The sequence below is a fragment of the Shewanella sp. SM20 genome, assembly GCF_025654545.1.
Classification (GTDB): Bacteria; Pseudomonadota; Gammaproteobacteria; order Enterobacterales; family Shewanellaceae; genus Shewanella; species Shewanella oncorhynchi.
Window position 1 is genome coordinate 1 of the sequence record NZ_JAKKRK010000028.1, and the last position, 57,671, is coordinate 57,671.

The window sequence follows — 57,671 nt, forward strand, 5'->3', positions numbered from 1 at the left end:
TTCGACCTAACTCAGTCAAGGTCAGTGTCTTACATTCAATCAGTGCCTTAGAGGCCAGCATCAAGCTGTTTAATCGTTTTAGGTGAAGTTCTGGGCAGTATTGGTGTAAAGAATGTTGTAGGATATTGGCTTCGCGCATCTTGTTGTCCAAGTGTAGTTTTTAGCGAAACCATTTGATCATGCAACAAGATGCGCTTCCACTCTAATTTGATGATTTATTTGTAAATCATCAGGGGATTCTTCAGTACAGAGTATCTACAACCCATTCTCTGTTTTAGTCTATTCACTTTTTTGTTATCTCTTAGCGGCGATTTACTCAGAGCACAAGGAAAAGTCGTGGTGATGCTGCTGGTTATCTTGTTGTCGGCGGTCATGAACATCTTGTTCGATACACTCTTTATTGCTGTTTTGGAGATGGGCGTGAGTGGTGCGGCGTGGGCAACGGTGGCGGGTCAATGTGTGAGTCTATTTATCGCTGTTGTCTATTTTGTCCCAAATAACCGCTTTGCCAGTAAACAGGTGCTTCATAAGCAAGCTACCCAGCCTATTTTTTTTAGAATGGAGCAGATAAAGCTCAACCTCACTGAGATAAAAGCGATTCTTGGCTTGGGTAGCCCTATATTATTGTCATATCTTGGGATTGCCTGCGTGATCTCATCGGTAAATCATATTTTAGTCAGTCATTTAGCCAATGTAGCGCCCAATACGCCAGCCGCGAATGAGGTTGCGTACATGATCAGCGCTTATGGTTTGATCGGACGCTTTAATATCTTTATCGCCCTGCCGCTCATGGCTCTCACCAGTGCAGCACAAACAATCAGTGCGTATAACTATGGGGCGATGGCATCTTCTCGGGTGTTAGCGTGTGCTAAATGGGGGATCGTCTTGACCTGCTGTTATCTGAGTGTCGTGACAATTATACTTATGGGGTTTCCTACCTTGGTTTTTGGTATTTTCACCGATGATCCAGCACTCATTGGCGCTTGTATTAAGATTTCGAGTGTGACGTTTATCGCTTTACCTTTGGCGGGGATCACAGGTATTGCGATTGCTGTGTATCAAGGCACAAATCGCCCTAAGCTTGCATTGCTATTATCTGGGATAAAAATCTATGGTTTGTTACTGCCCCTGCTGGTCCTGTTACCTCAACTATCCTTTGCAGATATTTCATTTATCACAGGTGCATTAAACATTAATATTATGCAAAACGCTTTGATTGAGTTATGGATGGCCTTTCCAATTGCGGACATCTTAGGTTGTCTCTTGAGTTTATTGATCATCAGTATTTGGCCTTTCATTCACGTGCCGCGAGCAAATCGAGTCAGTCATGGAGGTAATGCAAAATGAAGTTAGCCAAGATGAAAGACTCAAGCGCCATCGCATTAAATGAAACCAAAGTTCGCGCTAAAAAACTGCTCAAAGCTTGTCAGCAGGATGAGCCGTTAGCCAAGCAAAGAGTCGCGACCTTAATGGCGAAATTGGGCATATCACACTCAGCTCTCCAGCTTAAGCATTGCCAACAAGTGATCACACGTGAGCTAGGTTTTATCGATTTTCATCATTGCCAGCGAGTCCTGTCGGGTCAAGCCATACTCGGGGATGATTGGGGAGGCTTATTCCACACTAAGCAATGCGACACATTACTCAATCATTGGTTTACTGGCTATTTAGCCGCGCGTGAGTTTAATGCGCAAGCTGAGGACACATTGCTACTCCCCTACAAGAAGCAGTTTTTTGTAGTGGAGCGGCAGGATTACTGCAATGCGCTGAATTTGCAGATAATTTTGCAACCAGTGGATAACGCTGGCGAACCGACAACACTCCAGGATCTGGTGAGCAGCTATGCTAATGCAGATTGGCATTCCTTTGCTCTTGCCATGGTCCAACACAAACTCCCCAAAGTGTAATGATGGCTGAGATTGTCTGGCATCATGTTGAATGAGGAAATCTAGAGTTAAATAATACAAGCAAAGTCATCATTGCTGATGGCTTTGCTTGTGAAATATGGCTGAAACACTGCGTTTCGAATCAGCAACGTAAGGCTAAAACAGCTAAAACAGCTAAAATGCAAAAAGCCGCTAATTGCTTAGCGGCTTTTTGACTAAATATGGCGGAGGAGCAGGGATTTGAACCCTGGGTGGGCTATAAACCCACGCCGGTTTTCAAGACCGGTGCATTAAACCACTCTGCCACCCCTCCGAACGAGGCGCATAATATAAGTAAGTCTGTTGACTGTAAAGCACTAACTCTCAATTATGCGCCAATTGTTGCTATTACACTCAATCCGCTGGATTTTGCTTCACATCGGACATTATGCCTACCCGTGCGGGATCTGGCTTAGTGAAATGTTTGGCAAAGTCGCCCCACTCTTGTTGACTCTTAAGTATATAGCCGACCACAACTAAAATAGCGCAACATAGGATACCCCAACCAATCGCCACTTCACCAAGACTTGCCCACATAGCGACTAAGCTTGATGCACCAAAGGCAATGCTGATCTGTAAGAAGTTCTGTAATCCTGCGGCCTTAGCGGCATTCTGACTAAACTGCTGTAGCGCGCTGTTCACGACTATTGGATAAATTGCACCATTGGCCGCCGCTAAAATCGAGAACGAAATAAGCAGTGGGAAAATCGTGCTCGCGGGATAAATCAGCGTGAACATGATGATCGAAATAACGCAGGCTGCGAAAACTGACAACAAGATATTGAGTGTTTGATGCCCGCCAATGCGTTTTATCAGTAACTTACTCGCATAACCACCGACAATAAACATGATGGTTTGCGGGATAAAACTTAACCCAATTTCAGTCGCTTGATAACCGTGCATTTCCATCACAATCGGCCACACAGTTAAGTAGGCAAAGAAAGCACCGGAACAGGCACCGAAGATCACGACGTTGCCTAAATAGCGGGTGTTTTTCAAAATTTGCCCATAAGATACAGCAACATGTTCACTGTGTTTATGTTGACTCTTGCCTGGAACAAAGTACAAGGTCATCAATACCAGCAGAAAAGCGATAACACACAAGGAGATAAAGATTGCACGCCAGCCTAATTCGTTCAGAATATAAGCGCCAAGGATCGGTGCTAATGCAGGCGATAATGCGACCAATGGCATAATGTTGCTGAAAATACCTTGGGCTTTATCGGCATCATATTGTTCAACCACAATAGCTTGCCAAATAACCCCTGCACTACAGGCGCCAATGGCTTGGAAGAAGCGCGCGGTATTGAGCATTAATATAGAATCACTGTTGGCAATAAACACGCTAGCAATGGCAAATAAAACAAGGCCAAAGATCAGTGCCCAACGTTTGCCGATTTTATTGACTAACGGGCCGTAAAGCAGCTGACCTAAGGCAAGACCCGCAAGGAAACAGGTCAATGACATCGCCACCTGTGATGGTGTGCTGTCAAATGAGCCTTCAATTGCTTTGAAAGCAGGCAAATACATGTCAGTGGCAATAAAGCCAAGCATGCTCAACATGGCTAAATAGAATAGAAACATAAAGAACTTTATGTTTACAAAGGTGTTACTAGACGTTTTCATAAAATAATCGTGTCAGATTGACTAAAGTGTGCAGTCTAATGACTTGTTAAATTTATTGGAAACGTTTATTTTTGACTTGTGCTATCAATTATTTTCATTGGAATGGACGTCAGTTATGCTCTCAGAACAAGCGCTAGAACTCATTGATATTGTGGCTCGTGTAGGTAGTTTCACCGCGGCGGCGAATCGGCTACATAAAGTGCCCTCTGCCGTGAGCTACGCGGTCAAGCAAATAGAAGAAGAACTCGGCGTCATTCTTTTTGAACGGCATCATCGCAGTGTAACCTTAACACCAGCGGGTGAACATTTTGTGAAGCAAGCCAGAACCTTGCTCACGCAGATGGACGAGATGAAACGTGGCACTCAGCGCGTGGCAAATGGTTGGCAACCCACCTTGTCCATAGCCCTTGATAATATCGTCCGTGCCGACAGGATCAGCGTATTAATTGCTGACTTTTATCGACACTTCCATGATATTGAATTAATTATTCGAATTGAAGTCTTTAACGGGGTTTGGGAAGCGCTCGCCACGGGTCGCAGTGATATTGCTATTGGTGCGACAACCGCAATTCCAGTCGGTGGTGTTTACCAATATAAAGACATGGGGGATATTGAGTGGGCGTTTCTTGTTAGTAAAAATCATCCCTTGGCCAGTATTGACCGCCCATTAAGTGACGATGAGCTGCGCCCTTTTCCCTCGATTTGTTTAGAAGATACCTCTCGGGAAATTCCAAAACGTATGACTTGGTTGCTAGAGAATCAACGCAGGTTAGTCGTACCTGATTGGATCCGTGCCATTAACTGTTTCCGCGAAGGTTTAGGCGTCGGTTATATGCCAGTGCATTTAGCGAGCGTGTTTATTAAGGCGGGTGCGCTTGTTGAAAAACAACTGGAAAATCCAAAGCAGACAAGCCCTTGTTGCTTGGCCTGGAATGCTGACAAGATGTCGCCTGCTCTCGCTTGGGTGCTGGAATATCTTGGCGATACTGAAAAATTGCACAAAGAGTGGCTGGCTTAAGCTTGGTTTAAACTCAATATGCTGATTTAGTCATTGAAATCAGCATTGAATGTGATTGTGTATCGTCTGCTTATGTACAGACTAAATCTTTACCTTCATAGTGGATGAAGACGCAGATACAAGAATCTTATTTTTTATGCTTTGCAGTTAAAGTTGAAATAAATAATTGAGTAAAATTTTGAAGATTAACAATTTGTTATTCATGGTTCTATGACTTTCACCCGTATCTCATGTACGGTATCATTGCACCAGTTAAGTTCATTTTAGGATTTTACGGGAACTTAGTGTGCTGTAAAAAATCAAAATGATCAGTTTGGAAATGTGTCAACGGAGATCAACATGACCCAAGAAACCTTATATTCGACGAGTGCGTCAACACTGGAAGTGAACAAACTTCTTAAAAACACTTATATGCTGTTATCGATGACATTGGCCTTCTCTGCACTGTGTGCGGGTTTGGCAATGGCATTAAATATCAGTCCATTAGTCTCCATTGGTTTATCGATTGGTGGCCTAGTACTGTTGTTTGTCACTTTACGTAAAGCCGAGTCTGCAGCGGGTATCTTCTGGGTGTTTGCCTTTACGGGTATGGAAGGTGCTTCACTGGGCTACATGCTCAATCACTACGCGGGTATGGCAAACGGTCCACAGCTGATCATGCAAGCACTGGGGTTAACGTCAGTGATTTTCGTTGCGTTATCAGCCTATGCCGTGACCACTAAGAAAGATTTCTCTTTCCTACGTGGATTCTTATTTGCCGGCTTGATTGTGGTGATCGCCGCCGCTGTGATTAATATTTTTATGGGTAACAGTGTTGCCTTTATGGCAATTAACGCGGGCTTGGCGTTACTGATGACAGGTTTTATCCTGTTTGATACTAGCCGTATCGTCAATGGCGGCGAAACTAATTACATTCGCGCGACTATCTCGTTATACCTAGACTTCTTAAACCTCTTCATCGCGCTGTTGCACCTGATGGGCATAGGCAACGATGACTAATCCTAGTTAGCGATTTTTAGCTTAACTTGCGTTAGAATGGCCCTACTTTTAGGGCCATTTTTATTTTAAATGAGCAAATTTATTATCCAAGTGAACGGGCCCGCTTATGGCACGTCGGCGAGTGTTAATGCCTTACGCTTCTCCCAAGCTGTACTTTTAGCTGGGCATCAGATTATCTGTGTGTTTTTTTATCAAGATGGCGTGTATAACTCCACAGATTTAAGCTTACCCGCCTCCGATGAAAACGATGTGATCAGTGACTGGAAACAGCTGGCGCAATCCCATCAGGTCCCGTTAGTCAATTGCGTTTCTGCAGCGCTACGTCGCGGCATTGTGAGTCACCAAGATGCTAGCGAGAATGGCCTTAGCCACTGGAATGTGGGCGAGTCATTTATTATGGGCGGCTTAGGTGAGCTAATCACAGGTATTGAATCGGCCGATCGTTTGATCAGTTTTTAACTCTCAGGGCTACTATGAAAAAATTGTGTATTCTATTTCGCTGCTCGCCACATGGTACTGTTCGTGGCCGCGAAGGTTTAGATCTTGCCCTGCTTAGCGCTAGCTTCGAACAAGAAGTGAGTTTAGTGTTTGTGGATGAAGGTGTGTTGCATTTGATTAAAGATCAACAGCCTGAGCTTATCGGTGCTAAAGATTACATCTCCACCTTTAAAGCACTGCCGCTGTATGATATTGGCTCTGTGTTTGTCTGTAAGCAATCCTTAGCCGATTACGGCTTAAGCCATGGCTTACTGTCGATCCCAGTGACAGTGGTCAACGATGAAGCCATCGCAGCCCATTTAAACCAAGTGGATGAGGTCTTAGTATTCTAATGATTTTACATCATATTCAAACATCTCCCAGTCGAGATAGCGCGCTGAAACTTTGTTTACGTTACGCCTGTAAGGAAGATGCAATTTTATTATCGAGCGATGGCGTTAACGCGTTACTGCTGCGCCAGTGGGCAATGGCATTATCGCCCTTCAAGTTGATGGTCTTAAAAGACGATGTTGTCGCACGTGGCCTATCCGAACGTTTAAAGAACGTCATGCTTATCGATTACAATGAGTTTGTGGCTCAATCATTACTCCATGACAAGGTGATAACGTGGTAAATCCATTGCAATTTAATGGCGCAGAAATCGCCCGTGACCATCAAGGTTATTTAAAAAATCTTAACGATTGGCAACCCGATATGGCCCTGTTGTTAGCGGCAGAAGAGCAAATTGTACTTACGCCAGCCCATTGGGAAGTTATTAACTTTGTTCGAGATTTCTATCTTGAATATAAAACGAGCCCTGCTATCCGTGTATTAGTTAAAGCCATTGGCCAAGCCTTAGGACCAGACAAAGGCAATTCAAAATACTTATATACCCTATTCCCGATTGGACCTGCGAAACAAGCAACGAAAATCGCGGGCCTGCCCAAACCCGCTAAGTGTATTTAATGGCAAAGGGTTAAGTCATCACGTAAACATGACACAAACAAAAAGGCATGTTCCCTTGGGAAACATGCCTTTCTTTTTACTTGAACAAAGTTGATAGGGTTATTTGACGTTTTCTAACACAACCCAGATGGCTTTGCCTACGGTGGCAAGCATTACAGCAAAAAATACTGCAATCACAGCGGTATAGGAAAGCCAACGGAGATAGCGCTGGCCTTTATCCATAGTATTATTTTGTGTTCCATTAGCCTATTTGAGTCAAACCGCCCATGTAAGGACGCAGAACTTCAGGGACTGTGATACTGCCATCAGCATTTTGATAGTTTTCTAAAATAGCCACTAAAGTACGACCCACAGCTAAACCTGAGCCGTTTAACGTATGCAATAGCGCAGGCTTATTATCTGCTTTCACGCGGTAACGTGCTTGCATACGACGGGCTTGGAAATCCTTCATGTTTGAGCAAGAAGAAATCTCACGATAGGTATTTTGTGCTGGTAACCAGACTTCGATATCGTAGGTTTTGCTTGAGCCAAAGCCCATATCGCCAGTACATAAAATCACAGTTCGATACGGTAAACCTAAACGCTGCAACACTGTTTCAGCATGACCTGTCAGCGCTTCAAGTGCCGCCATTGAATCTTCAGGCTTAACAATTTGCACCATTTCAACTTTATCGAATTGGTGCTGACGGATCAGACCACGGGTATCTTTGCCGTATGAGCCCGCTTCGCTGCGGAAACATGCAGTATGCGCAGTTAACTTTATTGGCAGCTCGTCTTCATCAACAATGCTATCGCGAACTAAGTTCGTTAATGGCACTTCTGCAGTTGGGATAAGGCTCAAACCTTGGCCTTCTTCAGTTGCAGGTTTAGTGTGGAATAAATCTTCACCAAACTTAGGTAGCTGGCCTGTGCCGAGTAAGCTTGCCTCGTTAACCAGTAATGGCACATAGGCTTCGGTATAACCGTGCTCTGTGGTATGTAAGTCCAACATGAACTGACCAATGGCGCGGTTTAAGCGGGCGACTTGGCCTTTCATTACGATAAAACGTGAGCCAGTAATTTTAACGGCATTTTTAAAATCTAAGCCGTTTAGGCCTTCGCCTAAATCGATATGATCTTTAATCGGGAAATCAAAAGTGCGTGGCGTACCCCAACGTCTCACTTCAACGTTCTCTGTTTCATCGGCACCCATTGGTACTGATTCATCAGGCAGGTTAGGCATAGACATGGCAATGGCATTGACTTCTTCAAGTACGGCCGCCAGTTCAATCTTTTTGGCATCCAACTGTGAACCTAAATCGCCCACTTGCGCCATGATCGCGTCAACATCTTCACCACGGGCTTTAGCTTGGCCAATAGATTTGGAGATGGCATTACGCGACGCTTGTAATTCTTCGGTAGCCACTTGCAGTGACTTACGCTTTTCTTCTAATTGAATGAGATGAGCTATGTCTAAAATAAAGCCACGGGTAGCCAGTCGCTCAGCGGTAACTTCTAATTCGTTGCGCAAAAATTTAGGATCTAACATGTGATATATTCTTAATAGTTAAATGCGAGAAAAAACCAGTTGTTGACCTAAGTACACCATGAATAAACATAGACTTAGATTCAACACCACATTCAAAATCGCCTTCAGCCAATCCCCTTCTTGCATCAGCAACAAGGTTTCATTAGAGAAAGTCGAAAACGTTGTCAAAGCACCTAATAGACCGATACCTATAAGCGCTTTGAGTTCAGGGCTGATATGACTCATTTGCCCCAGAGCGTAAATTACGCCCATAAAAAATGAACCTATAACATTAACCAACAGTGTACCAAAAGGAAAACTGCTGCCAAATACTTGGATCATGAATATTGAAATAAGATAGCGTAAAACTGCTCCAATTGACCCGCCGAAAGCCACTAATAAGATGTTAGTCATATCTTTTGTTCTCACTGGCTTGATCTAACTGGGCTAATTGCGCCAATTTATCTTTGATCCGCTTCTCAAACCCTCGCTCAGTCGGAAAATAAAACTGTGCTGTTTGCAGGGATTCGGGGAAATAATTTTCACCACTGGCATAGGCATTGGCTTCATCGTGGGCATATCGATACCCAGCTCCCATGCCGATGTCTTTCATTAACTGAGTCGGTGCATTGCGTAAATGGTGTGGCACTTCGACTTGCCCTGTTTCGCGAGCTAACGCACGCGCCGCCTTAAATGCGGTATACACAGCGTTGCTCTTAGGCGCACTGGCAAGATAAACAATGGCTTGTGCTATTGCTCTCTCACCTTCGGCGGGGCCAACACGGTGAAAACAATCCCAGGCATTCAGTGCGATTGTCATCGCCGCAGGATCGGCATTGCCCACATCTTCAGAGGCAATCGCCAGTAAGCGCCTTGCCACGTAAAGCGGATCGCCACCGCCTTCTAATATTCGACAAAACCAATACAACGCGGCATCGGGTGCTGATCCGCGAATGGATTTATGTACAGCCGAGATTAAATCGTAAAACTGATCACCGTTCTTATCAAAACCAGCAACTTGGTGCCCCGCCACTTGAATTAACATTTCAGTGGTAAAGGTGCCACCGTCGATGAGCATATCACTCATCAACTCAATAAGATTTAACGCTTTACGGGCATCACCATCACAAAGTTGTGCCAATGTGGTGAGCACATCGGTTGGCATTACAAATCGTCGTAGGCCTAAACCGCGCTCGTTATCGTTTAAGGCTTGAGTCACTATATGGGCGATTTCATCATGGCTTAAGCGCTTGATAAGATAGACCCTTGCCCGCGAGAGTAAGGCATTATTGATTTCAAAAGACGGATTTTCTGTGGTCGCGCCGATAAAGATCACTGTGCCATCTTCAATAAATGGCAGAAAGGCATCCTGCTGACTCTTATTAAATCGGTGGACTTCATCGACAAACAATAGAGTACGTTGGCCACGAGATTCTGCAACGGCTTTTGCTTGCTCAATCGCGGCGCGAATGTCCTTAACGCCAGAGGTGACCGCGGAAATGCGCTCAACGTGAGCATTTGAATAATGTGCGATTAATTCAGCTAAGGTTGTTTTACCTGTGCCCGGCGGTCCCCACAACATCATGGAATGGGCGCGCCCAGCTTCCAATGCTTTGCGTAGTGGTTGGCCCTCACCCAGTAAATGGGCTTGACCTATGTACTCGCCAATCGTTCTTGGCCGCATGCGCGCGGCCAAGGGACGAAAATCGGGTGCAAAATTAAACGATAAACTGCTCACGCGATAGCCTAATGCGCTGCTTTACGACGTTGATCATCAACATCGACGCTGTCTGGGATCACAAAGGTGAACAAGGCTTTGTCTTTATTTGTGATGGCTTGCTGATTGCTTAAATCAAACAGGCTTAAATTACCTTTATCATCGGCAACATTAAAGTTGACTAACTGGGTATTTTTGAAACACACATTGACGGACAATATGCCCGAATCAATCGCCTTAGGTTTGATCTCATAGCAATCTTGTTTCTTGGACACTGAATACTGTGACCAAGTCGCATCGTCGCGGTGGACGAGCAATGCGATGGGAGATGCATTGATTGCTTCAGCAAAATCCATGATGACCACCTCTTCGGCGAAAGGATTGTAGATCCACAAATCTTTACCATCAGCGACAATCTGCGATTCATCGGGCTGGGTTAAATGCCAATAAAATTGATTCGGATACGCTAAGGCAAAAATGCCAGACCCTGTTTGAATAACCTTTTTATTGACATCTGTTACGGTTTGTTTGAAATCGGCTTTTAGTGACGCGGTACCAATCAATTTTTCCCTGAGCTGCTGCGCATCATCGGCAAACACAGCCGCGCTAAATAGCAAAGGTGAAGCTAACAACACAGCGCATAATCGTTTTTTCATTTTATTCCTTACCCTGTAAAACCCTTGGGTGTATCAAAGCTACGCCTTAGCGCGGCTTAATAATGTTTTGGTGCTGGCGGCGCTAAGACTTCACGGTTACCGTTGTGGCCTTGAGCTGAAACAATACCTTGTGCTTCCATCTGTTCAATAATGCGGGCTGCACGGTTATAACCAATCTTAAATTTACGCTGTACGCTTGAAATCGAGCCGCGACGAGTTTCAGTCACAAAGGCGACTGCTTCATCGTATAACGGATCGTATTCTTCGTCTGATTCAGCGGTTTCACCAGGCAATAATACTTGTTCACCATCACTGGCACCGTTGAGGATTTCTTCGATATATTGCGGTTTGCCACGGGCGCACCAGTCGGCAACGACACGGTGAACTTCATGATCATCAACGAACGCACCATGAACACGATTCGGTACCGCAGTACCCGGTGGCAAAAATAACATGTCACCCATACCAAGCAAGGTTTCGGCACCCTGTTGATCTAAAATGGTGCGCGAATCGATACGCGATGACACTTGGAACGCCATACGTGTGGGAATGTTGGCCTTAATCAAACCTGTGATCACATCCACTGACGGTCTTTGGGTTGCAAGAATTAAATGTATGCCTGCGGCACGCGCTTTTTGGGCAATACGGGCAATCAACTCTTCAACTTTTTTACCAACAATCATCATCATGTCAGCAAATTCATCGACCACGACAACAATCGATGGCAGCTTATCTAACGCAGGCGCTTCTGGCTCCATGCTGTCAGAAGACTTCCACATAGGATCTAAAATCACTTCGCCATTGGCCTTAGCCTCGGCAATTTTAGCGTTATAGCCCTTGATGTTACGTACGCCCATCATAGACATCAGCTTGTAGCGACGTTCCATCTCGCCGACACACCAACGCAGCGCATTGGCAGCTTCTTTCATGTCGGTCACGACTTCACATAGCAAATGCGGAATGCCTTCATAGACAGACAATTCCAACATTTTGGGGTCGATCATGATAAAGCGTACATCTTCTGGGCCAGACTTATACAGTAAGCTGGTGATCATCACGTTTACACCCACAGACTTACCAGAGCCTGTAGTACCTGCTACCAATAAATGTGGCATTTTACCAAGATCAACAACAACTGGGTCACCAGCAATATCTTGGCCTAACACCATAGTTAAGTTGGATTTACTCTCAGTAAAGGCGGCACAATCTAACACATCGCGCATAAACACGGTTTCGCGGAATTTATTGGGTAATTCAAGTCCGACATAAGCTTTACCCGGAATAACTTCAACCACGCGCACACTTTCAGCCAGTAATGAACGAGCTAAATCCTTTGATAGATTAGAGATTTTTGACGCTTTAACGCCCGGCGCTAATTCTAATTCAAAGCGTGTAATCACAGGGCCTGGATACACACCCACCACATTGGCGATGATGTTGAAATCGGCCAACTTAAGCTCAACAAGGCGGGCGACTTGATCCAATTCCTCTGGGCTGATCGGATTCTTCTTACGGTCAGGTATGTCGAGCAAGTTAATACTCGGCAGAGGATCCATCGGTTTTTTCGGTGCGGGTTTTTCTTCTTGTCCTGGCAACACCACAATGCCATCGACAATTTTAGCTTTTTGATCTTGCTTATTACGCTGCGCTTGATTCACTGCACCTGTTGACACTTTAGTATCAAAATCAATGACGTCATCATCGCTAAAACCGAGACTTTCATCGTCTTCATTTTCTGTAAATGCTTGACTGCTAAACACTGGCTCATTGTCATCATGATCGAATGAATGCGAATTAAAATCGGCACTACCTTGCTCATCGGCATTTGAATGCTGAGGTTCAGCTAACCAAGGTGGCGCTTCAAAATTGCCATGGGCGGCCAAATCATCATTATCGATTTGTGGCTCAACCCGTTGTGCACTCTTACTTTTACTGCCATTCAAGCTCAGAATTTTTGCAAGCGCCGATAGTTTGTTTTTTGGCGACGAATTATTCTCAGTTTCAGTAATAATACCTTCTGGTTCAATGACCATATCATCAGTGGCAGCATATAGCGTTGGGGTTATCTCAGCTCTACGACCAATATGACGCTCACGCACCTTAGGCTTTTCAACTATGGGGGGCTTTTCTAGCACATATTGGGATTCACGGCGCTGTTTAAACTTATCCACCACGGACATAAAACCACGGGTATCCTCGGTTTCATGCTCACGCTTCATCGCTTGCGGCAATAATTTTAACTTTTTATAAATCCAAATAGAGACTAAGCCGATTTTCTCGACCACAGTCAGCCAGCTAATCCCAGTCAACAGCGTAAAGCCTGAGCCCAAGAAACACAGCAGTAATAAGGTAGTGCCGAGTTTATTAAAATACGGCAACATGGCTTGACCGATCACATCACCCGCCACTCCGCCTGCCGAAAACTCGTAGATATTGTTGGCATTCATGCTCGCCAACGCAGAGAACCCAAGGATGATCAGTAAAAATCCTATCAATCTCAGGGCCACTGAAAAGTAATCAATTTCAAGTAAATGATGGGCACGTTTGAACAATAACCAACCCGTCGATGCGACAATGATTGGCATGATATAAGCCGTAACGCCGAAGAAATATAACAGAATATCGGCAATCCAAGCCCCTACTGCTCCGGTCCAGTTTTTAATATCGCCTTGAAAATGCGACTGACTCCAACCAGGATCAGACGGACTAAAACTCGTCAATGCGAGCAAAATATAAGTGGCGAGAACACAACAAATGATGAGTCCGCCTTCCAGCAGACGTTGCAGGCCAGTGAGCGTGCGTACACTATTTCCTTGAGACAAACGACGTAATCCATAAAAGTGAAAACAGGTGGGCTAACGATACCAGAATCCCACTAAATGTGGAGCACATTAGCCTGTTTTTCTATACAGAATTGGTCATGATTGGCAAAATTTAGTCTATTGAGGTGTTTTAGTGTGCTTTTGGGGAGGAATGAGTTATTACACAAACACTTCCGTTAACAAATTTGTTTAAAAATGCCACAAAAAGAAGCCCCTAAGTTAGCAAACTTAAGGGCAATACAAGTCTAATAGCAATAGGCGTAAAATGAGATGAATATATTGACGTTACTGATAAATAAGGGGCCTAAGCCCCTTATTGTAAAACCAAACAATCAGGGTAAATTAGATATCTGAGAGTAGATGATTTATCGCTACACGACTGGTGTGCTTAACTTCTTCCATCACAACATAAGTACGCGTGTCGGAAACAGAAGGTAATTTCAATAAAGTTTCACCTAACAAGCGACGATAAGCCGACATATCTGAAACACGAGTTTTCAGTAAGTAGTCAAAATCGCCTGAAACCAGATGACATTCTTGAATATCATCGAGTAGTTGCACTGCACGGTTAAACTTATCAAACACTTCGGGAGTATCACGGCTTAATGTGATTTCCACGAATACCAGTAGGGATGCACCCAAGAAATGAGGATTCACCAATGCGGTATAGCCATTGATGTAACCTTGCTTTTCGAGACGTTTTACTCTTTCTAAACAAGGAGTTGGACTTAGTCCGACTCTTTTTGACAATTCCACATTTGAAATGCGGCCATCAAGTTGTAGTTCATTAAGAATGTTGCGATCGATGCGATCCAAGTCTTTTACAGGACTCTTTTTATTATATGCCATTTATTTAACCTTGCTTTATCACTAAAACAACATTTTATTCTACGTATGCCGAAAGTTCAGCAGCATAAACTGCGTCGCCGATACTATACTAGATATCCCTGAATTAATCACGTTCAGGTCACGATAAAATAACAATTATGCCCATTAAAAGTGGGATTTCAGGCAATTGAGGCTCAAAGATGATTATTGGTGTTCCCAAGGAAATTAAAAACCACGAATATCGTGTCGGTATGGTTCCTTCTAGTGTTCGCGAGTTGGCGATCAAAGGTCACGACGTTTTTGTTGAAACAAATGCAGGCATAGGTATTGGTTTTTCAGATCAAGATTATATTGATGCTGGCGCCACAATTTTAGCGACTGCTACTGAAGTTTTTGCTAAAGCGCAGATGATTGTAAAAGTAAAAGAGCCTCAAGCAGTTGAACGCGCTATGTTGCGTCACGATCAGATTTTATTTACTTATCTGCATCTTGCTCCAGATTTACCGCAAACTGAAGATTTAATCAAAAGTGGTGCCGTATGTATCGCTTACGAAACTGTGACAGACGATCGTGGTGGCCTGCCTTTGCTTGCTCCTATGTCTGAAGTCGCTGGTCGTATGTCAATCCAAGCTGGCGCTATGGCATTAGAGAAATCTTCTGGTGGCCGCGGTATGTTGCTGGGCGGCGTACCGGGAGTTGAGCCTGCTAAAGTCGTCATTATTGGCGGCGGTATGGTTGGTACTAATGCAGCACAAGTGGCAGTTGGTATGGGTGCTGATGTTGTTGTGCTTGATCGCAGTATTGATGCTCTGCGTCGTTTAAATGTGCAATTCGGTTCTGCTGTAAAAGCCATTTACTCTACTGCGGATGCAATTGAACGTCATGTTATTGAGGCCGATCTTGTGATCGGTGGTGTACTAATTCCAGGTGCTGCGGCGCCAAAATTGGTTACTCGTAGCATGATTTCACGTATGAAGCCTGGCAGCGCTATCGTTGACGTGGCGATCGATCAAGGCGGTTGTGTTGAAACTTCACATGCCACTACTCACCAAGATCCTACCTATATCGTTGATGATGTTGTGCATTACTGTGTTGCAAATATGCCTGGTGCGGTCGCTCGTACTTCAACATTTGCGCTTAACAATGCAACTTTACCGTACATTCTCAAGTTAGCAAATTTAGGCTATAAAGAAGCGCTGTTGCAAGACAAGCATTTTCTTAATGGCTTAAACGTCATGCACGGTAAAGTGGTGTGTAAGGAAGTGGCTCACGCCCTAAACTTAGCGTTCACATCTCCTGCGACACTATTAGTATAAGCTTTTAATTAACTTAACTTTTTATGTGAATTTGAGCTAGCTTTACTTAGTATGTAATTCAAATCGGTCTCGATACAATTGAGGCCGATTTTTTATTGGGTAGAAATAGGCTCCACTACGATCGCACCATCATATTTATACAAGCTCATCCCGTGCTTCATTTCGTGGTTCACACTTAAGCTATTTATTCACAGTAAAGTAAAACTGACACTCTCCATACCAAAACGGATGGACTCGATTAGTGCAATCTAAAAGAATCGCCCTCCAACACTTTACCCCCACAGGTAAATTCCCTACAATCCTTGCAATTTGCTAAAGGCACGGAGATAAAAATGAGCCAGGTCAGACATTGTAACTTATTGATTTTGGGTTCAGGCCCAGCAGGATATACCGCAGCCGTTTATGCTGCGCGTGCGAATTTAAAACCTGTGATGATCACAGGTATGCAGCAAGGCGGTCAATTAACCACGACGACTGAAGTTGAAAACTGGCCAGGTGACGCGGACGACTTAACGGGTCCAGCCTTGATGGAACGTATGCAGAAGCATGCTGAAAAGTTCGATACTGAAATCTTATTCGATCATATCAACGAAGTGACCCTTACCGAGCGCCCTTTCCGTTTGAAAGGCGATAACGGCGAGTACACCTGTGATGCGCTGATCATCGCAACTGGCGCTTCTGCCCGTTACTTAGGGTTAGAGTCAGAAGAAGCTTTCAAAGGTCGCGGTGTATCAGCCTGTGCAACCTGTGATGGCTTCTTCTATCGCAATCAAAAAGTCGCAGTGATCGGTGGCGGCAATACCGCCGTTGAAGAAGCATTGTATTTAAGCAATATTGCTGCTGAAGTTCACCTCATCCATCGCCGTGACACCTTCCGCTCAGAAAAAATCTTGATCGACCGTCTGATGGACAAAGTCGCCAATGGCAACATCATCCTTCACTTAGATCAAACCATGGATGAAGTGGTTGGTGATGCCATGGGGGTGACAGGTCTGAAGATGAAGAGCACTAAAGATGGTTCGATCACTGACTTAGCCGTTGCTGGTGTGTTCGTTGCTATTGGTCACAGCCCTAATACCGGTATTTTTGAAGGCCAGTTGGAAATGAACCACCGTTATTTAAAAGTTCAGAGTGGCTTGCAAGGTAACGCCACGCAAACCAGTATCGAAGGTGTTTATGCCTGTGGTGATGTGATGGACCAACATTATCGTCAAGCCATTACTTCTGCTGGCACAGGCTGTATGGCCGCACTCGATGCAGAGCGTTATTTAGATGCTAAAAAGTAACTAGACTCGATTTTTCAACGAATAGCAGGCTAAGCCTGCTATTTTTTTAGGTCAAAATCGTTAAGTAATAGCAAAATTTTTTGCAGGCTGTGCCAATTAATATTGTTCACGCACGCACATTTCTTTCCTTTGCGATTCTTAATTCCGCACCACTTAGATAGTACTTATATAAGTTCTTAGGTAAGTAAAATCATTTCGTTGAGCCTAAAATGGCGCACAAAAAAAGGGACCAAATGGTCCCTTCTCTACAGCAACAAACTAATTTCTTAGTTTAACGCTTCTTTTGCTTTTTCAACTAAAGTTGCAAATACAACTTTATCGAATACAGCGATGTCAGCCAAAATCTTACGATCGATTTCGATAGACGCCTTTTTCAGACCGTTGATGAAACGGCTGTAAGACAGACCATTTTGACGAGCGGCAGCATTAATACGTGCAATCCAAAGTTGACGGAATTGACGTTTTTTCTGACGACGGTCACGGTAAGCATATTGACCAGCTTTAGTTACTGCTTGAACAGCAACACGGTAAGTACGGCTACGAGCGCCATAATAACCTTTAGCTAGTTTTAAAACTTTCTTGTGACGAGCACGAGCGGTTACACCACGCTTAACTCTTGGCATTTTCTAATCTCCTAAATTAAGCGTAAGGTAATTGACGCGCGATTGCTGGAACGTCAGCTTTTGATACTAAACATTTGGCACGTAAGTGACGTTTACGTTTAGTGCTTTTTTTCGTCAAAATGTGACGTAAGTGTGCTTGCTTGCGCTTGAAACCATTAGCGGTTTTCTTAAAACGCTTCGCTACACCCTTGTCTGTTTTCATTTTAGGCATTTCTAAAACTCCGCATTGGGATGTTTAATAAAAAGCAAGGCGAGCAAAGGCCATAGACCTTTGCTACTTTAAGTTTTGCCCTACTTATTTCTTTTTAGGCGCTAGCACCATAATTGCTTGTCGGCCTTCCATTTTCGGGAAAGATTCAACAACCGCATACTCGTCCAAATCAGCCTTGATACGGTTCAATAGATCCATCCCCAGGTTTTGGTGTGCCATTTCGCGACCTCGGAAACGAAGCGTAATCTTCGCTTTGTCCCCGTCTTCCAGAAAACGTATCAGGTTGCGTAGTTTTACCTGATAGTCGTTTTCGTCAGTTCCAGGACGGAATTTAATTTCCTTGACCTGAACCTGCTTTTGCTTCTTCTTTTGTTCCTTGGCTGACTTAGCCTTATCAAAAAGGAACTTACCGTAGTCCATAATGCGACATACTGGAGGTTCAGCATTTGGGCTGATTTCTACTAGGTCTACACCTGCTTCATCTGCCAAATTCTGAGCATCTCTGATGCTTACCACACCAATAGCTTCACCATCAATGCCTGTTAAGCGTACTTCTGGTACACCTGTGATTTCTTCATTGATTCTATTAGGGGCCGGCTGACGCCCTGCTGTTTTTTTGATCTTTATGACCTATTCCTCCAACAATTTGAGACTACGGAGCGAAATCTGTTGATGGATTTTAGTGGCGAAATCTTCAAGTCGCATCTTACCTAAATCGATACCATCACGGGTACGCACCGCTACTTCCTTATTTTCCATTTCTTGATCGCCAACGACCAACAAATAAGGGACACGCCTTAAGGTGTGCTCGCGTATTTTAAAGCCTATTTTCTCATTCCTCAAGTCAAAAGACGCTCGAATACCTTGTTCTTTGAAGAATTTTACGACTTCTTCAACATAATCAGCCTGTTTATCGGTGATATTCATCACGACAACTTGCATTGGGGCTAACCAAGTTGGGAAACGTCCTGCATATTCTTCTATCAAGATACCCAAGAATCGTTCCAAAGAGCCTAAAATAGCACGATGGATCATCACTGGGGTCTGACGGCTGTTATCTTCGGCAACGTAAGTTGCACCAAGACGGCTTGGCAACGCATAATCGAGCTGCACAGTACCACATTGCCACGCTCGGTCCAAACAATCGTGTAAAGTAAATTCGATTTTTGGTCCGTAGAACGCGCCTTCGCCTGGCAAAATAGTGAATTCAATATTATTGGCACGCAGAGCTTGCTTAAGTGCTTCTTCCGCTCTGTCCCACATCGCATCGTCACCGATACGTTTCTCTGGGCGAGTAGACAGTTTTACTACGATATTTTCAAAGCCGAAGGTGGCGTAAGTATCGTAAACCATCTGGATACAGGCACTCACTTCTTCTTGAACTTGGCTGTCAGTACAGAAAATATGGGCGTCGTCTTGCGTAAAACCACGTACACGCATTAATCCATGTAACGAGCCTGAAGGTTCATTACGGTGACAGCAACCAAATTCAGCCATACGCAATGGCAGATCACGGTAAGATTTCAACCCTTGGTTGAAGATCTGCACGTGGCCTGGGCAGTTCATTGGTTTGATGGCGTATTCGCGGTTTTCGCTGCTGGTCGTGAACATGGCTTCTGAGTATTTATCCCAGTGACCAGAACGTTCCCACAACACGCGGTCCATCATTAATGGGCCTTTCACTTCTTGGTAAGTGTATTGGTTTAGCTTACGGCGAATGAATCTTTCTAATTCGAGGAAGATGCTCCAACCGTCGTTATGCCAAAACACCATACCCGGTGCTTCTTCTTGCATGTGATACAAGTCGAGCTGCTTACCGATTTTACGGTGGTCACGCTTAGCCGCTTCTTCAAGACGGGTTAAGTGTGTGCTAAGGGCTTTTTTGTCGGCCCAAGCGGTACCATAGATACGTTGCAACATCTTGTTTTCTGAGTTGCCACGCCAATAAGCGCCGGCAATGCTCATTAATTTAAAATGTTGGCAGAAACGCATGTTAGGTACGTGCGGTCCACGACACATGTCAGTGTATTCTTCGTGATGATACAGCGCAGGCGTCGCGTCTTTGCTGATGTTCTCATCCAGAATGGCAATCTTATAATCTTCACCGCGCGCAGCGAATGTATCACGGGCTTCTTGCCAGCTAACGACACGTTTTACTACGTCATAGTTGGTTTTTGCCAGTTGAAGCATGCGCTTTTCTAAGGCGTCGATGTCATCTTGAGTCAACTTGTGCTCAAGGTCGATATCATAGTAGAAGCCATTATCGATAACAGGACCAATCGCCATCTTGGTTTCTGGCCACATTTGCTTAATCGCGTGACCTAATAAATGCGCGCAAGAATGGCGAAGAATTTCAACACCTTCTTCGTCTTTGGCGGTAATGATTGATAGCTCAGCATCGGTTTCAATGAGATCGCAAGCATCTTTTAATTCGCCATTAACGCGGCCAGCGATACAAGCTTTCGCTAAACCAGGGCCAATATCAGCGGCAACATCGAGGGTCGATACAGCATGGGCAAACTCGCGTTTGCTACCATCGGGAAGTGTAATTACAGGCATGAAATGTCCTTTCCAGTGGTGACCCACACGTAGGGCCACTTGGTTTTAGTTAATGTAAGAGAAATGCTCGCTAGGTTAAGACAGTACAGGAGTCTTAGCCGCCTTGCGTAGCAGGGCGTTTATTCTAAGGGATTGTAGCTAAAAGGCGCAAGCATATTGACCAGAATTGGGATTGGAAACAAAAAGCAAATTCATGATTTTGCAGTGTCTTGGTAACTTCTTGGTCATCTAACTCCCCTATTCTAGCGCCAGTTATTGGGCATCACTGAAAACATGACAAGGGAGTTGATATGTTGAACTGCATTCTACTGGCTGTAACACTCACGCACACAGCAACCACTTTACCTGAGCCGCAGGTGAAAATCACAAGCAAATCTTTGATTGATACTCAAGTGTTACTCGTTGATATTAAAAGTGAACTTGAGCAACAGATGCAGCGTTTAACGCTGGATATTACCCAAAATGCCCGCGATGGCGTGTTACACAGCAATGAAATGGAGGGGTTAGTGACGGCAAAGGACTAGTTTTTAGAAGAGATAATGATCCAACAAGAAAATATTTAACCAGAAGGTCTATCATGCTGCGTTTTGAGACCGACTTCATCTAAGTCAGTGCACTGCACTCTGCTGTATACTCAAATAGGAAGCACATAAAGCGCACTCAGGTTTCGAATATCGACAAAGCGCAGACAATATAAGCGTACGAAGTGTGAGATGCGTTGATTGAGCAGAGCGATTCGCTCTATTGGCGATAAGGAGTTGCACCATGAGAGTCATGAACAAAGTTATTGCTTGTCCCCACTGCGGGCACCATCAAGATATCAGTATCGATGCCAGCTGTGGAGACCAAGATTATTACGATGACTGCCGAATTTGTTGTAATCCGATTCACTTACGCTTACACATCGATGAATCGAGACGAACGGTTGAGCTGTATATCGATTCAGACGACGAGCAAATCTATTAAACGAGATTGCACTACACGCTGCGATGTCACTAAACTAACGTGCTTGTTCGTTAAAACGCCTGGCCAGCACGCGCTCGACTGTGTCGACGATAATTTGTGTTTGGCTGTCGATCTCAATATTGAGTTCATCACCCACTTTATACTGACTTAAATTGGTCAGTTTTAGGGTTTCAGGAATTAAGTGCAACTTAAAACCGGAGTCACTCACCTCGCCAACCGTTAAACTACAGCCATTAATGCCAACAAAACCTTTATAAAAAATGTAATCCATCCATTTAGGCTCAATGCCCAGTGTCAGATCATAATGTTGTTCTGTATGGCTAATATCGATGACTTTGGCTTTAGTATGGATATGGCCAGAGAGAATGTGGCCACCAATTTCACTACCGAAAGTTAACGAACGCTCAACATTAACACTTTGACCTACTGACAAATTAGCCAGATTCGTCAGTCGCAAGGTCTCTTCCACTACATCGAAAAATACCCTATCATCAGCGACCTGAGTCACAGTAAGACATACCCCGTTATTTGCCACACTTGCTCCTATCGCAAGTCCCTCATGCAAATCAGGTTCAAACGCTACCTCAAGGGTATTTAGACCATCTTTCTTATGTATTGCAACCACTTCGCAGGTGGCTTGAACTATACCTGTAAACATTTTTTGCTCGCTTAATCGTTAAAGGCTGTATTTATGAATCATTCAGGCTATCAAGCCAAACGTTTAATCCAACTGGCGCTGCCGGTACTGATAGCTCAGGTCACTCAGACCATGATGGGCTTTATTGATACTGTTATGGCGGGCCGTGTTAGTGCTGTCGATATGGCCGCCGTCGCAGTCGGCACTAGCCTTTGGTTACCCGCTATTCTGTTCGTCCAAGGTTTGCTGATGGCTTTTACGCCTTTATTTGCCCACTATAATGGCGCGAATAATCAAAAAGCTATCCAACCTTTGGCCTTTCAAGGTGCCTATCTTGCCATTATAGGCGGCATTGGTGTGATGGTTTTCCTTGCATCAGCCCCCTTTGTGCTTGGCCACATGGACTTGGAGCCTGAATTATACCGCTTAACCATAGGATATCTCGACGGTATTTTATGGGGCGCGCCCGCATTTGTGCTTTATCAAGTGCTACGCGGCTGTAGTGAAGGGATTTCTTACACTTTACCTACTATGGTCATTGGCTTTGTCGGCTTAGCAGTGAACATCCCCGCTAACTATATTTTTATTTATGGACACTTTGGCGTACCGGCCATGGGCGGCGCAGGCTGTGGTATCGCCACTGCTCTCGTATTCTGGGCCATGCTAGTTGCCATGACCATTTACATGCAGTTACATAAAAAATTCGCGGCTTTAGCTCCCTTCAGTAAATTTCATCGCCCAGACTTTGAAACTATGAAGAAAATGACCAAACTCGGCATGCCGATAGCAATGGCGCTGTTTTTTGAAGTGAGTTTATTTGCCATCATAGCGCTATTACTCGCGCCACTTGGCGCAACAGTGGTCGCAAGTCACCAGATTGCGCTCAACTTTTCTGCCATCGTATTTATGCTGCCGTTATCGATAGGTATCGCGGTATCGATTCGGATTGGTTATTACTTAGGCCGTGATCGCGCCGATATTTCCGCTGTGGTCACTAAAGTGGGCTTATGGCTGGCACTATCCCTTGCTCTAACGACAGCTGTTTTGACCGTATTATTTAGATTCCAAATTGCGAAACTTTATAATGGTGATCCTGAAGTGGTTGCCTTAGCCGGCAGCTTGATGTTGATGGCAGCCCTGTATCAATTATCTGATTCAGTTCAAGTGGTCGCAGCGGGTGCTCTTCGCGGTTATAAAGATACGCGCAGCGCTTTTTATATCACGCTGTTTTCCTACTGGGGCATTGGTATGTCACTCGGTTATACCTTAGCTTATACGGACCATATCGTTCCCGCGATGGGCGCCCATGGATTCTGGGCAGGATTGATTGCGGGCTTGACCTCAGCAGCGCTGTTATTTTTCATTCGTCTGCGTTACATCCAAAAGCATGGCGTGCATTTGAGCCTTATTGAAGGTGACAGTGTTCACCATTGATTGCATTAATGGCGAGCGACAGTGCTCGCCTTTTGGTTTATCAGTTTGATTTCGATGCATTCTCTGAAGTAAAGCGAATAAGAAATTGCGGTTTTATCAGCGGCGTTGTTGAAACACTGGGCAAGTTGCGCAGCAATTCACCATTTGACGACAAATTTGTTTTTTTTGCTTGCCAGCCCTGCGCTATGCACCTAATATAGCGCTCGTTCCAAGGCGCAACGCTTTTGAATAGCTTGTTAAATTTTGCGATGCACCCGTAGCTCAGTTGGTTAGAGCACTACCTTGACATGGTAGGGGTCGGTGGTTCGAGTCCACTCGGGTGTACCACTCTCTTCACAGAGTATAAAATGTGACTTCTTATTGAAAAGTAAACAGTGCACCCGTAGCTCAGTTGGTTAGAGCACTACCTTGACATGGTAGGGGTCGGTGGTTCGAGTCCACTCGGGTGTACCATTTCTTGCTTTAACTCCCTTTAAAACCTCAATTTAAAATAATCATCCATAAGGATGTTTAATTTTTATTTGTGCCTAAGATAAAATTTTGGTGCCTAAACTAGGTTTTCCCAAAAACATTCAAACATGCCCCACCCTTCAGCTCTGCCTGATTTTGTCTCTATTACTTAATCCACATTTACTGCTGTTCCCCCAAAATTCGTTGTTTTTCTAAATTTGTGCCTATTTCGTGCCAAACCTGTTGGCACAAGATGCTTTTGACGATTTTTTTGTTGACCCCCACCATAGTTGGCACACAACAGCAGCTTAAAATTCAAATCTGCTTGAAACTATCAAAGGAATTATCCGAAAAATGAATAAAGTTTTTGTTTTACCTAAATGTTTGGAATGTGAAAGTCGATTAAAAAATTGAATAACGATTCTTATTTCTTAGTAAGCAAAAATAGGATTGTTATGGACTAATTTGTGCCTCACAACAGTGAGAACTAAAAACGACATTACTTGTCGTCTCACTGAATACACTATGTTCATTAAATGCGAATGGACGATGAAAACTACTTAAAATGAAAATATTTTTGGATGATGAACGACTCGCTCCTACTGGCTGGCTACAAGTTCGATGGCCAGATGAGGTTATCTCCTATTTAGCCAAAGGCATGGTAACCGATATTAGCCTAGACCATGATTTAGGAGATGATGCTAGAGGTACTGGCTACGATGTGCTGCTTTGGATTGAGCAAGCGATTGTTGATACAGGCTTTAAGCCTCCGAAAATTAATGTACATACGAGTAATCCTGCAGCAAGAATAAGAATGCTTGCTGCTGTAGAACAGATCACCCGCCTAGCCGAGGTGAAATTACAATGACAGCACCTACGGTTGCACCTTTACTTTTATTGTCCGGCGATCCATTTCATCTGCTTGGCCAACTTTCAGCCTTTCATAGTCTGAAGCTAATTTGTCGGCTCAAACAAATCCTGCCAGCTCACGTTGGTCGAGCTGTCTCGACTCATGCAGGCATCCCCGTGATCGCAGCAGATTTTGAATTGCGGATCATCGCAGAGGCATATAATTGTTTTGAGAATTTTGATGTTGAAATCTATTTGACGTTTCAGAGAGATCGCGATGCTTGGATGGATTATCAACAGAAGGCTAATGAAATGATTAAGTTAGGCCATTCGGTGTTAGTAACGGCTGAAGTCTATAGCCACATTGACGGCTCGATATGTTTGTATGATCCACTACTCACACCTACCGATATGCCTTTTATTCAATAGGACTGACAATGAAACTGCTCCATGTTTCCGATCTGCATTTCAACCAAGTTCAAATGCTATGGGTTACCGACAATGCATCCGAAGCTGACGTTGTTTGTCTAACAGGTGACTTCATTGATAGTCGATACAACTGCCCTACACCAATCGATAAGCAAGTGGCCGTTATCTCATGCTGGTTAAAACAGTTCAATCGTCCTATTTTTGTATGCTCGGGCAATCATGATCAATTAGGTGATGAACTCAATTCAACCTGGTTAAGGGAAATTGAGGGGATCTACGCAGATCGCTCTATCGCCTCAATCAATGGGGTGACATTCGGCAGCGCGTCATATGGTACATCTGACTTCACACCATTTTCTCGATGCAATGTACTGCTTCACCACGAACCGCCTTCAGGGCTTAGTGTCGCGAAGCAATCGGGGCGAGATTTTGGCTCAAGGGACCTAACAACGGCAATTAAATCGGGCACCTTGTCTCTTGTATGGTTACTGACAGGTCACGTTCATCAACCAGAGAAATGCGCCTCCAAATTTCGCGGGTGCAGCATTTCAAATCCTGGAGCCAACAATAAGAGTGAAGTCCCTAATCATCATTGGATCCGTATTTAAGCGTGCCTCAATGCTTTGAAGTACGCACAAAACTGTTCCATTAAAAAACAATACGTAACTCCACATTACCATTAAAAATCGTGACATCTTAGGAGAGGTTATTTTGAGTAAACCCGAGATTGATCCAAACCATATTATCGTTTTTACTGGAGCAGGAATATCAGCGGATCAGCTAGCGACATTTACTGATGATAATGGACTGTGGTTGAAGTATCGGGTTGAAGAGGTTTCTTCTGCTCACGCCTTAAAAGCGTACCCAGAAAAAGTTATCGATTTTTATAATTTCCGCAAACAGGAAGTGTTGTCAGCACACCCTAATCCAGCACACATTGCCATTGCAGAACTTGAAAAAAAATACCGGGTTAGTGTTGTAACCAGTAATGTGGATAATCTTCACGAGCGAGCAGGCTCAACTCAGGTTTATCACGTTCACGGAAGTTTATTTGAGGCACGACATTTAGAGAGTGATATTTCATTTAGCATCGGCGATAGGCTTTATTCACTCGAGAATAATGAAAGGCCTCACGTCGTATTATATGGGGAGCAGGTTCCTAATCTTTATGAAGTAAAAAAACTATTCAAAACAGCATCTAAGGTTTTGATTGTTGGCACTTCCCTTACCGTAAAACCTGTATGTAATCTTCCAAAATATGCACGCGGCAGAGCAGAAAAAATTCTGGTCTCTAAACATGTCAACAAACGACCTTATGGTTTTGAGTTCATACCCTTAGATGCAATTATTGCTGTGCCACTCATCGTAAAACGTTGGCTTAATCAACATTAATGGCGACCAACTCGCTCCCCACCTACTTTAGACAACATTGTTTCTACGATATCACTTGATGACCATTGAAAAGAAATGATGGATTTTTCGATTTTGAAAAATCCATGTGGCATCCCCTTGGAAATACCGTAATCTTCCAGCATGGATGCAAAGACCCTATCCAGCGCGATTTTTGATTCAAATGGCACATTCTCATCACCATCAACCAAACGCCACTTTTGGTAACTTGCATTTGAATAAGGAGGCTCTTGGCTACACGTACCAATAAAAATATATCCGTTCATACAGGCAAGTGTTGGGTAGATGTCCAGTATCTCTTTGATAACACACGTAACCGATTTCATATCTGACTCCGATTGGGGCTTTATTGATACTACTTAGAGATACGACATCTAACGGCTAATACAATTCTATAACCATGACTGACATTATATGACGCCGGTCAATATATCATAGCCGTTAGTCAGGAATAATAGTGATATTTCCTTTGAGGTTATAGTGTTACATGCAAGCAAATGATCCCGCAAACGAGCGTCGCCGCAAAAGTGCGATTTTTAGAAATTTGTTTATGTTGGATAACCTTCCGGCTTTCCCTACTCGTGGTATGACCTTGTCCGAAATTCATGCCCTACTGGAAAATGAAGGATTTGAACTGTCAATTAGGACGATTCAACGAGACCTTAAAATGCTTTCTGAATGGGCAAATCTAGGATATGAGGACGATGACCTAGGATATCGACGCTGGTTCCGAGATTTAAAGAAGCGAAATGTGCTCGATATTCTTCCCACGTCAGAAGCATTCATGCTGGTGCTGTCGGAGCAGCTACTGCGGAGAGTATTACCGCTACATCAAAGTGACAAACTTGAAGCATGGTTAAATCAGGCCAATGTAACGCTATCCTCAAAACACCTCTATGCGAGCTGGATGAAAAAAGTTCAGGTTGTTTCGGACAATTATCCCATCATCTACGATGAGCAGCACATTGACGAGCCATACCGGAAAATCATCTATGAGAGTGTACTTAATGAGAAGGTCATCTCGATTGGCTATCAGTCGAGTGAGGTGAGTGATATAAAAAATTACACTCTTAATCCATTAGGTTTAATTATTAGGGAGCAAAGCCATTACCTCGTAGCCACCAAGGAAGAGTCGCCAGAGGTGCCCCAGCTATTCCTATTCCACAAAATAGTATCAGTCCAAAAGGAGTATTTGGGCATTACCAAACCCAAATCTTTCACTCTTGATGAGTATTACGCCAAAAATCCAACAGGCTGGCTCTTAGAAGACACATTAACCACGGTAGAGCTAAAAGTTAAACAATACGCTCTGGATGTTGTTAAACACAATAAGCTTTCCATAGACCAACAGCTTGAACAGATAGATGAAACATGGTGGAAGGTGACGATGACTTGTTACCCAACATACGACCTTATCGGTTGGATCCTTAAATTTGGTCAAGATGTTGTGTGCTTATCCCCTTCTTCACTAAAACAATTTGTGGTCAAACGACTACAAGCCACTATTGAAAACTACGAGTAACCGTTATGGATAATAGAGTTGAATTAATAAACAAACTGAGTGGCCATGAACACTTTCAAAAATATCCTCGATTAACACCATGGGTTGGGTCGTGGTACTCAGAAAACAAAATCCTGATTATTGGTGAAAGTCATTATCTGCCCAAAGGGGCAACCTACCATCACGATGTCGAAAAATGGTATGCAGGGAATGAATTGGCGCTTGAAGAACACATCAAACATCACTGCCTCAATGAGAAGAACGGGATCAGCTACATAAGTACCTCTGGTATTCTTAAGGCTCGCTCAACAGACATTTCACCTGAAGAAAGAAAATCATTCAAAGCCAAAGGCCATACTATTTATCGTAATCTGTTAACTACCATAAATTCATCTCCTAAATTCAAGCACCAAAATTACCTAGACGTCATTGACCAAGTTGCTTATTACAACTATTTCCAACGCCCAGCAGAGGAGACCGGAGGAAGTATTGATGTAAAACCCCGCGATATACCTATGGCCGAGAGTACATTAAAGCTGGTTTTAAACACGTTACAACCGGAGTTAATCATCGTAGCCTCAAGGAAGGCTGGGAAATTGATTAAGCCACTAATACCTAATTATGAATTTGTCATTACAGCCCACCCATCAAGCGTATGGTGGAATCGGCAAACCAAAAAGGGCAATTGCGGGAAAAGTGATTTAACCCAGTTTCTAGCGAAGCATGTATGAAAACTTAAATTGCTACGTAAGTACATGTTATTTAAGAAAATATAAACTATTAATGAATTTTCCTCAAATGAGTTAGAAGTGCACCCAGCATTTGGATTAACCTAAATTAAGCCTAAGGAGTTTTCAGTGGATATCGAACTATCAAAGCAATATATATACCAAATCCGACATAAGTAAGTATTGCTTAGACAATGGGCATAAATGGTCCTATTCTTTGGTTACCTCTACTCTCGAAAAAAATGGCCCACTTGTTATTGGATTCAACTGGGGAGCCTCAAAGGGCGAAGAATACGAACCTCAAACAGAAATAAAAAAAGCAAATTTCTTAACTGAAGATGTTGGTTCGCTATCTAGAATATATCCATTTTGTAGAAAACACTTCGGTGATGATTTTATATCCAAGATAACTCAATCAAACTATTATTTTTTTAGATCTCACAATGAGTCCCAGATAAGTTCAAAAGACATTGAGTTGTGTGAGCCAATCTTTGAAAAATTGATTAGTATTATAGAACCTTCGATAATTCTTTGTTTTTCAAGCAAACTCCGCGACTCACTCCTCAGAAGTGGTAAAATTCAATCACAAGAAAAGCTTGAAATTGAATACGATAGAGGAAGCTTTAAAATGACATATTGTGCAATCAAAGCAACCTTAAACTCTGGGGTTAAAATTAATTTTCTACCACACCCAAACTATCCCATTAAAGGTGAAGCCAGAATAAAAGCATGGGATTTTTGTTGTGGGCGAAATCCTTGCTATTGAGTAGTCCGATCGTAGATAACTACGATCGGTACTACGACTAAACTCATCTAAGCAACCATGTTTTATAATTGAATTTATGCTAATTCACACCTAGCGCTTTATATACCGCATCTACAGGATCGGCATAAAAGCTGATTTGAAACTTGGAGAAGATCTCCGCGGGTACGGTTGGAATATCCGAGGCAGACGCCATGGGCAGTAATACTCGCTTGCCGCCGCTGTCCATTGCCAACTGTAAACTGCCTGCCAGATCTTCTACCGGATTGACCACACCACCGAGCGTCATGTCCCCAAGAACCACCATTTGCTCCTGCACAGGTTTGCTCATCAGGATGGAACAAAATGCCACCAGCGCAGCCAGGCTGGTTTTAGTGCTTGGGCCTGAGTTGTGAAGCTCTACGACATGAAGATGGTATTCATGCTCTGAAAACTTAGCGGTGGCACTAATTCGATTCAGGTTACCCTTAAAGTAATCAAACCCGACTCGAATGGCTTCCTTTGCAGGCGTATTTGAGCCAAGGCCTGAGGTTGAGTGCCTGCCATTACCTGGCGTCATTTGAGTTTCAAAACGATAAAGCCCCAGTTGACCCGTGCCCCCTTTTGTCACCATATGCACTACACCAGGTTTACCCAAGCCTTCGGGGATCAGCTGGCTGCCCCCCTGCTCCGGTACATTGACAAAAAACTCTTCGAGAGTCTGATTATCAAGGTAACTAAAATGCACATCAAAAAACTCCATCCCGCCGAGTTTCTTGAGCTGCTCCTTGATACGCCGACGTAGCTCCAGTGCGTAGGTCAAACAACGGCGCACATCTTCTTTATCAAATACACCATGGGGATGCAGCAGCTTCAATAATCCAGACACAGTACGACGCACGGCAATCACATCACGTTGGTTCAGGTTATTGCCCAATTTAAAATAGCGATCAATGGCATCAGAAAAACTACGTTTACGCATCTCGCGCATGTATTCAGCAAGGTAATCGGTGATCAGGCCATAGCTGTTGGTAAAAAACTCCGGCCGCATCTTGGGAATATCCCAACCGGGAATATAGGCATGAAAACGATCAAAGAAGGCCGTGTCGATCATTGCCTCCGGGAACGGCGCCAGCAGATGGCTGGTCTTGACCAGGGTTTCGACACTCTGGTTGATGTTGCCGACAAACACCATCGACGCTTTCGCCTCAATCGAATCACGGCCACGGGAGAAGGAGCCCGATGCCATGTAATCCTTCATGATCTGCACGCCATCTTTATCTTTAAAAGTGATCCCCGCCACCTCGTCAAAGGCCACCACATCCCACATGCCCACTAAGCCGACTTGTCGCGAGCTCATGTTATAAAACAAATTAGCCACAGTAGTTTGCCCGCCGGAAACTAACAGGGAGTTGGGCGAGCACTCCTTATACACATGGCTTTTACCCGTACCACGGGGGCCAAGTTCACACACGTTATAGTTGTTTTCAACAAAGGGGATCATCCGCGTCAGCAAATGCCACTTAACCCGTTGCTTTAGGTTCGTGGGTTCCATACCTATGGAGCGAATGAGCACATCTAGCCACTGATCGGTTGAAAACTGCGCGCGAGCGGCAAACAGCTCCTCCATATCCATCGACGGCATTTGAATAGGCTTGAGCATAGCCACTGAAAACGGTGAGGTTTTTTGGCCTTCTTCATAAAAATAATTGAGGGTGATGATGCACCAGATCCCACCCGTCAGCAGCTTCTCATTCTGCTTAACAATGTTCGATGGGATCACCGCATCCTTAATGCCTAGGTTCGATAACTGCGCCTCGTAGACATCCTTTTTCTGGTTGAGTTTTACCCCAACCTTATCAATCACCTTAAAGCTGCCACGCTCACGGATCAGCGATTTAACCTTTTCGGCCTCGTCGGGACGCACGTAGTTTTCCGCCAAGATCTTCTTAACGTTTTCAAGTCCCTCGCGCACCACCTCATCATCGTCAGAGGCGCAGTACATCCCAAGCAGGTACTCCAAAACATATACAGGCACGTTAGCGCCTTCTTTTAATTGCTTGGTTAGGTCTTTACGAACCACTTTACCCTTAAAAAAACGATTAAGGCGAGTATCGAGATCTGCCGAATTCAGTTCAGCAATTTCATCCGCTGCCGATTTCGGCGCCCCAATACTAGGCATTGCCTCTGGATCTTGTGTATGTTGCCCATCGAGCCCACTGCGGCCTTGATAAACATCCAATTGCTGGATCACTACATTGTTGGTCACGTGGGTGACAGATACAGGCTCTGCCTGTTCTGCCTTACCTAAAAACTCGCCATCAGGATTGTGATTTTCAAGTGTCGACATGCAGTTCACCTTGCGGGCACTAACTGCCCTGTTGTTAATTTTTATATATCAATAAGATATTAGTGATCGATTGGTTTTTAATTGACCTTAAAAACCAAAATCATTACTAAAAGCCAAGTCAATGGTCACGGGATAACGGGCAAGTTCAATCCCTTCATCGTCATCGGTGATCACTAACTGATAATGCACCTTACGGTCATATTGCTCGGCTGTCAGCTTAAGTCTAACGTCCTGAACTCGTTCATCGAGGATCAAAGATGCCGACTCAAACATCACCCGTTCAATAGCCGACACACTTACGCCATTATCATCCACTATACCAAAGCGCAGATTGCGGGGCTTAAACTTGTCACCCACGGCATCGGTTTGTAAAAAACGCACCTTATCAATGGCATTCACCAGCTTAATCGGTTGATGGGCAGGCACTACACCCACTTTTTGCTTTTCATTTTGCTGTAACTTTTTACCACGCAGCTCCTGCACCTCAACAATAGGCACACAAATTTCTTGTAACATAGCGCCACCGTGGACAAAACGCGCCCCACCGACAAAATGGAATCGGCTTACGCCGCGCGGCAGATAACATTCCATATCGGTTGTACCGCCAATGAACTGTGCCAACCGGCCATGCCATACCTCATCGTTTTGTGGTAAATTGCGCCCCAGTAAATAGCGTTTTTTGGCTTCAACCGTGCCAGCGGGTTCATGCAATAAACCTGACTTAACTGCAGCTTCTGGGCTTGCCTGCTGGAACAAAAAGCCATGGTCAGCCGTCACCAGCACTCGGGTCACCCCTAAACCATTAATCACTTTTGTCACCAGCGCTTGCAGTTCCTCAATCGCTTTACGCACTGCGCTAAAGGTTTGATGCTCAGTTGCCGCTTTATCGCCAATGGCATCAATCACATCGTGATAAATGTAAATCACATTGGCCTCACCCACGGCTTCAACGGCCTGAGCACGGGTCCAACCAAGCAGCTCCTTGGCCGAAATAGCCAGCCCGCCAACGCTGGCCAAAATACTGCCGCGATTAGCCAGCCCAGCACTGCTTTTACCATCCACCAGTACCGTAGTACCGTCGCTTGCATAGTCTAATTGCTTATGGGGTAACAACGCTGCCATCCCAAGCTGAGTGTAACTGGGCAGTACCCCCAGCTGGCTTTTAAGTTGCGCCGTAAAGCGTTTGGCTTGATTAATCTCGCTCTGCAGCTCATGGGCCACTTCGTAGCGCAGCGCATCACTGATAATCACAAACTGGCGCCGAACCCCGGGTTGCGCCAAACGGGTGCGGACCGAGGTATCAAAAAAGTGCTGCTGCGAGGGAATACCCAACTGCCAGTGATCGAGGCGCTGCTCTTTGGCAAGTAGCCCATCCCAGCAAAGTCCCAACTGATACAAATACCAGTTCACATACAGGTCTTCAATCGCGGTATCTAGGCTGGCGAGGATCTCCACCGCCTGCCCCTGCAACTCATCCACCGCCTCGTTAAATAATCGATAAGAGGCGTCAAACTGAAACAGTTCTTTCTCGTAGGCCAAATACATGGCCTGAGCGCTAGGGTAATGGAAGCCATCCACAAAGCGTCGTCTTAAATCAAACAGCTGCTCTGCGTGGCAAAGCGCTTGATATAAAAAGCGGTATTTGGGCGTACTTCGCGCCCAGTACATTTGGCGGCGGCGCGACAGTAACATGGCAAAATCGGCACGAGAAAACACCAATCCTCCCGCCTGCAAATCCTCCACTAACGCCCGAATGATCCATTGTTCGACCGCTTCAAAGGTTTCTACCGCTAGCAACTGCGAGGTTTCTAAGGTCGTTAAACGGCTACTCAGCTCTAACTGCTTAGCGATCATCGCCGACAATTGGCGGTAATCCTCACTATAGCGGCTCGAATCTCGCCATAAGCCTAGCAAAGTCATGGCATTGGCGCGTCCCGATGGATTGGCCAGCAGCTGGCCTTTCATCCATTGTGGCCGTGCGCCATCCATCAGCTCATAACACTCGCTCACCAGCATTCGCCGCAGTAAGTCATTTAAGCTTGGCGTTGCCGTGTCATCCGTCACGCCAAGGTAATCAAAATGCTCCGCCATCAGTGCCCAAAAGCTTATCAGCACACAATGCTTTTCAAGCAGGGCCAACTCTTTCTCAATGGCCGATGAATCTTCATCCACCATCAGGCTGCCCAGCGTCATCAGCATATCTGGGTAATTGGGCTTACACCCCAGCAGCACACTGATGATTTTCATGTCCAGCGATAATGGCGTTTCTTGGCCGCTACGGCCATCCACTCTGGCCTTTAAGGTTTTAAGCCGCTCTTGGCTGGCAAAAAAACTCTGCCGCGCCGCAATGTGCTCCCGCAGTGACATATCATGCAGCCCAAGCTCATTTAAAATGATCGACGCCGCATCGGCATAAAAGGTCTCGCTGTAGCAGCGCATATCCAGCAGCCAATCCTCGGCCGCAACAGGCTCAGCACTCGGCCAATACAGCAAAAACGCCTGTGGCTGTGCTTGTGCCTGTGAAAATGAAGACGGCTGTTGGTGCAAATCCTGCGAATTCTGTAACGCCGATACATTCGGCAAATCAATCCGGCAGCGCACCGCCAGCTGTGACTCCTCGGCCATATTCAGCACACACACAGGTGCATCTTGATGCCACAGCGACAGCTCGTTAAGCACCGCGGTAAAGCTCTGGTCAGGATCGTGCCAAAACACAATCCGGCTGGCTTCGAATTTTTTGTTTAAACCCGTTTGTAACTGGGTAATATCCATTTTAAATCCAATAATTTACTGTAAAATCACTAACGCGTTAAAGACCTGAATCATCGACTTGTTTGATTTCTGTATCACTGGCGTCAATCTCACTCGCCCTTATCGCCGGTGATGGCTTTCACATCACTGAGCAAGGTGCCGAATTTGCCGTAGTTGACCTTGACCCCGTCATCGAGATCCAGGGTGATGCGCATATCGGCGTGGTGTTTAAGCTGGTCGTCAAAGGCGCGCAGCTCGGTAAGCTGTTTATTGAGGCTGTCGATCTCTTTGCCAATGCGCTTAGCTTCCGCGGTGCTGGCTTCGGTTTGTTCCATGCGTTTGCGTTCGATACGGCTCGCCATTTGGCCAAGCAGCGGGGTGACGTATTCGGTGCGCATCCGTGGCAGGGTCGATTCGTTATAACGGTGCAGATAGACCAGACACTCGAAGGCCTTTTCCTTGCCGGAGCTGAACAGCCAGTAAATCGGCCGCTTTTTGTAGGTTTTAAGATGATCTTTATAAAACTGGCTTGAAAGGTAACGACGAATGGTCTCGCGCGCCGTTTCGCCGCCCTTTTTCACCGGTTTCACCGCGTAAAGATTAAGACTGTCGGCAATAAAGCTAAGGTTTTCCTCGAGCGACTCTTTGCCCCAAACCGTGGCGACAAAGGCCTCGATGCGCGCCGCCACATCATCGCTAAACCAGTTTTCAGAGGTTAATGGCAAAATGCCATCGTCATCGGCGGCAAAGCTGGTATAAGCGCCCTCTTCCTCCAGCGCCTTAAAGCCCTCGTTACCAGCATAGGCGTACACCAGCCCGTCGCGGTCCAGCGAATAGCGGCCCATCATGCAGCCGATGGCGTAGGAGATGAGTTCAGCAATGGTGTCCGATTGCAGCCGTGCCTCCCGCTCGTCGTCAGTCAGATTACCGCCATAGCGATAGTGCGGGTTACAGGTCAGGGTGATTTCGTTTAAAGGCACCTCGGGTGTCAATTCATCCTGCAGACCATAGCCGTCGATAAAGAGGCGGTTATTTTCTTCTTCCAGACGCTGCATTTCGAGGGTGGTGGCAAGCCAGTTTGAGCGAGCATGTTGGCAACCTGCACTGATTTTAGGTTGATGATTTTTTGAATATAATAAAGGTAGAGAAGGGAATTCCCATGATGTCTCATAGGAGTTCCAATCATTTTTGGAAATTTCCACTAATAACTGAAGGTTTTCTAAAGCTCTATCTGGGGCTAATGTGAATGGAATTTTTTTTAAAATTTGAGGTGTTACATTTAGTGTTGGGTTAAGTAAGGCAAGTATGTAAGTCGATATATTTGAATTTAGAAATGCAAGTGCACTTTCTAAATACCCTTCTTCTTTACAGAAAAGGCCGAGACCGGCAGAGTCGAATGTAAATCCCGTTGGGTATTTTCTAAAGCTTGATTTAGATGATGTGATTTTTGACCACCCAACATGTTCCATGAAATAATATTCTTTACCATCATGTCTAAATCCTAGATTTTTTGACATAGCATCAAGATGTTTTTGAGAATATTTTAAGATGGAGTCAAAGTTACCATACCATTTTCTGAACTCCCCCCCCTTATTATGAGGGGTATATTTGAATTCGCCATGTTCGGACTTCCTCAGAAATCCGAAATCAATCTCATGCCATAAATTAATAAAATCTTCATTTTTACCAGTACAAATGCCAGCCTTTATATGAAAATGTTTTTCATATATTTCTGTAGATGAAAAAAGATCTGCAATTGTATGACTTAGCCAATAAGCCACCGGGCTCCCCGGGATTTTGCCAAAATCCGCCGCTGAGGCGCGGTAAAAGTGTTGTTGCATGTCGTTATTCTGTTGCTGGCTCATTGGGCCACCTCATTTTTTAAATCGGGTTGTAGATTGGTTTTCGCCAACGGTTGTAGTTGCGCTAACAAATCAAAAAAATACTCAAAAACGGGCCGTAACTGTGTCATGGTTGCGTCATCGACTTGGCCATTGGTATGCACCAGATCATTTCTTCGATTACGAATAGTAGTTTTGCCACCCAAGCTAACTCCGTCAGGCAATGGCTTTTCCTTGGTGCCCAATAAATAATCCAACAGCGCTATATCAATGTCCTGTGCCAACAATTCAAGCGCTGACTTAATTACCGCGAGATCCAGTTGCCGACTGCTGCTTTGGGCATGGTCTTTGAAGATGCTCTGCAATGGGCCAATCAGAGAGGGCAACGCCTTAGCAGAAAGCGTTTGTGCCTGTGCCTGTGCTTCTTTTTTAGAAGAGACAGTGAGATGAGGCTGTAATGCACGTTTTAGCTCTGGCTGGAGTTTTTTAAGCGCAGCCTGAGTTTCTTTGGTGTATTTGTAGATACTCATCAGCTCTTTGGCTGCTACTTCGGTGACTATCCACAGGTGCAGAAAAGCAGCCGTAGTAAACCCCGCCTCTTGCAGCGTTTGGGCATGCTTACGCTCAGCTTGAATGTGCGCCACTTTCAACGCGTCATTCGCTGCAATCTCAGAGAGCATTAGCTGCTTATGGGTTGGCAGTGTCATTTTCATTCACCATTTAGCGCGGACTTAAACATCGCCGCTTTTTCTGCTTCGCTATTGCCATCCACTAAGCGGAAATATCCGCCCTGATAGGTGGGCAGATGGGGCTGGGCCAGCACAAAGGCGGCGGTAGAGACCACCTCGCCACAGATACTGTTTATGGTTGGGATGTGCATGGTTACTCTCCCTGCTCGCTGGCTGCGCTGCACTGCTTGACCGCTTTCAAGTTGCGCTCGTTTAGCGGCGGAAACTGCTTCGGGCGGCCATTGTCGTCAATATCTTCATATTCGACATAACAGAAACCACCACGAGTCAAGCGATTACCTCCTTTACGGCACACTGTTGCAGCCGTACCAAAGGCAATCCCCATCACCATATTGGCCATATGTGCCATACATTCGATGGCGGAATGATTGAGCAACTTGATGCGCAGATTTTCGTAAGACGAAAGGAACATCCAACTTTGCATGGTCACCATGGCATGAAATGCGTTGGGCTTTAGCAGATCGAAGCCACTTTCCATAAACATGGCGAATAGATCTGATTTGCTATCGGGGAACTGCTTTTTAGCAAACTCTTTTAAATCGGCATTCATGCCCTTGCCGCCCATATAGGGTGGGTTGGCAATCACGGCATCATAGCGTTTGGTGAGTACGCTGGCTTGCTTGAGCAGCGGCAGCAGCGCCTGAGCCGCCGGTTTTTGCATGGCATCGCCGCGTTCACTTAAGCCCTTGAGGGTGGTGAGCAGCTCGGCGATGGCCTCGGCTTTATCGGCTGGCACCGCAATCAAGGAGCCTAAGGTTTTGGCGTCACTAAAGCGCTGCTGTAAATCCTCAAGCAGCGCTAGCCGTGCATCGCTGCTTGCAAGGGTTATCGGGGCACTGGCAAACAGATCCTGCACCTGCCCTCTGTCCCAGTCGGCGTTCAGGTTAAGCGCCTGCCACAGCTTAGGGATATTGAGCGCTCGGCTCTCCTGCAGAGCATAAATATTGAGCTGGATTTCACGAGAAAAGAGCCGGCGATCATCCTGACGGGCGCGCATCATTAGCGCAAAGCCGGCGAGCTGGGCGGCGCGGTCGTCAATATCGAGGCCATAGAGGTTGTGGCTGAGGATAAGCTCGGGGATCTCGCGGCTGCGGTAACTGCGCTCTTCGTAAATGCGATAAAGGATGTTATAGGCTTCGACCAGAATGTGGCCGGAGCCACAGGCAGGGTCCAGCACTGTGATGGATTCGGGCTCAATGCTGGTGGGCGTTAATCTTGCCAGCTCGGCCAGCACTTCGGCGGGCTGCTCACCCGGCGCCACATAGTAGGGCATATCGCCAGCCAAGGGCGAGCCTGGGTAGGTTTGCAGCCAATAGCGCCCAACCGAGTTTTGCACCAGATATTGCACAATCCAGTTGGGGGTAAACAGCTGGGTGGCGGCGGGAATGTCAGCGGATTTGACCACCTTGCCGATGACTTCATCTTTTTTCTCGCTGATATAAAACTGATACAGCCAGCCAATGACCTCGACCTGGTTCCAGTCTTCTTCCGGGATCCCATCCACCAGCTCGCGCCAGAAGGCGTCGGTACGGGTGAGCCCCTGGGGCAACAAGAGTTCGGTTTCATCGTCGATGGCTTCAAACAGGAATGGCATGGCGCCATGCAGGCGGTGGCACTGACCAAGCAAAAGCTCGCGAAACAGCGCCTCCTGCTGATTACCGACGAGCATCAGCTCCAGCAGCGCGGCTTTATCGAGGGCTACGCCCTCCTCCATTAACGAGTCAATGACCTCAGTAGCACGATCTAGCACCTCAAAGCCTTGGGGCTGAGTGGGGTGCGATAAGATTCGCACGCCATGTTCAAGATATCCCTCTTCGCTTTTGAGCTCCATAAAGCGGATAGCGCAGAAACGGTTAAACCAGGTGTAGGCCATCTGCTCTATCACGGCGGCCAGCCCTTCGGATTCGATGCGCTGCGTTAAGCGCTTAAGCGGCGCACTGACACGGGCCGGATGGGTGTATCCGGCAACCTGCAGCACATCGCCGCTGAGCACGGGCGCGCTGATGCCCTTGGCGGTTAAACCAAACTCAGCGGCACGGGCAGTAATGGCCTTGATAAAGGCGGTGCGGGCGCGGGGCGCGACTTTTTTAAGGTTATTGGTGTTCATGGTCCATCCGGAATATGCTTAATTATTTTTGGCAACACTGCACTCATCTGATGACAAAATCAGAATAACGCCTGCTGTAGGTGCAACTGATATGCAAGATATACTAATGCAGAGATAAAGAGTGCATTTGTTGCAACCGTGGATATCAACCAACGGCGAGCACGTTTTTGCCAGCCCGATTCAGTGCGTTTCATATCACAGCGCAATTGAGCCAGCTCTTGCGCCTGGGTTTGTAATAATGCCTGATGGCTTTCAATGGTTTGTGACTGCAATTGGTGATATTGCCCGGTTGAGGCTGCAAGCTTATTCAACGCCGTTTGCTGGACATCCAATGCGTGGGCCCATTCCATTCGCTGCTGAGTCATTTCCGCTTGCCGGCGTGTGTCATGCACTGCTAAGGCTTGATCAAGTTGATGTTCTACCTGATTTATCAACTCAGATTGCGCTTGCTGTAACAATTGCTGTGATTGACGTATCTCTAAGGTTTGCTGCTCAACGAATTCAATCAGTTGATCTTTGGTATGTTTAACCTCGTTAGCAATTTTGATCAGCTGAATGGCCCCTTCTTGCGTCAGCCCCTTCAGCTCAAAATATTCCGTGACCAGTTGCTCTAGTTTAAGATTTTGTTCAGATAATGCCTGTTGTTGCTGCAGGATCTTTTCATCACTGGCTGCAAGATGCTGTGTTTGTTCTTGGATAATTTCTTGCTGTATTGCCAACTCTTCCTGCTGGTTTACCAATTGCTTAGACTGGGCAACACTCAACACCATTAATTGACCAATTTTCTTGGAAAAACTTGCCTGCAACTCTGCTGCATCCAGTGTTGCATCCTCAAGCTCGCTCTTGTTCCACCATCGACCGAGAAAGTTACGCTCCTCGAATTCTTTTCTGGCAGATTTGAGGTTATCCATTTGTTTGTAATCGGCAGACAAGCCTTGTAACAGGCTTTTCATATCCACAGCACGCAGAAAGTCATCAGGTATATCTGAATGTGCGACAGACTGAATCAGGCTGCTTGTTTGATTTTCCACTATGCACCCCATCCCTTGATATTTATGTCGGCCATTAACGCGTCTAGCTCTTGCTGGCTGTCCTGGTATTGCTGTTTTTTCAGGCTGAGCTCTTCGAGTAACTGTTCTTTGGCAAGCCAGTCTTTGTCACAGGATTCATGGGTCGCAGTAGACGCTTCACAAGCTGTCTCGAGCGCTAGCCCTATTTGGAGATAGGTTTTTGCAATATCTTGATACATTGCTGAGTTTTTGAACTGCGCCTCAAGCAAGTCAGCCATGTGTAACAAATTACTTTGTAGTTCATCAAGATTGGCTTCTTTAGCATGCAACAGATCAGTGCCTTTTTCGGCAAGTCTGTCAAACAAGTTATCGAGACCGTATATAACCAGTGCTGAAATTATCCCAGTAAGTAACCCCGTAATAACTTGCGAGACAGCCCCAGCATAAAGCATGCCTGTTGATACAAGAAATGCATTTACGGACTCTTCGAATAGCATGCCGAGTGACATGGTGACCACCCCCGCGATGATTTTGGTTACCTGACGGAACACCTCATCTGAGCTCATATGCTCAGGTGGATTTGCTATCATTTTGACAGCCTCCCACAGCCCCTTCATACCTTCGCGGATGATGGTGACCACCTTGGCAGACGTCGTCACCACGGAATTGATGATAAACGTCAGCAGGTTACTGACAAAGCCCTGAACCCCGCCCTGAATCGCGGCATCTAAAGCACTACCCAGTTTGTTAATGACTCTGTTAGCAACCCGTTTAAAGGCCGCTATCAGCCTGTCAATAAACCCCGGTTCTTTAAACGGTGGCCACTCTACAAAAATGCCGTTGACGAATTCGAAGAGTAAGACGCCTAGGGCTTGCCTTAATGCGTTCTTTCCGGCTTCTTTAGCACCAGTCATAGCCAGCTCGCTGCCCTGCTTTTTGAGTTGCGCTACAAGTAGGTCACGCTCAATAGCGCGCTCCGAATTCTTTACAGTTTGCTCGAATACATAGCTATCTAGTTCAAAGTACTCAGCGTTAGTCTTACCTTTATCTGCTTTACGCTGCTGTGCCGACCATTCGCGTTTATCCTGATCTTGCATTGACTGGTTGATACGCCCTTCCGCCGGCACCAGATTGGCGTCTTGGTTAGCCATCTCAACCCGCTGCTCTTTCGTCATAAACAAATTAGCTTTAGAGTCCATTTCGATACTTTTCACTGCGCGAACATGATCCAAATGAGTTTGAACATCTCTGGTTAACTCGTTCCCTGTATAAGCACTAATCGGTGCATCCTCCTGCTTAAACATTTTTTTACGTTTGGCAGGAAGATATTTGTCATAGTCGGATCTACGAAACTTTTTTTCAGAGCTCTTTTGTACCAACTCATCAAATTTGGCTTTTTCCTGATTTGTTGCTGTGATCCCTTTTTCAAAGTTATGCAGGGTTGTGACATTGCCGCCGGTTTTGTCATCGAACATGGCCGGAGTTAACCCAAAAGGGCCAATCACACTCTGTAACGTCTGTTCTCGCAAACTGATCTTCAGCTCATTAAATCGCTGCTCCTTCAACGATTCTTTGGTTTTGCTTGGTTGTTGAGTCCGTTTCATCTGTAGTTCCCCGAATCCCTTACCTTACTTAATCCGTACCCGCTTGCCAGCGCTGATGGCATCGTTTAAGCGGCTGCGCAGCTTGTCGAGATAGGCTTCGATATCATCCGGGGTTTCAATAAACATATGACTAGCACCTAACAGCTCGGTGGGCGAGACTATTTCAATCGGCTTGGCGACAGGGGCCGGTGGTGTAACAGGCTCTGGTTTAACAAGCTGTGTTGTACACGCCGACGGAGTCATGGCAGTGGTGGTTGCCTCCATTGTTGTTGCTGCGCCTGCTGTAGATGCACCAGATGTAGATGCGCCGCCAGCTACGGCTTGTGATCCTGTGCCCGGCTCTGTCACCTTTAAGCCCTGCTGTGCCTGGTCTAACTGTGCCTGCTGCGCAGCGCTGTACGTGTTGATGATGTCAATGACATCATCTTCGAGCTCATCGGCTTGTTTCTCAAAACTCAACATTTCATGCAGCGAGTGGCTTTGGGCGACCTTTTGTTTTAGGTCTTCAAAGGGATGCAGGGCGCGATTGCAAAGCTCATCCGGTAAACCTGCCAGTAAACTGACACAACTTTGCTTAACGGTATCAATGCTAACCACTGCGGCGTAACGGCGAGTCTCGATCAAGCGCTGATTGACGCGTTTTAGGGTATCAATGTGAGTTGCGACCGTACGCAGCTTAGCGTAGGGCGCGGCCGCCTTGACGATAAGCTCAAGCTCATTGAAGGCATTGGCGGCTTCGGTATCTTGTTCCAAGGCATGGCGGTTAGCGGCAAATTGCTCGCCTATCGCGCGCTTGAGCTGTTGCCAAGTCTCAAATTGGCGGGTAAAGAACTCTTCGACTTCTTCAAAGTCCTCGGCAAAGTCTTGCAGATCATTGCTGTGGCTTTGTAATTGTTCGATTAGGCTAAAGCTGTTGTTTTGCTGCTCCAGCAAGGTAGCCACTAAACGGGTGCCCTGCTCTAATACCGTTTTGCCGGGGCAATCGGATAAATTGGCTTTTTGGGTGAAGTCTCTGAGCAGCGCCTGCCAGCTGTTAAGTTCTTCCAACAGCTTTTTGGCTAGTTCTTTTTCGCTCACCTCAAAGGGCTTGTTAAAAATCTCTTTGGCAAGCTTTGCCGCTTTGCTGATTTGCAGCTCGGAGTGTTGCCTCACGCGCCGTAGACGCAAGGTGGCAAAACTGCGAACTGAGGTAAATTGCTCATAACTGCGTTTAAGGGGTAAATCCCCCGCAGGCGTTGACAGCGCCACCTTACCTTGCAGTACTAGGTACGCAAGTTGCAGTATCACTTCATCGCGGTTCCAGCCAAAAGGACGGCCAGTAAATCGCTCCAGCATATCCTTTAAATACACTGGCTTATTGGCTGAATCAGCCACATCCAAGAAAAGAGCAATTTCTTGCTTAGCGCCCGCATTAGGATCTTGCTCGCCAAGGCCGAGATTAAGCTGAGCCAGATCATCGGCGGTGACGACGGCCTTAAGCTCTTGTAATGGTGCGTTGCCTGAATTTTTAAGCAAGTTAAGTTTTTGGAATGAGTTTTCAATGACATAGGCAAAACACTCGTCAATAATGCTCACGACATTGGCGGCTTTAACATTGAGTTCGCTGCCAAGGGCATAGCAAGGCGCTTGCTTAACCAGATCTTCAAAGGCCAAGCTTAAGCGTTTGCGACGACTGGTGTTTTCCATGGCTTTTTCGGCGAGCAATTTTTCTTGCTCTGGGCGCTGACCGCGGATCCCTGAGAGGAATTTTTCAGTTTTAAGCCAAGTATCAAACTCATCCCAAAGGCGCTTATCGCTGGGTAATCGTAATAGCACACAACCCTGCCCTTCATTGCTCATGGCTTTGCAGGCTTGCTCATGGTAAGTGTCATAATTGGCATCCAAGGGGGAAATCACTTTGAGCACTAAATCGGTTTGCAAACTGCCATCAATTGGGTGGCCATTACAGAACCGGCTTAAGGGATAATCTTGTTTATTGACCGGATAACGATACTGACGCTTGCCGCCGAGGACCTCGTCGAATACCAGTTTCGCTAGTTGGCGGTTTTCTTCAGTAGACTCTACTTGGGTGTGCTTGATTTCCTGTTCGATGGCTTTCTCATCATCGGTGAGGAACACATATTCATCACCATTACGGGTGATCAGTAACTGATTTTCTAAACGGTTAAGGCTGGCTTCAATCCGACTTTTTAGGGCTACTTTATCGGTGTCGATTTCTTCAATAGACAGCGTCACCAAATTATCTAAGGTCGATTTAAGAATATCGACATAGCGAATTAAAAACAGCGTTTTTAGAATGCATACATCGTAAGGTTCTAGGGTCTTTTTCTCGGCGGCCTGCTCGAAAATACGTTTGACGTTGGTATCTAGAAACGACTCGATAGCGGGATAAAAGGCATGAAACGGAATGAGCACACCTACGGATTCTTGCATAAATTGCCGCGCAGCATTTTGAAACGCATCTAGCAATGAACGCTCACCGCGGGAGAGGTGCTTACCTGTGGCGCCGACTTTACGGATAGCCTCAAACACCTTTTGTACCAGCAAATATTGATAAGGTACAAAAGGATAATGGTCGATAAATTGGACATTGTCCTCAAAGCTATTGAGCTCTACCGTGGTATTGCTGTCAAAGGCGAGCTGGTTTTTGAGGATATCGCCCTTTCTTGCATACAAGGCTGCGAGTTCATCTTTGGCTGTTGGACTCTTTTCGAGCAACCTCGCTTGGATCACTTCACTGGTATTGGATGATGAGAGAGAAATCCGTGTATGGAAACGACCTTGAATTTTTGAAAAATCTTGGCCCTTTTTAGCACTGAGATCACCAAGGACAGCATCAATATCTTCCTGCGAGGTAACAATAACCCATGCCCGGCCACCACAGGCGGTGCCAAGATTTTCGGTGATGGTTTGCAGTTTGAGCATCATCTGTGTGTTGCTGCCAATAAACTGGCCTACTTCATCGACTAAAAACAGAATGCGCTTATCGCCACAGCGATCTAAATACTCCCTCACCCATTTAGCAAAGTTGGCGATGTCGAGGGTAAACATCGACTCGAGGTTTTCCATACTCTGTATCGAGGATGCCTCAGACTGCCCTGTGGCATGGGACCAAGCGATGGCCATTTCGTCACGGCAGAAACCATAAGCATCACGCTCATCTTCCCAGTGATCGCCCTTGACCTCAAAAAACTTGTCTTTAAATGCTTGATATTGACCGCGTTCATCAAGCTCGCGCTCAAGGTGGGCAATATGGGGGTGATCGGCGCTGTACCCTAAGCGCTCGTTAAACACTCGCAGAAAGACTTTGAGAATGGCATCTTCTTTATCTTCGGTATCTGCACGACTATCGATGTTGAATAAGATCACATCGGTGTCACGATTCACTGCGGCGTGGATATCGCTAAACAGCAGGCTGTCGGTGATTTTTGATTTGAAGAACTCTATCGCAGCGCGGGTTTCACCCTTGTTAATGGCCTTTTGATTGCCCAGCAAATAAGACAAAATTTTAATAAAATGCGATTTACCCGAACCAAAATAACCCGATACCCATATACCTATTTTACCGGCAACAGCAGGATCATCGGGATTGGCTATACCAGGCAGGTAGGACTCAAAAAAACGGCGCAAGTGACGGTCAAGCTCTCGGGTGACTACATATTCATCCAGTTCGCTCCAAACAATTTGTTCATCGAGCTGATCGGCTTTAACAACGCCATTGATTGGACGGTCGAGCTCTTTGTTGAATAAGTCTTTTAATTGCATAATGTCTTCCCGAAAATGACGGCTCAGATTTTTATCTGGCATTCCGTTGCTGGTTTTTATGGTTAAGTCTGTTTACTTACATTCATTGGTTAATAGTGCTTTGCTCTAGGCACCAACGGAAATGCCCGATAGTAGTTTGCCTGTGAGATCTCAGCAGAATCAAAATCGAAGGGGTATAACTCAAGCCCCGTATAACGCCCTGGGTACATCAGCACCAAAGGTGTGTGTGCCATTTTGGCGTGCAGTGCATTTAATAGGCTGTGACCTCTAAGTAATGGCCAACATTGCCCAAGGCCTGATAGCACCACAAACTGAGGCTGCAGGGCTTGAATTTTTTCGGATAATTGACTCGCGACCTTGCCTTGCTCCAGTGGGCCCTTGAGGGCTTTTGCCAGTGCTTCGGTGCCCTTTTGTATTTCCATTTCAAAGGCTTTATCTAGAAGTTTTCGGCTTCGGAGCATTTCGATGATTTCTTCAAACAGGTTCAGATGTAGTAATCGATAACTCTGACGCTCAAGCTTGCCTAAAGTGCTTGCAAGGTGATCCCTTATCATTAACTCGTACTGGGGTGGGTAATCGAAAATATAAAAACCAATCTCACCACCCAGTTCTTGGTTGTTTAAAAAGCTGTCACTTTTGAGGCGCTCTTCTATCGCATCTAATCGCGTTATCAGCGAGGTTTTGCTTTCCTGTTGCAAGTTCATCGTGCACTTTCCATGGCATTAAGAATATGGGTGCAATCGAACTGATTACACCAATCAGTAAGCTCGGGTTGCAGATAAACATTTTTGAGTTTTTTACTGCGGCCAGACTCGAGAAAGCCTGCATCCGCAAGGATTTTGAATATATTCGAGCCAATTTTTTGGATCGAGGCAGTTGAGTACTTTTCAAGCCCCTCGATTACCCTAAATCTTGAGTCAATAAATTCCTGCCAATCATCTAATCTGAGCACTTCGCGGTACATGCGCCGCGCGTCAGAAACGGTTGTCATCATAAAATCTGATAGCACTGGTGATTGTTTCATCACGGCAAATAACAGGAGCTGATTCGCTAGCTCATCTTGAGCGACCTCGAGGTCCGCCCAAAACGCTTCCCCTAAGGGTTCAATACGTTTTCGGACTGTGCTTGCCATCCGTTTTGCGCTGTGAACTGAAGGTTTTTGTAATATATTTTCATCAACAATGGCCTGTAGCCATTGCTGATCATCTGGGTGCGACTTAAGTAGCTTGGCGATAACCCTGCTTTCACGAAGCATGATGCTGCCACCGATAATGTCGCCTAAGTATGCTTTTGCATTCATAAAATTGGACTTCCAGAATGGGAGTTCATCCCAGGTGCTAAGACGAGGTTTTCAACGCCGTAGAGCGCCTGATGATTTTTGAGCGCCAGATGTAGCTCTGGCCCTTTAAGGGTATGATCTTGGCTACAATCAACATTCCATAATCTGAGTAAGTAACCTGCCAAGGCGGCTCTGATATCAATTTTTAACCCGCCCTGCTGCATTTGATAATCCCGTTCAATCGCTTCCTTATGACTAATGTAGGGATGAGGGATCAGTTCCAATTCCACGATGCGGTTCCACTGTTTGTCCTTGGCTTGCAGCTCATGGTCCACTGGCTCATCACCATGGGGCATAGCCGCCTCAATACGACTGAGTACAAAATCACGAAATTCATTGCTCGTTCTGTCATATGCACGAACATGCCAGCGAAGGCCCGTATCGACCAGTGTATGGGGAACTATCTCACGCACCGATTTACCCGATGATAAGGAGTGATAAGTGATTTTTAGCGAAGAAGCTTTGTAAATGCCCTCACTGATTGCCGCGACAATTTGGATAGCAGGACGATTAAGACGATATGGACTTTCGCAGGTAATAGTCGGAAAGCCTTGCCGTAAAAAACCATCTCCAAACCCTTGGCTTAAGGTAGCTAGAGTTCTGATCACGTCAAAATCGAAAAGGGATATAAAGGACGCAGCCTTGAGATGTTGCTTACGCTTTTCATCATAAACCACATTTTGCGGCGCAATTTCTTTGTAACGGGCAAAGTCTTGGGTCGCAACGGAAGGGGCAATATTGAAGCGCTCGATAAGATCTCTTCGGCGGGCTTCACCTTTGAACATTAACACAAAATCAATGTGAGCCAGTCGCTCGCGCTGTGCAAGCGTTAAACTGTCCAATGTAAGCGGAATCGAAGGCAGTTGAGTCAAAAGCTATCCTTAGTTTACTCATGCTGACGGTACAACAAACTGAGATTTGTTACACTGCCTACTGAATTAAAGTAGGTTGATATTAACAAGAAGATTGTTAATCAGCTAGCCCTTCCAGTAATTAAGTCTGTGATGTGAGATAAATGTTCCACTTTCAGCCCATGACATAGGCCAGCCTCTATGTTAAGTATTTGAATTTAAAGCAAAGTTTGTGAATAGGTAAAGAGAAATGGGCTACATTGGGCGCTTTTCTTGGGGAACATATCTGTAAGTTCAGTTAGCAAACATGACCGTGCGGTTAAACCGTCTTAACGATGTTCTCGTTTACGTTACTATTTAACTTATTCATTTACATAAACAATTACATCTTCAACGTTACAGCCGAAATAGGCACACAATGAATCGATTGCTTTTGTTGTTGTCGAGTACTGGTAGCTAGGATTCATCATCTTAGACAAGGCTGTTCTGTTTACCCCAGCGGAATCAGCAACCTCCTGCAAAGTAATTTTTCTTCTTTCTTTAAATTCTTTTTCAGCTATTAACTCTTTGATTTTAAACCTAATCACTTTAATTGACCTTTGAATGCGCTAAAAATATTGAAAATGTTCCTTGAAAGAACATTCAACAACTGATTTAATGTTCCCATATGGAACAATGTGAAAGCCTAAAGAACATAAGAGGCATTTATGAAACAAACATTACTGAATGCGAAAGAACTTTCTCAAAGGATAAAGTTTAGTGCGGCATATATCAACCACACATTGAAAGATAGTGTGTTCATTGAAGGTGTTCATTACATCAAACCTTTTGGCGGTAGAAAAATTTTCTACATCTGGGAAGTAATTGAGCTGGAGCTTTTTAGAACCGCTCAGCCAAGCAAAATTGTCGTTCCAATGGCTCGAGGAGGTGTTTGCCATGGGTAACATTAGAGCGCGCGATGGAAAGCTATTTTTCGATTTCTCTTACGAAGGCATTAGATGCAGAGAGCAAACGGTATTGATAGATAATCGTTTAAACCGCTCAAAATTAACCAGTATTTTAAATACGATCGAAGCTGAAATTAGATTAAATCGATTTGTGTTTAAATCCTATTTCCCATCCAGCTCAAGGTGTAGTCAATTTTCTGAATACGACTTGAGAGTGCAGCAGCATCTGGCTGAACAAGTGGAACCATTGACAGTGAATATTATGTCTAATATCCCTACTTTTGAGGGTTTTGTCGGGGAATGGGTTGCAGAAAATAAGATCCAATGGAAAAAAAGTCATTATAAGAATGTGCAAATGATCATTGAAAGCTACTTATTACCCGTATTTGGCAATATTAGGATTAACGAAATTACACGACCCAGCTTGATTAAATTTAGATCGTCAATTTCAGACTCTCGACGTCCAGGAGTGAAAGAAAAACTCAGTAACGACTGGATAAACCATGTGATGACGCCGCTTCGTGGGATCCTAAATGAAGCGGCTTTGCGGTTCGACTTCCCTACTCCGTTTATCAATATCAAACCGTTAAAAATTGATAAGACAGCCATTGAACCGTTTTCACTGGCAGAAGTTCAGCTTTTCTTGTCGAGAGTGCGTGAAGATTTTCGCGACTATTATACAGTGAGATTTTTCACTGCTATGAGGACTGCTGAAATTGATGGGCTTAAATGGCAGTTTGTTAATTTGGACCGCAACGAAATTTTGATCCAAGAGACGCTTGTTGACGGCAATGTAGAGACACCTAAAACATCAGCATCATATAGAAGCATACAATTGTCACAACCTGTCGTTGAAGCACTAAAACGACAACGAAAAGTGACAGGGAGTAAGACTTATGTATTTTGCAATGCAAGTGGCAATCCTCTTGATCATCGCAATGTGACAAAACGTGTTTGGTATCCAGCATTAGATGAGATGCACCTAAAAAGAAGGCGACCTTATCAAACAAGACATACATGTGCGACGTTATGGCTAGCCGCCGGTGAAAACCCAGAATGGATCGCCAAGCAAATGGGGCACAGCACGACGAAAATGTTATTTGAAGTCTATAGCCGTTATGTACCCAATGCGACCAGACAAGATGGTAGTGCATTCGACCGACTCATTGAACACGTTAATTTTGATGCTATTCAGGAGAATTAAGATGAATAACCCTGTCTTTGTTTGGATAAATGACATCAAACTAAGTGCAAGCCTACCCACGGCAAACTGTGAATTTATTTCATCGAAACGCACCTTTAACGCCATTACATCAACTGCTATAGCAAGGAATTGTTACATAAGCAATGGTCCTGCACTGATGGCATTATCTAATGACTACCAAGATAATATCGTGGTTTGTGCTATACAGTCGATATCAACTAGATGCACGAAAAGTCAATATCATCAATTGGTGAATTTTGTTCACGACCATAATGAAAACTTAGTCGGTCGTTTCCTAAGACTGATTGGCTTAGTGACAATGGCAGAATTCAAACCATTCATCGACTTCATTTTAGATAATGAGCGCGTACTAAGGCTATTCATGAATTCTGAAGCCAGTTTTAAGCATCATCACTGTACCCAAGGAGGTTTGTTTGAACATAGTATTGAAGTGGCCGAAATGACGTATCAAAACGCAAAGCATCTAGGGCATTCTGATGTTGAATGTCAGACTGGTCTGGTTGCTGCTCTATTTCATGATATTGGAAAAATCTATCCCGCTCTACAAATGAATAGTGACAAATACCATGCAGGCACTCATGAGCGTTATGCTTTTGCGCTATTGGCTAAACCATTAGGGGAACTCGGAACAATAAATAGCCGCGTTTTTTCAATGCTATGTGAGCTTCTAGCCGCAAAACCATATGGACATAAGACCCGATACCCAATTGAGCATGTATTAAAACAGGCAGACCGAACTTCAGCGGAATCTAACTTTGCAAAATTGCAATTTAAAGCTCTACCACCGCATTATTACTTTACTAAAGTAAATGGTAACATTATGTATTGACTAAACAATTTGTAAATTTTTATAAGGAAAGCGGTTATGAAACAAATCTATATAGGTCATGCACAGTATTTTGCAACAGGTGAAGGTCGAACTGATGTTTTTGCCTCTGGTTCTATTGAAGAGATCGTCAATTTCGTTGATCCTTTTTATGCGAAGGAGCTGACATTTTTTTCATTGGAGAAGATACAAGGCGCTTTCAAACTATTAGCTGATAATGATGAGTTTATCTATGATACAGGCAGAGAAGACTACCCTGCCTTATATTGCGCTTTTAATCTTCAATTCCATTTACCCATCGTTGCTAAAATGATTAAAGACGGAACAGGTCATATGGTTTTTGGTTTCAAATTACATCTTAATTTTTCATAAAACCCACGCATTTAAATGAAGATCTGCATAGTCAGATAGAAAAATGCAGGTGAAGCTCAATGATGGCAGTCGTTCATTGCTAATGATTCTTCCACGAAAACCGATTCACGTGGCACCAAGATTTATTGGCGTAATCAACAAATCAAAGCATTGATAAATTTACCAAATCACGTGCGGGGTCAATAGTTCTCCCCCTTTATCTCGTACTTTACGATATAAAGCAGGGTCTACAATATTTTCATGCAAGCTAGGGGATAAAACCGGAGACAATGCCATACGTTCCTTTATAAATTTATCTCGACTATATTCACTGACATGTAACGAATAGCCATCTGTTTCTGGATATCCAAATTCGTCGTCTTCATATGCTACCCAAGCAACACAATAGAGCGTAAACGCTGATGAAACCGCTTGTTTTACCTGTTTTACTTTCTTTTTCTGATCTCTATGCTTCATAACATGAACTCCATTTACAAATACGTTTACTATAACTGCGCTATTTCAACGCGAGAGTATTCAACATCGCCATAATCTGATGCGTAAAAGCTTATAGCATCATTTATGGCTGCCAGACCTGAACTCAATTTTTCTTGGGCATGTTGTTCAATTCGTGCAATTGATGACTTTGAAAATTTATCTGGAGACGAGATCGCATATCCAAAATATCCCCAGCGCTCGACCTTAATCCCCCCTTTACAGTAGGTAAATTTAACTCTCAACTGTGGATTAGCGTTTAACTCTTTCGCTTTGCCACTCTTTGAAATGAGCACTATTTTTGAATAATTTTCATCAGTATATTACCTTCTGTGCTGATTAACTCGCGCACAGTGCACGAAAATCATGTCACTAGGCGAGTGGCGATCAACCGCCGAGCGCGATAATCGCGTTGACCAATACCGCACCGATAATCGCAAACGAGGTACCGTAGATAAACCAGTTGCCCCCCGCATGGCGCCCCAACACTACGCCGCAAATAAACAACAACGCCACCGCCACCCAGTTAGAAATGCGTAGTGCCAGCACCGCCTCGGGAATAAATATAAACGGAATGACGATAGGAAATGTTGCCAGCACCACTAGCGCGAACACACAGACCGCAGAGATCAAATCCTGAAGTCCCAGTCTCGGACGCGCCGTCAGCGATATCTTGAGCAAAGACTGGCGCAACGTCTCGAGCGCGGCGGGAGTGACCACTACCGCGAGTCGCTCCGGTAGCAGGTCGGCAATCTGTTTTTGACCGGCGCGCTCATTTATCAAGATGTCTTGTCCCTCGGGGTGATCCCGCTGCTGATCATGGCCACCTTTATTGGCACTTGGCTCGGCTACATGCAGGGGCGCTTCCTCGGCCATACCCAGATGTATCATAGGCTAATGTCCCATGTGGAAGACAGGCACAAGGAGAAGGTCTACTACCTGCTGGACAAATACGGCATCCTGACCCTGATCACCGCCCGTTACATCGCCTTCGTGCGCACTGCCTATCCCTATATCGTCGGCGCGACTGAACTGCCCCAGGGGCGCTTTCTTATCGTCAATCTGATCAGCTCCATCATGTGGATCTGCCCGTTGGTTGGGTTCGGTTATTACCTGAGCCACACCAAACTGGCAGCGGAATACCAGTCACAGTTCCTCAATTTCATCATCTATCTGCCAGTGGTATTACTTTTAGGCGGCATGGTGGCACTGGTGTGGCGCTGGATAAGCAAACGCAAGGCCGCGCAGCCACGGGATTGACCCCTAGCACAATGCCCAACAGTGAAATAACTGGATCAGATTCAACGTCCAAATGAGTTACAGGCGGCGCAATGATTTAGGATTGGCAAAACTCCACTCTCAAGGGTTACAGCGGATTAAGTATTGCTGCGCCCAACACCATCTAAACAAACAAAATGAGTAAAAGGCTAGCGATGGGAACCCTAGCTAGCCATAGGTACCAATCTCAGTCTTCCTTACGTCATAGCTTGCGCTCGAGTTTATCCACAAGGTAGTCAGCTAATTCAGAAATAGGGATGTGAGTCATAACGCCGTCTTTGCGACACTTAACCGCAACCCTATTTTCAGCCTCTTCCTTATCCCCAACAGTCAAAATGTAAGGCACTTTTTGCTTGTGAAAGCGTTTCATTTTGCGGGCAACTGAGTTTTGACTGATATCAACCAACACTCGCATGTCTCGTGCTAAACATAGTGCCTCTAGCTGGCGGACAAATTGGCTGTTTGACTCATTCACTGAGGCGATAGCGACAGGTACAGGATGTAACCAATCCGGGAGATTGCCCTGTGATACTTCCAAGAGGATCCCCAACCAACGCTCGATAGAGCCATACATAGCTTGGTGCATAATCACTGGCCGTTCGAATTCACCTTGCTCATTGGTGTAGTGAACATCGAATCTTTCAGGCAAATTAAAATCAAACTGGATAGTGCCACACTGCCAGCGTCTTCCCATAGAATCTGTCAGTGACAGTTCAATTTTGGGGCCATAAAAAGCCCCTTCGCCAGCTTGATACTCGGCATCAAAGCCCTCAATCTGGCAGGCTGAATACAATAGCTTTTGTGCTCGACACCATTGCTCATCGCTGCCTAATGCCTTTTCAGGTTTAGTCGATATTTTTACGTCTAAATTATGGTAACCGTAATCGCCATAAACCTGCTTTGCCCGTTGGAGAAAGCCACATATCTCCACTTCCGCCTGAGACCAACAACAAAAAACATGGGCATCATCCTGAGTGAACTGGCGTGCGCGTAGGCAACCATTTAACGAGCCAGAGGATTCATTGCGGTGAACTAAGCCAAACTCAAATAGTCGCAGTGGCAAATCTCTATGGCTATGTACCCCGCGCTTAAACAGCAAAATATGGGCAGGACAAGACATAGGTTTTAACACATATTCATCGATGTTTTCCTTTCCGCCACCGAAAAACATGTTGTCTACAAACATGTCCATATGCCCAGATGTTTGCCATAACTCCTTCTTCATAAAAACAGGCGTGTTCACCTCCTCAAAACCATTGCGGCGATACACGCGCCTCATGTGCTCTTGAATATCTCGGAATAACGCCCAGCCATTCGGGTGCCAAAAAATCATGCCAGGCGCCTGTGGTTCAGAGTGAAACAGGTCAAGTTGTTCTGCAATTTCGCGATGTGTTTTCATCATTCTCTCCTGAGTTAAATCTGAGTTAAATCTGAGCGAAATACAAAACCAAGGTATAAAAAAACCCCCTGGCGATTTCGCTCAGAGGGTTTTTTTAAAGACGCAAAAAACTACCCCCCGAGAATTCTCGTGGTGGTAGTGGTGGTGTTAATTGCGCTTACGTATATTTTGTTCATGGGCCAGTAATAACAAATCATCCCTATCGCAGCAAGCATTTTATTTATAAATGCCACATGGCCTCTAGCCACATGCCTGTCGTCCACAGGCATGACATAACTTTACTATTCGCTTTCAATATCAGTAATTAAGCACTGTCATTCCAGTGACTCGATGAATAGAAACCTMGGGTTTCTGAGCTTATGAACGAGAGCCATGGAAGGCGAGCAGGCAGTTAAATAGGGATATTGCTCAAGTCCGTATATGCTCGAAGTACTTAATCTTGTTTAACTCTTATGTATATCTGCGGGCTCGCAAGATCAAAGATAAAGCCTGAATTACTGCTTTCCTAGCTATCACAATTAAGCACTGTCACTCCAGTGACACGCAGCAAGTACATCCTGTATGCTCGACCGTGGCATCCCTGCCACGGACGGTCACTTACATGACAGTGCTTAATCCTGTTTAATTTCGTCGTACATCTCCCCCTACAAAAAATCGAAATCTAAAGTACGACGACACAAATGCTCGTCAATCAGAGCAACATAGTCACAAGTCATTCTTTAAAATAAGTTTTGTGATAAAACGCATTGATTAAACCGCATAACGAAGGTTAAAGTATGACCACTAAGGAAAAAGCAGAGCAAAACTCGAACTCAATTATCGAGCCGCCATTTAGGGAAGAAGAAGCAAATCAATTTTTTTAAAAAGTTTACTCTGACCCCACTTATTTTTAGGAAAAGCACATGAACAACAATGTATTACAACTCTTTGTCGAACTGATAAACCTTGCCTCTGGGTTAGTTTTCTTCTATTGCTTATTTTCGATTCCAGCACAGTTCATCAGGCGATTTCGCTTGAAAAGACAAGGCAAGACTGTGTCACCAATACTCCTCATAATTAGAAAACTTCTGAAGTACTGGTTATTTACCGCCTTAATTCTAATACCGTTTTCGTTGGTAATCAGTTATTTGGCACTGAGCGGAGGAAACCTATCCGATAAGGAAATATTCGTTCTGCTGGTCACACAAGTTTTTATAGGCAATATTGGAACAACACTGCTGTTTGGCTATGTGTTCATGAAAGCAAATAAGGCTAGCTGGAGTCACTCGGTGCTAGAACAGAACGGTTCAGCGCCATTAGAGGCAACGACATAACAATTCACTCCGGCCGCAAATGATGTGGCCTCTGTGGGTCAGCCTATGCAGTGTCTTCACAAAGCGTTAGGTTATATCACATTGATAAGGAAACACGATGGCAACGTTAGCAGCAAGCTTTGCAGGATGGAACATCTTCGTTTTATTAGTAATTCTTTTATGTTATGGCGTGGGAGCGTTGTCAGATCGTTTCAGGTTTATAGAGTTGATTGTAATAATATTACTGGCTAGCTTATTTTTGCTAATATTTGTGCCACTCTCACCGCTAACTTACTTGTTAGTCAAAGAAGATAAAGAAGAGCAAGGTTCCTATTTTAGGTATCTCGCGAATTACTTTAAAGGAATGTTTGAAATAGTCGCAAAAAAATAACTAGGACGTAAATTAGGCCCCCATCTTAAATCACATGGTTTAGTATCATCTACTAAAATAAGTGGGCAGAGTAAACATAATATCACCCAACAAAAAACCGCCCCACAGACCGCTGTTTTATACCTCGATAGCTAGGATAAAGAGTTAGGATCGGAGTTAGGACATATATGGTCACCTCGGGGTTAGCAAGGCCAATGTCCTATTTTGTTCCATATATGTCCTGTTTTTCCGGTTTCAACAAAAACTGGACATTTATTCCCCGCATATTGCTTTTAGTAAATTAGGGCTAACAGTCCCGAATTCAACCCCGAAGTGCGACACTCGACAATTAAGCAGCTAACTGTAGTGGCTCGCAAACATAATACCGCGAGCTTGATTACATCCGGCTTCTCGGACTCAGATTAACTGTTAAAAAGCCGAACGCTCGGCTCACAATCACTGCTAATGAGATATCCAGAATTAATAACGAGCTTGAATTTATCCTTATCGGCTCACATTAACTGGCTACAGTTGTCATTCATTATGCTCAGTGGACAGTCGCATAAATTTACAAATGTTGGAGTTGCCGTGACCAGCAACCAGCATTGAGGTTATCAATGAACAGCGTTATAGCTGATCGAAATCCTCAGGAAGCAAAATCTCGTACTAATGTTATTGATGGCTAATTTTGGATTATAATAGACCGTATGTAAGTACGGTAAATGGACGTAACTTTGTATACAATCGGCCAATTAGCTAATGCAGCTGTCGTTAACGTTGAAACTATCCGCTACTACGAACGCCGCGGTCTTGTTGAACAGCCTGGTAAACCGACACAGGGGTTTCGCCGGTATCCTGTCACTACCCTGAATCGGCTTCGATTTATCAAGCGGGCGCAGGAGTTAGGGTTCACACTGGAAGAAATCCATCATCTGCTCACACTCAATGATACCCCATGTCAGGGCGTTCAGGACGTGGCCACACTCAAGCTTGCCAATGTCCGCTCAAAGATTGCAGATCTGCAGAGTCTGGAACTTGTTCTTCATCACCTGCTGAGCCAATGCGCATCCAATCCGGATCAGACCCATTGCCCCATTATCGAATCCCTACAACCACATAACAACTAAACCCACCGATTGGGCTTGACTCCGTACTATGGTACGGCATCTACACTGACACCGATAGCTCTAATCCCAGGAGTAAAACGTGTCCATAAAAGAGTCAAATCTCCCCGTTATCGGTGGAATAGTTGCGGCTATTGGTGCAGGCGTTTGTTGTGCCGGTCCTTTCGTTTTGTTGCTACTTGGGGTGAGTGGTTCCTGGATTGGTCATTTGACCATGTTAGAACCTTATCGCCCTATTTTTATTCTGCTGGTTTTAACCTCGTTTGGATTTGCTGGCTGGAAGGTCTATCGACCTACTGACATGTGCGCTCCAGG

Annotated in this window: 59 protein-coding genes, 3 tRNA genes and 1 pseudogene (1 of these 63 running past the window's edge); 31 read left to right on the forward strand and 32 right to left on the reverse strand. The window is 45.0% G+C overall.

Annotated features, from left to right (window positions below; genetic code table 11):
* A pseudogene (locus L5M18_RS12865) lies at positions 1-139 on the reverse strand (IS4 family transposase); the annotation flags it as partial.
* A gap of 125 nt (positions 140-264) precedes the next feature.
* On the opposite strand from L5M18_RS12865, the gene L5M18_RS12870 reads away from it, so the two are divergent.
* Together L5M18_RS12870 and L5M18_RS12875 are read left to right on the forward strand one after the other, a co-directional pair.
* A complete protein-coding gene (locus L5M18_RS12870) occupies positions 265-1,347 on the forward strand; it encodes an MATE family efflux transporter (RefSeq protein ID WP_411569273.1) in 1,083 nt (360 codons plus the stop codon).
* On the forward strand, positions 1,344-1,907 hold the full coding sequence (locus L5M18_RS12875) for a hypothetical protein (protein ID WP_263197201.1): 564 nt from the start codon (positions 1,344-1,346) through the stop codon (positions 1,905-1,907). The genes L5M18_RS12870 and L5M18_RS12875 overlap by 4 nt, the downstream gene beginning before the upstream one ends.
* Positions 1,908-2,108: 201 nt before the next feature.
* Here the strand turns inward: L5M18_RS12875 and L5M18_RS12880 are convergent.
* A tRNA-Ser gene (locus L5M18_RS12880) sits at positions 2,109-2,199 on the reverse strand.
* Positions 2,200-2,279: 80 nt separating this feature from the next.
* Positions 2,280-3,551, reverse strand: a complete 1,272-nt coding sequence (punC, locus tag L5M18_RS12885; protein ID WP_219250788.1) for a purine nucleoside transporter PunC — start codon at positions 3,549-3,551, stop codon at positions 2,280-2,282.
* Positions 3,552-3,666: 115 nt separating this feature from the next.
* Between punC and punR the strand changes: the two genes are divergently transcribed.
* From punR to L5M18_RS12915, 6 genes are all read left to right on the forward strand, one after another.
* Positions 3,667-4,569: a DNA-binding transcriptional activator PunR gene (gene punR, locus L5M18_RS12890; RefSeq protein ID WP_028759950.1), complete on the forward strand. Its 903-nt coding sequence runs from the start codon at positions 3,667-3,669 to the stop codon at positions 4,567-4,569.
* 339 nt (positions 4,570-4,908) lie between these two features.
* Entirely contained in the window at positions 4,909-5,568 is a 660-nt protein-coding gene (locus tag L5M18_RS12895) for a Bax inhibitor-1/YccA family protein (RefSeq protein WP_028759949.1), read from the forward strand.
* A gap of 69 nt (positions 5,569-5,637) precedes the next feature.
* Positions 5,638-6,027 carry a sulfurtransferase complex subunit TusD gene (tusD, locus tag L5M18_RS12900; RefSeq protein WP_263197202.1) on the forward strand — a complete coding sequence of 130 codons (390 nt, stop codon included), beginning with the start codon at positions 5,638-5,640 and terminating at the stop codon, positions 6,025-6,027.
* A 14-nt stretch (positions 6,028-6,041) separates the two neighbouring features.
* On the forward strand, positions 6,042-6,398 hold the full coding sequence (gene tusC, locus L5M18_RS12905; protein WP_028759947.1) for a sulfurtransferase complex subunit TusC: 357 nt from the start codon (positions 6,042-6,044) through the stop codon (positions 6,396-6,398).
* The gene (gene tusB / locus L5M18_RS12910; RefSeq protein ID WP_105252497.1) at positions 6,398-6,679 is read left to right on the forward strand and encodes a sulfurtransferase complex subunit TusB; all 282 of its coding nucleotides are present in this window, start codon (positions 6,398-6,400) and stop codon (positions 6,677-6,679) included. Before tusC ends, tusB begins: the two co-directional genes overlap by 1 nt.
* The gene (locus tag L5M18_RS12915; protein ID WP_105252498.1) at positions 6,673-7,011 is read left to right on the forward strand and encodes a TusE/DsrC/DsvC family sulfur relay protein; all 339 of its coding nucleotides are present in this window, start codon (positions 6,673-6,675) and stop codon (positions 7,009-7,011) included. The genes tusB and L5M18_RS12915 overlap by 7 nt, the downstream gene beginning before the upstream one ends.
* A gap of 99 nt (positions 7,012-7,110) precedes the next feature.
* Here L5M18_RS12915 and L5M18_RS12920 read toward each other — a convergent pair whose 3' ends face one another.
* The 7 genes from L5M18_RS12920 to lrp all read right to left on the reverse strand — a co-directional run bounded on the left by L5M18_RS12920 (position 7,111) and on the right by lrp (position 14,562).
* A complete protein-coding gene (locus tag L5M18_RS12920) occupies positions 7,111-7,233 on the reverse strand; it encodes a hypothetical protein (protein ID WP_028759944.1) in 123 nt (40 codons plus the stop codon).
* 19 nt (positions 7,234-7,252) lie between these two features.
* Positions 7,253-8,539 carry a serine--tRNA ligase gene (serS, locus tag L5M18_RS12925; protein ID WP_028759943.1) on the reverse strand — a complete coding sequence of 429 codons (1,287 nt, stop codon included), beginning with the start codon at positions 8,537-8,539 and terminating at the stop codon, positions 7,253-7,255.
* Positions 8,540-8,557: 18 nt separating this feature from the next.
* Positions 8,558-8,932, reverse strand: a complete 375-nt coding sequence (gene crcB / locus L5M18_RS12930; protein WP_028759942.1) for a fluoride efflux transporter CrcB — start codon at positions 8,930-8,932, stop codon at positions 8,558-8,560.
* Positions 8,925-10,256: a replication-associated recombination protein A gene (locus L5M18_RS12935; protein WP_131525570.1), complete on the reverse strand. Its 1,332-nt coding sequence runs from the start codon at positions 10,254-10,256 to the stop codon at positions 8,925-8,927. Before L5M18_RS12935 ends, crcB begins: the two co-directional genes overlap by 8 nt.
* Before the next feature lie 8 nt (positions 10,257-10,264).
* Positions 10,265-10,891, reverse strand: coding sequence for an outer membrane lipoprotein chaperone LolA (gene lolA / locus L5M18_RS12940; RefSeq protein ID WP_131525571.1), 627 nt, complete (start codon positions 10,889-10,891; stop codon positions 10,265-10,267).
* Between the two features lie 56 nt (positions 10,892-10,947).
* Positions 10,948-13,713: a DNA translocase FtsK gene (locus tag L5M18_RS12945; protein WP_263197203.1), complete on the reverse strand. Its 2,766-nt coding sequence runs from the start codon at positions 13,711-13,713 to the stop codon at positions 10,948-10,950.
* Between the two features lie 342 nt (positions 13,714-14,055).
* Entirely contained in the window at positions 14,056-14,562 is a 507-nt protein-coding gene (gene lrp, locus L5M18_RS12950; protein ID WP_006081649.1) for a leucine-responsive transcriptional regulator Lrp, read from the reverse strand.
* A 179-nt stretch (positions 14,563-14,741) separates the two neighbouring features.
* On the opposite strand from lrp, the gene ald reads away from it, so the two are divergent.
* The gene (ald, locus tag L5M18_RS12955; protein WP_263177168.1) at positions 14,742-15,857 is read left to right on the forward strand and encodes an alanine dehydrogenase; all 1,116 of its coding nucleotides are present in this window, start codon (positions 14,742-14,744) and stop codon (positions 15,855-15,857) included.
* Positions 15,858-16,189: 332 nt separating this feature from the next.
* Complete coding sequence (gene trxB, locus L5M18_RS12960; RefSeq protein ID WP_263197204.1) at positions 16,190-17,143, forward strand: thioredoxin-disulfide reductase; 954 nt, start codon at positions 16,190-16,192, stop codon at positions 17,141-17,143.
* Between the two features lie 266 nt (positions 17,144-17,409).
* Here the strand turns inward: trxB and rplT are convergent, their stop codons facing one another.
* The 4 genes from rplT to thrS (L5M18_RS12980) all read right to left on the reverse strand — a co-directional run bounded on the left by rplT (position 17,410) and on the right by thrS (L5M18_RS12980) (position 20,536).
* Complete coding sequence (gene rplT / locus L5M18_RS12965; protein ID WP_006081652.1) at positions 17,410-17,766, reverse strand: 50S ribosomal protein L20; 357 nt, start codon at positions 17,764-17,766, stop codon at positions 17,410-17,412.
* 16 nt (positions 17,767-17,782) lie between these two features.
* Positions 17,783-17,977, reverse strand: coding sequence for a 50S ribosomal protein L35 (gene rpmI, locus L5M18_RS12970; RefSeq protein WP_006081653.1), 195 nt, complete (start codon positions 17,975-17,977; stop codon positions 17,783-17,785).
* A gap of 84 nt (positions 17,978-18,061) precedes the next feature.
* Positions 18,062-18,604, reverse strand: coding sequence for a translation initiation factor IF-3 (gene infC, locus L5M18_RS12975; protein WP_012089240.1), 543 nt, complete (start codon positions 18,602-18,604; stop codon positions 18,062-18,064).
* 3 nt (positions 18,605-18,607) lie between these two features.
* Positions 18,608-20,536: a threonine--tRNA ligase gene (gene thrS / locus L5M18_RS12980; RefSeq protein WP_028759936.1), complete on the reverse strand. Its 1,929-nt coding sequence runs from the start codon at positions 20,534-20,536 to the stop codon at positions 18,608-18,610.
* 290 nt (positions 20,537-20,826) lie between these two features.
* On the opposite strand from thrS (L5M18_RS12980), the gene L5M18_RS12985 reads away from it, so the two are divergent.
* Both L5M18_RS12985 and L5M18_RS12990 read left to right on the forward strand, forming a co-directional pair.
* Complete coding sequence (locus L5M18_RS12985; RefSeq protein WP_263197205.1) at positions 20,827-21,060, forward strand: hypothetical protein; 234 nt, start codon at positions 20,827-20,829, stop codon at positions 21,058-21,060.
* 241 nt (positions 21,061-21,301) lie between these two features.
* Entirely contained in the window at positions 21,302-21,502 is a 201-nt protein-coding gene (locus tag L5M18_RS12990; RefSeq protein ID WP_028759934.1) for a CPXCG motif-containing cysteine-rich protein, read from the forward strand.
* A 34-nt stretch (positions 21,503-21,536) separates the two neighbouring features.
* Here L5M18_RS12990 and L5M18_RS12995 read toward each other — a convergent pair whose 3' ends face one another.
* Complete coding sequence (locus tag L5M18_RS12995; protein WP_263197206.1) at positions 21,537-22,160, reverse strand: riboflavin synthase subunit alpha; 624 nt, start codon at positions 22,158-22,160, stop codon at positions 21,537-21,539.
* 33 nt (positions 22,161-22,193) lie between these two features.
* Between L5M18_RS12995 and L5M18_RS13000 the strand changes: the two genes are divergently transcribed.
* From L5M18_RS13000 to L5M18_RS13030, 7 genes are all read left to right on the forward strand, one after another.
* Complete coding sequence (locus tag L5M18_RS13000; protein ID WP_168827724.1) at positions 22,194-23,573, forward strand: MATE family efflux transporter; 1,380 nt, start codon at positions 22,194-22,196, stop codon at positions 23,571-23,573.
* Between the two features lie 250 nt (positions 23,574-23,823).
* A tRNA-Val gene (locus tag L5M18_RS13005) sits at positions 23,824-23,900 on the forward strand.
* Between the two features lie 49 nt (positions 23,901-23,949).
* Positions 23,950-24,026, forward strand: a tRNA-Val gene (locus L5M18_RS13010).
* Between the two features lie 562 nt (positions 24,027-24,588).
* The gene (locus tag L5M18_RS13015) at positions 24,589-24,891 is read left to right on the forward strand and encodes a cyclic-phosphate processing receiver domain-containing protein (RefSeq protein ID WP_263197207.1); all 303 of its coding nucleotides are present in this window, start codon (positions 24,589-24,591) and stop codon (positions 24,889-24,891) included.
* Complete coding sequence (locus L5M18_RS13020) at positions 24,888-25,301, forward strand: MBL fold metallo-hydrolase (RefSeq protein WP_263197208.1); 414 nt, start codon at positions 24,888-24,890, stop codon at positions 25,299-25,301. Before L5M18_RS13015 ends, L5M18_RS13020 begins: the two co-directional genes overlap by 4 nt.
* Positions 25,302-25,309: 8 nt before the next feature.
* Positions 25,310-25,909 (forward strand): metallophosphoesterase, encoded by a 600-nt coding sequence (locus tag L5M18_RS13025; protein ID WP_263197209.1) that lies wholly within the window; start codon positions 25,310-25,312, stop codon positions 25,907-25,909.
* A gap of 103 nt (positions 25,910-26,012) precedes the next feature.
* Positions 26,013-26,693 carry an SIR2 family NAD-dependent protein deacylase gene (locus L5M18_RS13030; RefSeq protein WP_263197210.1) on the forward strand — a complete coding sequence of 227 codons (681 nt, stop codon included), beginning with the start codon at positions 26,013-26,015 and terminating at the stop codon, positions 26,691-26,693.
* Here L5M18_RS13030 and L5M18_RS13035 read toward each other — a convergent pair.
* On the reverse strand, positions 26,690-27,037 hold the full coding sequence (locus tag L5M18_RS13035; RefSeq protein WP_263197211.1) for a hypothetical protein: 348 nt from the start codon (positions 27,035-27,037) through the stop codon (positions 26,690-26,692). The genes L5M18_RS13030 and L5M18_RS13035 overlap by 4 nt on opposite strands.
* 161 nt (positions 27,038-27,198) lie before the next feature.
* On the opposite strand from L5M18_RS13035, the gene L5M18_RS13040 reads away from it, so the two are divergent.
* The 3 genes from L5M18_RS13040 to L5M18_RS13050 all read left to right on the forward strand — a co-directional run bounded on the left by L5M18_RS13040 (position 27,199) and on the right by L5M18_RS13050 (position 29,706).
* Positions 27,199-28,233: a helix-turn-helix transcriptional regulator gene (locus L5M18_RS13040; protein ID WP_263197212.1), complete on the forward strand. Its 1,035-nt coding sequence runs from the start codon at positions 27,199-27,201 to the stop codon at positions 28,231-28,233.
* Between the two features lie 5 nt (positions 28,234-28,238).
* On the forward strand, positions 28,239-28,943 hold the full coding sequence (locus tag L5M18_RS13045; protein WP_263197213.1) for a hypothetical protein: 705 nt from the start codon (positions 28,239-28,241) through the stop codon (positions 28,941-28,943).
* 214 nt (positions 28,944-29,157) lie between these two features.
* The gene (locus L5M18_RS13050) at positions 29,158-29,706 is read left to right on the forward strand and encodes a hypothetical protein (RefSeq protein WP_263197214.1); all 549 of its coding nucleotides are present in this window, start codon (positions 29,158-29,160) and stop codon (positions 29,704-29,706) included.
* Between the two features lie 79 nt (positions 29,707-29,785).
* Here L5M18_RS13050 and brxL read toward each other — a convergent pair whose 3' ends face one another.
* The 13 genes from brxL to L5M18_RS13115 form a co-directional block, all read right to left on the reverse strand.
* The gene (gene brxL / locus L5M18_RS13055) at positions 29,786-31,864 is read right to left on the reverse strand and encodes a protease Lon-related BREX system protein BrxL (RefSeq protein ID WP_126513303.1); all 2,079 of its coding nucleotides are present in this window, start codon (positions 31,862-31,864) and stop codon (positions 29,786-29,788) included.
* A gap of 255 nt (positions 31,865-32,119) precedes the next feature.
* Complete coding sequence (gene pglZ, locus L5M18_RS13060) at positions 32,120-34,804, reverse strand: BREX-1 system phosphatase PglZ type A (RefSeq protein WP_263197217.1); 2,685 nt, start codon at positions 34,802-34,804, stop codon at positions 32,120-32,122.
* A gap of 89 nt (positions 34,805-34,893) precedes the next feature.
* On the reverse strand, positions 34,894-36,648 hold the full coding sequence (pglX, locus tag L5M18_RS13065; RefSeq protein ID WP_263197219.1) for a BREX-1 system adenine-specific DNA-methyltransferase PglX: 1,755 nt from the start codon (positions 36,646-36,648) through the stop codon (positions 34,894-34,896).
* A complete protein-coding gene (locus tag L5M18_RS13070) occupies positions 36,645-37,331 on the reverse strand; it encodes a hypothetical protein (RefSeq protein ID WP_263197220.1) in 687 nt (228 codons plus the stop codon). Before L5M18_RS13070 ends, pglX (L5M18_RS13065) begins: the two co-directional genes overlap by 4 nt.
* A 2-nt stretch (positions 37,332-37,333) precedes the next feature.
* Entirely contained in the window at positions 37,334-37,504 is a 171-nt protein-coding gene (locus L5M18_RS13075) for a BREX-1 system adenine-specific DNA-methyltransferase PglX (RefSeq protein WP_263197222.1), read from the reverse strand.
* A 2-nt stretch (positions 37,505-37,506) separates the two neighbouring features.
* Positions 37,507-39,480 carry a BREX-1 system adenine-specific DNA-methyltransferase PglX gene (gene pglX, locus L5M18_RS13080; RefSeq protein ID WP_263197224.1) on the reverse strand — a complete coding sequence of 658 codons (1,974 nt, stop codon included), beginning with the start codon at positions 39,478-39,480 and terminating at the stop codon, positions 37,507-37,509.
* A gap of 59 nt (positions 39,481-39,539) precedes the next feature.
* On the reverse strand, positions 39,540-40,511 hold the full coding sequence (locus L5M18_RS13085; RefSeq protein ID WP_263197226.1) for a hypothetical protein: 972 nt from the start codon (positions 40,509-40,511) through the stop codon (positions 39,540-39,542).
* On the reverse strand, positions 40,511-42,094 hold the full coding sequence (locus L5M18_RS13090) for a hypothetical protein (protein WP_263197228.1): 1,584 nt from the start codon (positions 42,092-42,094) through the stop codon (positions 40,511-40,513). Before L5M18_RS13090 ends, L5M18_RS13085 begins: the two co-directional genes overlap by 1 nt.
* 24 nt (positions 42,095-42,118) lie before the next feature.
* Entirely contained in the window at positions 42,119-45,859 is a 3,741-nt protein-coding gene (gene brxC / locus L5M18_RS13095) for a BREX system P-loop protein BrxC (RefSeq protein ID WP_263197229.1), read from the reverse strand.
* 89 nt (positions 45,860-45,948) lie between these two features.
* Positions 45,949-46,563, reverse strand: a complete 615-nt coding sequence (locus tag L5M18_RS13100; protein WP_126513123.1) for a DUF1788 domain-containing protein — start codon at positions 46,561-46,563, stop codon at positions 45,949-45,951.
* A complete protein-coding gene (locus tag L5M18_RS13105; protein WP_263197232.1) occupies positions 46,560-47,159 on the reverse strand; it encodes a DUF1819 family protein in 600 nt (199 codons plus the stop codon). The genes L5M18_RS13100 and L5M18_RS13105 overlap by 4 nt, the downstream gene beginning before the upstream one ends.
* On the reverse strand, positions 47,156-48,070 hold the full coding sequence (locus L5M18_RS13110) for a WYL domain-containing protein (protein ID WP_263197233.1): 915 nt from the start codon (positions 48,068-48,070) through the stop codon (positions 47,156-47,158). Before L5M18_RS13110 ends, L5M18_RS13105 begins: the two co-directional genes overlap by 4 nt.
* A 341-nt stretch (positions 48,071-48,411) precedes the next feature.
* Positions 48,412-48,636, reverse strand: coding sequence for a helix-turn-helix domain-containing protein (locus L5M18_RS13115; protein WP_126513121.1), 225 nt, complete (start codon positions 48,634-48,636; stop codon positions 48,412-48,414).
* Between the two features lie 120 nt (positions 48,637-48,756).
* Between L5M18_RS13115 and L5M18_RS13120 the strand changes: the two genes are divergently transcribed.
* From L5M18_RS13120 to L5M18_RS13135, 4 genes are read left to right on the forward strand one after another with little or no spacing between them, the layout of a single operon-like run.
* Positions 48,757-48,993 (forward strand): hypothetical protein, encoded by a 237-nt coding sequence (locus tag L5M18_RS13120; RefSeq protein ID WP_126513120.1) that lies wholly within the window; start codon positions 48,757-48,759, stop codon positions 48,991-48,993.
* Positions 48,986-50,200, forward strand: coding sequence for a site-specific integrase (locus L5M18_RS13125; RefSeq protein ID WP_126513119.1), 1,215 nt, complete (start codon positions 48,986-48,988; stop codon positions 50,198-50,200). The genes L5M18_RS13120 and L5M18_RS13125 overlap by 8 nt, the downstream gene beginning before the upstream one ends.
* 1 nt (position 50,201) lies before the next feature.
* Positions 50,202-51,050, forward strand: a complete 849-nt coding sequence (locus L5M18_RS13130) for an HD domain-containing protein (protein ID WP_164717952.1) — start codon at positions 50,202-50,204, stop codon at positions 51,048-51,050.
* Between the two features lie 36 nt (positions 51,051-51,086).
* A complete protein-coding gene (locus L5M18_RS13135; RefSeq protein ID WP_263197237.1) occupies positions 51,087-51,419 on the forward strand; it encodes a hypothetical protein in 333 nt (110 codons plus the stop codon).
* Positions 51,420-51,578: 159 nt separating this feature from the next.
* Here the strand turns inward: L5M18_RS13135 and L5M18_RS13140 are convergent, their stop codons facing one another.
* Both L5M18_RS13140 and L5M18_RS13145 read right to left on the reverse strand, forming a co-directional pair.
* Positions 51,579-51,875, reverse strand: coding sequence for a hypothetical protein (locus tag L5M18_RS13140; RefSeq protein WP_263197238.1), 297 nt, complete (start codon positions 51,873-51,875; stop codon positions 51,579-51,581).
* Positions 51,876-52,280: 405 nt separating this feature from the next.
* Complete coding sequence (locus L5M18_RS13145) at positions 52,281-52,676, reverse strand: VIT1/CCC1 transporter family protein (protein ID WP_263197240.1); 396 nt, start codon at positions 52,674-52,676, stop codon at positions 52,281-52,283.
* Here L5M18_RS13145 and L5M18_RS13150 point away from each other — a divergent pair.
* Positions 52,653-53,153 (forward strand): DedA family protein, encoded by a 501-nt coding sequence (locus L5M18_RS13150; RefSeq protein ID WP_263197242.1) that lies wholly within the window; start codon positions 52,653-52,655, stop codon positions 53,151-53,153. The two genes, L5M18_RS13145 and L5M18_RS13150, sit on opposite strands and share 24 nt — an antisense overlap.
* A gap of 220 nt (positions 53,154-53,373) precedes the next feature.
* On the opposite strand, the gene thrS (L5M18_RS13155) is transcribed toward L5M18_RS13150, so the two are convergent.
* Positions 53,374-54,573, reverse strand: a complete 1,200-nt coding sequence (thrS, locus tag L5M18_RS13155) for a threonine--tRNA ligase (protein WP_263197243.1) — start codon at positions 54,571-54,573, stop codon at positions 53,374-53,376.
* Between the two features lie 899 nt (positions 54,574-55,472).
* Here thrS (L5M18_RS13155) and L5M18_RS13160 point away from each other — a divergent pair.
* The 4 genes from L5M18_RS13160 to L5M18_RS13175 all read left to right on the forward strand — a co-directional run.
* The gene (locus L5M18_RS13160) at positions 55,473-55,883 is read left to right on the forward strand and encodes a hypothetical protein (RefSeq protein ID WP_263197245.1); all 411 of its coding nucleotides are present in this window, start codon (positions 55,473-55,475) and stop codon (positions 55,881-55,883) included.
* A gap of 97 nt (positions 55,884-55,980) precedes the next feature.
* Positions 55,981-56,253, forward strand: coding sequence for a hypothetical protein (locus tag L5M18_RS13165; RefSeq protein WP_263197246.1), 273 nt, complete (start codon positions 55,981-55,983; stop codon positions 56,251-56,253).
* Between the two features lie 701 nt (positions 56,254-56,954).
* Positions 56,955-57,359, forward strand: coding sequence for an Hg(II)-responsive transcriptional regulator (gene merR, locus L5M18_RS13170; RefSeq protein WP_011790469.1), 405 nt, complete (start codon positions 56,955-56,957; stop codon positions 57,357-57,359).
* A gap of 79 nt (positions 57,360-57,438) precedes the next feature.
* A protein-coding gene (locus L5M18_RS13175; protein WP_011790470.1) for a mercuric transporter MerT family protein crosses the window boundary here: on the forward strand, positions 57,439-57,671 show its 5' portion. The gene runs 115 nt beyond the window's last position; the window shows 233 of its 348 coding nt (coding positions 1-233); the start codon lies at positions 57,439-57,441; its stop codon lies beyond the right edge, outside the window.

What these genes read in the sequence shown, in the direction of transcription:
- brxL (WP_126513303.1), bottom strand. Translation starts at nt 31,864, where the DNA reads ATGCCTAGTATTGGGGCGCCGAAATCGGCAGCGGATGAAATTGCTGAA.
- serS (WP_028759943.1), bottom strand. Translation starts at nt 8,539, where the DNA reads ATGTTAGATCCTAAATTTTTGCGCAACGAATTAGAAGTTACCGCTGAG.
- merR (WP_011790469.1), top strand. Translation starts at nt 56,955, where the DNA reads ATGGACGTAACTTTGTATACAATCGGCCAATTAGCTAATGCAGCTGTC.
- pglX (WP_263197224.1), bottom strand. Translation starts at nt 39,480, where the DNA reads ATGAACACCAATAACCTTAAAAAAGTCGCGCCCCGCGCCCGCACCGCC.
- L5M18_RS12985 (WP_263197205.1), top strand. Translation starts at nt 20,827, where the DNA reads ATGTTGAACTGCATTCTACTGGCTGTAACACTCACGCACACAGCAACC.
- L5M18_RS12920 (WP_028759944.1), bottom strand. Translation starts at nt 7,233, where the DNA reads ATGGATAAAGGCCAGCGCTATCTCCGTTGGCTTTCCTATACCGCTGTG.
- L5M18_RS13125 (WP_126513119.1), top strand. Translation starts at nt 48,986, where the DNA reads ATGGGTAACATTAGAGCGCGCGATGGAAAGCTATTTTTCGATTTCTCT.
- L5M18_RS13015 (WP_263197207.1), top strand. Translation starts at nt 24,589, where the DNA reads ATGAAAATATTTTTGGATGATGAACGACTCGCTCCTACTGGCTGGCTA.
- thrS (WP_028759936.1), bottom strand. Translation starts at nt 20,536, where the DNA reads ATGCCTGTAATTACACTTCCCGATGGTAGCAAACGCGAGTTTGCCCAT.
- pglZ (WP_263197217.1), bottom strand. Translation starts at nt 34,804, where the DNA reads ATGGATATTACCCAGTTACAAACGGGTTTAAACAAAAAATTCGAAGCC.
- L5M18_RS12895 (WP_028759949.1), top strand. Translation starts at nt 4,909, where the DNA reads ATGACCCAAGAAACCTTATATTCGACGAGTGCGTCAACACTGGAAGTG.
- tusD (WP_263197202.1), top strand. Translation starts at nt 5,638, where the DNA reads ATGAGCAAATTTATTATCCAAGTGAACGGGCCCGCTTATGGCACGTCG.
- punR (WP_028759950.1), top strand. Translation starts at nt 3,667, where the DNA reads ATGCTCTCAGAACAAGCGCTAGAACTCATTGATATTGTGGCTCGTGTA.
- L5M18_RS13090 (WP_263197228.1), bottom strand. Translation starts at nt 42,094, where the DNA reads ATGAAACGGACTCAACAACCAAGCAAAACCAAAGAATCGTTGAAGGAG.
- L5M18_RS13100 (WP_126513123.1), bottom strand. Translation starts at nt 46,563, where the DNA reads ATGAACTTGCAACAGGAAAGCAAAACCTCGCTGATAACGCGATTAGAT.
- L5M18_RS13160 (WP_263197245.1), top strand. Translation starts at nt 55,473, where the DNA reads ATGAACAACAATGTATTACAACTCTTTGTCGAACTGATAAACCTTGCC.
- rplT (WP_006081652.1), bottom strand. Translation starts at nt 17,766, where the DNA reads ATGCCAAGAGTTAAGCGTGGTGTAACCGCTCGTGCTCGTCACAAGAAA.
- L5M18_RS12875 (WP_263197201.1), top strand. Translation starts at nt 1,344, where the DNA reads ATGAAGTTAGCCAAGATGAAAGACTCAAGCGCCATCGCATTAAATGAA.
- L5M18_RS13020 (WP_263197208.1), top strand. Translation starts at nt 24,888, where the DNA reads ATGACAGCACCTACGGTTGCACCTTTACTTTTATTGTCCGGCGATCCA.
- punC (WP_219250788.1), bottom strand. Translation starts at nt 3,551, where the DNA reads ATGAAAACGTCTAGTAACACCTTTGTAAACATAAAGTTCTTTATGTTT.
- rpmI (WP_006081653.1), bottom strand. Translation starts at nt 17,977, where the DNA reads ATGCCTAAAATGAAAACAGACAAGGGTGTAGCGAAGCGTTTTAAGAAA.
- L5M18_RS13045 (WP_263197213.1), top strand. Translation starts at nt 28,239, where the DNA reads ATGGATAATAGAGTTGAATTAATAAACAAACTGAGTGGCCATGAACAC.
- L5M18_RS12990 (WP_028759934.1), top strand. Translation starts at nt 21,302, where the DNA reads ATGAGAGTCATGAACAAAGTTATTGCTTGTCCCCACTGCGGGCACCAT.
- crcB (WP_028759942.1), bottom strand. Translation starts at nt 8,932, where the DNA reads ATGACTAACATCTTATTAGTGGCTTTCGGCGGGTCAATTGGAGCAGTT.
- thrS (WP_263197243.1), bottom strand. Translation starts at nt 54,573, where the DNA reads ATGATGAAAACACATCGCGAAATTGCAGAACAACTTGACCTGTTTCAC.
- L5M18_RS13070 (WP_263197220.1), bottom strand. Translation starts at nt 37,331, where the DNA reads ATGACACTGCCAACCCATAAGCAGCTAATGCTCTCTGAGATTGCAGCG.
- lrp (WP_006081649.1), bottom strand. Translation starts at nt 14,562, where the DNA reads ATGGCATATAATAAAAAGAGTCCTGTAAAAGACTTGGATCGCATCGAT.
- L5M18_RS13165 (WP_263197246.1), top strand. Translation starts at nt 55,981, where the DNA reads ATGGCAACGTTAGCAGCAAGCTTTGCAGGATGGAACATCTTCGTTTTA.
- L5M18_RS13120 (WP_126513120.1), top strand. Translation starts at nt 48,757, where the DNA reads ATGAAACAAACATTACTGAATGCGAAAGAACTTTCTCAAAGGATAAAG.
- L5M18_RS13025 (WP_263197209.1), top strand. Translation starts at nt 25,310, where the DNA reads ATGAAACTGCTCCATGTTTCCGATCTGCATTTCAACCAAGTTCAAATG.
- trxB (WP_263197204.1), top strand. Translation starts at nt 16,190, where the DNA reads ATGAGCCAGGTCAGACATTGTAACTTATTGATTTTGGGTTCAGGCCCA.
- L5M18_RS13135 (WP_263197237.1), top strand. Translation starts at nt 51,087, where the DNA reads ATGAAACAAATCTATATAGGTCATGCACAGTATTTTGCAACAGGTGAA.
- L5M18_RS13035 (WP_263197211.1), bottom strand. Translation starts at nt 27,037, where the DNA reads ATGAAATCGGTTACGTGTGTTATCAAAGAGATACTGGACATCTACCCA.
- pglX (WP_263197219.1), bottom strand. Translation starts at nt 36,648, where the DNA reads ATGAGCCAGCAACAGAATAACGACATGCAACAACACTTTTACCGCGCC.
- L5M18_RS12995 (WP_263197206.1), bottom strand. Translation starts at nt 22,160, where the DNA reads ATGTTTACAGGTATAGTTCAAGCCACCTGCGAAGTGGTTGCAATACAT.
- L5M18_RS13000 (WP_168827724.1), top strand. Translation starts at nt 22,194, where the DNA reads ATGAATCATTCAGGCTATCAAGCCAAACGTTTAATCCAACTGGCGCTG.
- L5M18_RS13040 (WP_263197212.1), top strand. Translation starts at nt 27,199, where the DNA reads ATGCAAGCAAATGATCCCGCAAACGAGCGTCGCCGCAAAAGTGCGATT.
- tusB (WP_105252497.1), top strand. Translation starts at nt 6,398, where the DNA reads ATGATTTTACATCATATTCAAACATCTCCCAGTCGAGATAGCGCGCTG.
- lolA (WP_131525571.1), bottom strand. Translation starts at nt 10,891, where the DNA reads ATGAAAAAACGATTATGCGCTGTGTTGTTAGCTTCACCTTTGCTATTT.
- brxC (WP_263197229.1), bottom strand. Translation starts at nt 45,859, where the DNA reads ATGCAATTAAAAGACTTATTCAACAAAGAGCTCGACCGTCCAATCAAT.
- L5M18_RS13140 (WP_263197238.1), bottom strand. Translation starts at nt 51,875, where the DNA reads ATGAAGCATAGAGATCAGAAAAAGAAAGTAAAACAGGTAAAACAAGCG.
- L5M18_RS13105 (WP_263197232.1), bottom strand. Translation starts at nt 47,159, where the DNA reads ATGAATGCAAAAGCATACTTAGGCGACATTATCGGTGGCAGCATCATG.
- ald (WP_263177168.1), top strand. Translation starts at nt 14,742, where the DNA reads ATGATTATTGGTGTTCCCAAGGAAATTAAAAACCACGAATATCGTGTC.
- tusC (WP_028759947.1), top strand. Translation starts at nt 6,042, where the DNA reads ATGAAAAAATTGTGTATTCTATTTCGCTGCTCGCCACATGGTACTGTT.
- L5M18_RS13130 (WP_164717952.1), top strand. Translation starts at nt 50,202, where the DNA reads ATGAATAACCCTGTCTTTGTTTGGATAAATGACATCAAACTAAGTGCA.
- L5M18_RS13075 (WP_263197222.1), bottom strand. Translation starts at nt 37,504, where the DNA reads ATGCACATCCCAACCATAAACAGTATCTGTGGCGAGGTGGTCTCTACC.